At 60.6% G+C, this 56,769-nt stretch carries 49 protein-coding genes, 2 tRNA genes and 2 rRNA genes (2 of these 53 cut by a window edge); 26 read left to right on the forward strand and 27 right to left on the reverse strand.

Translation table 11 applies throughout. The annotated features are described in order from the left end of the window. Positions 1-2,247, reverse strand: the 5' portion of a protein-coding gene (locus ACYZUM_RS30280) for a PAS domain-containing sensor histidine kinase (RefSeq protein WP_108181582.1). Its footprint begins 501 nt before the window's first position; the window shows 2,247 of its 2,748 coding nt (coding positions 1-2,247); the start codon lies at positions 2,245-2,247; the stop codon falls past the left edge of the window. After that, positions 2,244-2,690, reverse strand: a complete 447-nt coding sequence (locus ACYZUM_RS30285) for a TadE/TadG family type IV pilus assembly protein (RefSeq protein WP_041068044.1) — start codon at positions 2,688-2,690, stop codon at positions 2,244-2,246. The genes ACYZUM_RS30280 and ACYZUM_RS30285 overlap by 4 nt, the downstream gene beginning before the upstream one ends. A gap of 76 nt (positions 2,691-2,766) precedes the next feature. On the opposite strand from ACYZUM_RS30285, the gene ACYZUM_RS30290 reads away from it, so the two are divergent. Beyond that, on the forward strand, positions 2,767-3,237 hold the full coding sequence (locus tag ACYZUM_RS30290; RefSeq protein ID WP_108181583.1) for an A24 family peptidase: 471 nt from the start codon (positions 2,767-2,769) through the stop codon (positions 3,235-3,237). 118 nt (positions 3,238-3,355) lie between these two features. Next, complete coding sequence (locus tag ACYZUM_RS30295; protein WP_108181584.1) at positions 3,356-4,141, forward strand: response regulator transcription factor; 786 nt, start codon at positions 3,356-3,358, stop codon at positions 4,139-4,141. A gap of 61 nt (positions 4,142-4,202) precedes the next feature. Here the strand turns inward: ACYZUM_RS30295 and ACYZUM_RS30300 are convergent, their stop codons facing one another. From ACYZUM_RS30300 to ACYZUM_RS30310, 3 genes are all read right to left on the reverse strand, one after another. Then, complete coding sequence (locus tag ACYZUM_RS30300; RefSeq protein ID WP_025111740.1) at positions 4,203-4,610, reverse strand: response regulator; 408 nt, start codon at positions 4,608-4,610, stop codon at positions 4,203-4,205. A gap of 66 nt (positions 4,611-4,676) precedes the next feature. Beyond that, complete coding sequence (locus ACYZUM_RS30305; protein WP_041068032.1) at positions 4,677-4,889, reverse strand: Flp family type IVb pilin; 213 nt, start codon at positions 4,887-4,889, stop codon at positions 4,677-4,679. A gap of 119 nt (positions 4,890-5,008) precedes the next feature. Further along, the gene (locus ACYZUM_RS30310; RefSeq protein WP_371260371.1) at positions 5,009-5,224 is read right to left on the reverse strand and encodes a Flp family type IVb pilin; all 216 of its coding nucleotides are present in this window, start codon (positions 5,222-5,224) and stop codon (positions 5,009-5,011) included. Positions 5,225-5,559: 335 nt separating this feature from the next. Between ACYZUM_RS30310 and cpaB the strand changes: the two genes are divergently transcribed. The 8 genes from cpaB to ACYZUM_RS30350 are packed head-to-tail and all read left to right on the forward strand — an operon-like array spanning position 5,560 to position 13,010. Further along, positions 5,560-6,489, forward strand: coding sequence for a Flp pilus assembly protein CpaB (gene cpaB, locus ACYZUM_RS30315; protein ID WP_108181586.1), 930 nt, complete (start codon positions 5,560-5,562; stop codon positions 6,487-6,489). 20 nt (positions 6,490-6,509) lie between these two features. Further along, positions 6,510-7,733, forward strand: coding sequence for a type II and III secretion system protein family protein (locus ACYZUM_RS30320; protein ID WP_086794445.1), 1,224 nt, complete (start codon positions 6,510-6,512; stop codon positions 7,731-7,733). Continuing rightward, positions 7,730-8,920, forward strand: a complete 1,191-nt coding sequence (locus ACYZUM_RS30325; RefSeq protein ID WP_041068023.1) for a CpaE/TadZ family protein — start codon at positions 7,730-7,732, stop codon at positions 8,918-8,920. Before ACYZUM_RS30320 ends, ACYZUM_RS30325 begins: the two co-directional genes overlap by 4 nt. Continuing rightward, on the forward strand, positions 8,917-10,185 hold the full coding sequence (locus ACYZUM_RS30330) for a CpaF family protein (protein ID WP_041068020.1): 1,269 nt from the start codon (positions 8,917-8,919) through the stop codon (positions 10,183-10,185). Before ACYZUM_RS30325 ends, ACYZUM_RS30330 begins: the two co-directional genes overlap by 4 nt. Before the next feature lie 18 nt (positions 10,186-10,203). After that, a complete protein-coding gene (locus tag ACYZUM_RS30335) occupies positions 10,204-11,088 on the forward strand; it encodes a type II secretion system F family protein (RefSeq protein WP_108181587.1) in 885 nt (294 codons plus the stop codon). Between the two features lies 1 nt (position 11,089). Next, positions 11,090-11,974, forward strand: a complete 885-nt coding sequence (locus tag ACYZUM_RS30340; protein ID WP_041068014.1) for a type II secretion system F family protein — start codon at positions 11,090-11,092, stop codon at positions 11,972-11,974. A 23-nt stretch (positions 11,975-11,997) separates the two neighbouring features. Then, positions 11,998-12,720 (forward strand): tetratricopeptide repeat protein, encoded by a 723-nt coding sequence (locus tag ACYZUM_RS30345; RefSeq protein ID WP_041068011.1) that lies wholly within the window; start codon positions 11,998-12,000, stop codon positions 12,718-12,720. 17 nt (positions 12,721-12,737) lie between these two features. Beyond that, entirely contained in the window at positions 12,738-13,010 is a 273-nt protein-coding gene (locus ACYZUM_RS30350) for a DUF3613 domain-containing protein (RefSeq protein WP_041068008.1), read from the forward strand. 66 nt (positions 13,011-13,076) lie between these two features. Here ACYZUM_RS30350 and ACYZUM_RS30355 read toward each other — a convergent pair whose 3' ends face one another. The 4 genes from ACYZUM_RS30355 to ACYZUM_RS30370 form a co-directional block, all read right to left on the reverse strand. Next, positions 13,077-14,747, reverse strand: coding sequence for a ShlB/FhaC/HecB family hemolysin secretion/activation protein (locus ACYZUM_RS30355; RefSeq protein WP_108181588.1), 1,671 nt, complete (start codon positions 14,745-14,747; stop codon positions 13,077-13,079). Between the two features lie 134 nt (positions 14,748-14,881). Further along, positions 14,882-16,633 carry a collagen-like triple helix repeat-containing protein gene (locus tag ACYZUM_RS30360; RefSeq protein WP_108181589.1) on the reverse strand — a complete coding sequence of 584 codons (1,752 nt, stop codon included), beginning with the start codon at positions 16,631-16,633 and terminating at the stop codon, positions 14,882-14,884. A 301-nt stretch (positions 16,634-16,934) separates the two neighbouring features. Beyond that, positions 16,935-17,789: a MaoC family dehydratase gene (locus ACYZUM_RS30365; protein WP_108181590.1), complete on the reverse strand. Its 855-nt coding sequence runs from the start codon at positions 17,787-17,789 to the stop codon at positions 16,935-16,937. 2 nt (positions 17,790-17,791) lie between these two features. Next, positions 17,792-19,144, reverse strand: a complete 1,353-nt coding sequence (locus tag ACYZUM_RS30370) for a 3-oxoacyl-ACP reductase (RefSeq protein ID WP_108181591.1) — start codon at positions 19,142-19,144, stop codon at positions 17,792-17,794. 235 nt (positions 19,145-19,379) lie between these two features. On the opposite strand from ACYZUM_RS30370, the gene ACYZUM_RS30375 reads away from it, so the two are divergent. The 3 genes from ACYZUM_RS30375 to ACYZUM_RS30385 all read left to right on the forward strand — a co-directional run bounded on the left by ACYZUM_RS30375 (position 19,380) and on the right by ACYZUM_RS30385 (position 23,217). Next, complete coding sequence (locus tag ACYZUM_RS30375) at positions 19,380-20,657, forward strand: acetyl-CoA C-acetyltransferase (RefSeq protein WP_108181592.1); 1,278 nt, start codon at positions 19,380-19,382, stop codon at positions 20,655-20,657. 234 nt (positions 20,658-20,891) lie between these two features. Further along, positions 20,892-21,788 carry a PA4780 family RIO1-like protein kinase gene (locus ACYZUM_RS30380; protein WP_041067990.1) on the forward strand — a complete coding sequence of 299 codons (897 nt, stop codon included), beginning with the start codon at positions 20,892-20,894 and terminating at the stop codon, positions 21,786-21,788. A gap of 184 nt (positions 21,789-21,972) precedes the next feature. Continuing rightward, positions 21,973-23,217: an MFS transporter gene (locus tag ACYZUM_RS30385; protein ID WP_108184360.1), complete on the forward strand. Its 1,245-nt coding sequence runs from the start codon at positions 21,973-21,975 to the stop codon at positions 23,215-23,217. On the opposite strand, the gene cueR is transcribed toward ACYZUM_RS30385, so the two are convergent. The 3 genes from cueR to ACYZUM_RS30400 form a co-directional block, all read right to left on the reverse strand. Further along, entirely contained in the window at positions 23,171-23,584 is a 414-nt protein-coding gene (cueR, locus tag ACYZUM_RS30390; RefSeq protein WP_007962968.1) for a Cu(I)-responsive transcriptional regulator, read from the reverse strand. The two genes, ACYZUM_RS30385 and cueR, sit on opposite strands and share 47 nt — an antisense overlap. After that, a complete protein-coding gene (locus ACYZUM_RS30395) occupies positions 23,581-25,974 on the reverse strand; it encodes a heavy metal translocating P-type ATPase (protein ID WP_108181593.1) in 2,394 nt (797 codons plus the stop codon). Before ACYZUM_RS30395 ends, cueR begins: the two co-directional genes overlap by 4 nt. Positions 25,975-26,137: 163 nt before the next feature. Then, positions 26,138-26,521 carry a hypothetical protein gene (locus tag ACYZUM_RS30400; protein WP_041067979.1) on the reverse strand — a complete coding sequence of 128 codons (384 nt, stop codon included), beginning with the start codon at positions 26,519-26,521 and terminating at the stop codon, positions 26,138-26,140. Positions 26,522-26,669: 148 nt separating this feature from the next. On the opposite strand from ACYZUM_RS30400, the gene ACYZUM_RS30405 reads away from it, so the two are divergent. Continuing rightward, positions 26,670-26,870 (forward strand): heavy-metal-associated domain-containing protein, encoded by a 201-nt coding sequence (locus tag ACYZUM_RS30405; protein WP_047291084.1) that lies wholly within the window; start codon positions 26,670-26,672, stop codon positions 26,868-26,870. A 215-nt stretch (positions 26,871-27,085) separates the two neighbouring features. After that, a complete protein-coding gene (locus tag ACYZUM_RS30410; protein ID WP_041067973.1) occupies positions 27,086-28,288 on the forward strand; it encodes a multidrug effflux MFS transporter in 1,203 nt (400 codons plus the stop codon). 3 nt (positions 28,289-28,291) lie between these two features. On the opposite strand, the gene ACYZUM_RS30415 is transcribed toward ACYZUM_RS30410, so the two are convergent. From ACYZUM_RS30415 to ACYZUM_RS30425, 3 genes are all read right to left on the reverse strand, one after another. Next, a complete protein-coding gene (locus ACYZUM_RS30415; protein WP_169842458.1) occupies positions 28,292-28,465 on the reverse strand; it encodes a hypothetical protein in 174 nt (57 codons plus the stop codon). Positions 28,466-28,618: 153 nt separating this feature from the next. Then, positions 28,619-29,632 (reverse strand): zinc-binding alcohol dehydrogenase family protein, encoded by a 1,014-nt coding sequence (locus tag ACYZUM_RS30420; protein ID WP_047291086.1) that lies wholly within the window; start codon positions 29,630-29,632, stop codon positions 28,619-28,621. 32 nt (positions 29,633-29,664) lie between these two features. Further along, positions 29,665-29,958 carry a putative quinol monooxygenase gene (locus ACYZUM_RS30425; RefSeq protein ID WP_041067967.1) on the reverse strand — a complete coding sequence of 98 codons (294 nt, stop codon included), beginning with the start codon at positions 29,956-29,958 and terminating at the stop codon, positions 29,665-29,667. A gap of 118 nt (positions 29,959-30,076) precedes the next feature. On the opposite strand from ACYZUM_RS30425, the gene ACYZUM_RS30430 reads away from it, so the two are divergent. From ACYZUM_RS30430 to ACYZUM_RS30440, 3 genes are all read left to right on the forward strand, one after another. Beyond that, positions 30,077-31,006, forward strand: a complete 930-nt coding sequence (locus ACYZUM_RS30430) for a LysR family transcriptional regulator (RefSeq protein ID WP_086794394.1) — start codon at positions 30,077-30,079, stop codon at positions 31,004-31,006. 316 nt (positions 31,007-31,322) lie between these two features. Then, positions 31,323-32,054 carry an ArsR/SmtB family transcription factor gene (locus tag ACYZUM_RS30435; RefSeq protein WP_041067961.1) on the forward strand — a complete coding sequence of 244 codons (732 nt, stop codon included), beginning with the start codon at positions 31,323-31,325 and terminating at the stop codon, positions 32,052-32,054. Positions 32,055-32,183: 129 nt separating this feature from the next. Further along, positions 32,184-33,563 (forward strand): MFS transporter, encoded by a 1,380-nt coding sequence (locus tag ACYZUM_RS30440; RefSeq protein WP_108181594.1) that lies wholly within the window; start codon positions 32,184-32,186, stop codon positions 33,561-33,563. Positions 33,564-33,671: 108 nt separating this feature from the next. Here ACYZUM_RS30440 and ACYZUM_RS30445 read toward each other — a convergent pair whose 3' ends face one another. The 3 genes from ACYZUM_RS30445 to ACYZUM_RS30455 all read right to left on the reverse strand — a co-directional run bounded on the left by ACYZUM_RS30445 (position 33,672) and on the right by ACYZUM_RS30455 (position 36,892). Then, complete coding sequence (locus ACYZUM_RS30445) at positions 33,672-34,625, reverse strand: adenosine deaminase (RefSeq protein ID WP_003221371.1); 954 nt, start codon at positions 34,623-34,625, stop codon at positions 33,672-33,674. An 82-nt stretch (positions 34,626-34,707) separates the two neighbouring features. Beyond that, complete coding sequence (locus tag ACYZUM_RS30450; RefSeq protein WP_108181595.1) at positions 34,708-35,673, reverse strand: 2-oxoglutarate and iron-dependent oxygenase domain-containing protein; 966 nt, start codon at positions 35,671-35,673, stop codon at positions 34,708-34,710. Positions 35,674-35,818: 145 nt separating this feature from the next. After that, on the reverse strand, positions 35,819-36,892 hold the full coding sequence (locus ACYZUM_RS30455) for a BMP family ABC transporter substrate-binding protein (protein ID WP_108181596.1): 1,074 nt from the start codon (positions 36,890-36,892) through the stop codon (positions 35,819-35,821). Between the two features lie 274 nt (positions 36,893-37,166). On the opposite strand from ACYZUM_RS30455, the gene ACYZUM_RS30460 reads away from it, so the two are divergent. Beyond that, a complete protein-coding gene (locus ACYZUM_RS30460) occupies positions 37,167-38,258 on the forward strand; it encodes a calcium:cation antiporter (protein ID WP_108181597.1) in 1,092 nt (363 codons plus the stop codon). Between the two features lie 109 nt (positions 38,259-38,367). Here ACYZUM_RS30460 and ACYZUM_RS30465 read toward each other — a convergent pair whose 3' ends face one another. The 9 genes from ACYZUM_RS30465 to ACYZUM_RS30505 form a co-directional block, all read right to left on the reverse strand. After that, positions 38,368-39,726, reverse strand: a complete 1,359-nt coding sequence (locus ACYZUM_RS30465) for an 8-oxoguanine deaminase (protein ID WP_108181598.1) — start codon at positions 39,724-39,726, stop codon at positions 38,368-38,370. Between the two features lie 247 nt (positions 39,727-39,973). Next, the gene (locus ACYZUM_RS30470; RefSeq protein ID WP_473061218.1) at positions 39,974-40,660 is read right to left on the reverse strand and encodes an SDR family oxidoreductase; all 687 of its coding nucleotides are present in this window, start codon (positions 40,658-40,660) and stop codon (positions 39,974-39,976) included. 248 nt (positions 40,661-40,908) lie between these two features. Beyond that, entirely contained in the window at positions 40,909-41,835 is a 927-nt protein-coding gene (locus tag ACYZUM_RS30475; RefSeq protein WP_003221385.1) for an ABC transporter permease, read from the reverse strand. Then, positions 41,835-42,941 carry an ABC transporter permease gene (locus tag ACYZUM_RS30480; protein ID WP_041067939.1) on the reverse strand — a complete coding sequence of 369 codons (1,107 nt, stop codon included), beginning with the start codon at positions 42,939-42,941 and terminating at the stop codon, positions 41,835-41,837. The genes ACYZUM_RS30475 and ACYZUM_RS30480 overlap by 1 nt, the downstream gene beginning before the upstream one ends. Before the next feature lie 14 nt (positions 42,942-42,955). Beyond that, positions 42,956-44,503 (reverse strand): ABC transporter ATP-binding protein, encoded by a 1,548-nt coding sequence (locus ACYZUM_RS30485; RefSeq protein WP_108181599.1) that lies wholly within the window; start codon positions 44,501-44,503, stop codon positions 42,956-42,958. A gap of 606 nt (positions 44,504-45,109) precedes the next feature. Beyond that, positions 45,110-45,691, reverse strand: coding sequence for an IMPACT family protein (locus tag ACYZUM_RS30490; protein ID WP_108181600.1), 582 nt, complete (start codon positions 45,689-45,691; stop codon positions 45,110-45,112). A 7-nt stretch (positions 45,692-45,698) separates the two neighbouring features. Then, positions 45,699-46,349 (reverse strand): TetR/AcrR family transcriptional regulator, encoded by a 651-nt coding sequence (locus tag ACYZUM_RS30495; RefSeq protein ID WP_027613646.1) that lies wholly within the window; start codon positions 46,347-46,349, stop codon positions 45,699-45,701. An 87-nt stretch (positions 46,350-46,436) separates the two neighbouring features. Beyond that, positions 46,437-47,825, reverse strand: a complete 1,389-nt coding sequence (locus ACYZUM_RS30500) for a uracil-xanthine permease family protein (protein WP_108181601.1) — start codon at positions 47,823-47,825, stop codon at positions 46,437-46,439. 129 nt (positions 47,826-47,954) lie between these two features. Further along, positions 47,955-48,875 carry a LysR family transcriptional regulator gene (locus ACYZUM_RS30505; protein WP_108181602.1) on the reverse strand — a complete coding sequence of 307 codons (921 nt, stop codon included), beginning with the start codon at positions 48,873-48,875 and terminating at the stop codon, positions 47,955-47,957. Positions 48,876-49,013: 138 nt separating this feature from the next. Between ACYZUM_RS30505 and aptA the strand changes: the two genes are divergently transcribed. The 7 genes from aptA to ACYZUM_RS30540 form a co-directional block, all read left to right on the forward strand. After that, the gene (gene aptA, locus ACYZUM_RS30510) at positions 49,014-50,363 is read left to right on the forward strand and encodes an omega-aminotransferase AptA (RefSeq protein ID WP_041067922.1); all 1,350 of its coding nucleotides are present in this window, start codon (positions 49,014-49,016) and stop codon (positions 50,361-50,363) included. Positions 50,364-50,439: 76 nt separating this feature from the next. Beyond that, a complete protein-coding gene (locus ACYZUM_RS30515; protein ID WP_041067919.1) occupies positions 50,440-51,933 on the forward strand; it encodes a CoA-acylating methylmalonate-semialdehyde dehydrogenase in 1,494 nt (497 codons plus the stop codon). A 166-nt stretch (positions 51,934-52,099) separates the two neighbouring features. Further along, positions 52,100-52,270 carry a hypothetical protein gene (locus tag ACYZUM_RS30520; RefSeq protein ID WP_473061219.1) on the forward strand — a complete coding sequence of 57 codons (171 nt, stop codon included), beginning with the start codon at positions 52,100-52,102 and terminating at the stop codon, positions 52,268-52,270. Between the two features lie 293 nt (positions 52,271-52,563). Then, a 16S ribosomal RNA gene (locus ACYZUM_RS30525) occupies positions 52,564-54,100 on the forward strand. Positions 54,101-54,181: 81 nt separating this feature from the next. Continuing rightward, positions 54,182-54,258, forward strand: a tRNA-Ile gene (locus ACYZUM_RS30530). A 28-nt stretch (positions 54,259-54,286) separates the two neighbouring features. Continuing rightward, positions 54,287-54,362, forward strand: a tRNA-Ala gene (locus tag ACYZUM_RS30535). Between the two features lie 247 nt (positions 54,363-54,609). Further along, positions 54,610-56,769, forward strand: a 23S ribosomal RNA gene (locus tag ACYZUM_RS30540) (it continues 732 nt past the right edge of the window). The 16S and 23S rRNA genes sit together here with 2 tRNA genes alongside, the layout of an rRNA operon.

A 56,769-nucleotide genomic window follows, 5' to 3' on the forward strand; every position in this document is an offset into this window, starting at 1 on the left:
CACGCGCATGTGATCGACCACTTTCGCCGCGCGCTGCACCTGGGCGTCGATGCGATTGAGTTTGTCGGTCAGGTAGTCGATCTGCACATCGCCGTTGCCCAGACGCTTGAGCACGTTGACGATGGCCATGCGCATCACGTTCAGCGGCTGGTTGATTTCGTGGGCCAGGCCGGTGGCCATTTCGCCGAGGGTGGCCATTTTCGCGCTTTGTGTGAGTTGCTGTTGCGAGCGGCGCACCTCGGTGTTGTCGCGGCCCACGGCCTGCACTTCGAGCAGGCGCCCGTGTTCATCGAACACCCCGCGATCGGACCACACCCACCAGGCATGCTCGCGTCCGGGCAGTTGCAGGCTGATTTCGGCGGTGCTCACCGGCAGCTCAGGAGTCAGCAGCGCCAGGCGTTGCACGAAGGCGGCGCGTTGTTCGTCGGACATCCAGCTGCCCAGATCGACCCCCGGCAATTGCTCCGGCGAGCATTCCAGATAAGTCGCCAGCGGCCGGTTGCCGAAGGTCAGGGTCAGGTCCGGACGATAACGGCAAATCATCGCCGGCGAGTCTTCCACCAGAATCCGGTAGCGCTCTTCGCTCTGTTTGACCTGTTCGGCGGCGAGGGTCGCTTCGGTGACGTCCAGCCACAGGCCGACGGCTTCGACCGGCAGGCCCAGGTCATTGCGCAGCAGCTTGGCTTCATCGAGCAGCCAGTGGTATTCGCCGCGCGCGTCGCGTAAACGAAAGCGCCCGCGCACCGAGCCTTCGCGCAGCAGTTGGCGGGTACGGGCGAAATACAGATCGCGGTCTTCAGGATGAATCAATTGCACCCAGTCAGTGCCAATGCCCTCGTCCGGCGTCCAGCCCAGCAGCGGCTGCAAACTGGCGCTGAAGAAATCGGGACGTAGCGCGCCCTCGACGTAACGCTGCACATAAATCACCGCTGGCGAACTGGCGATCAGGTTGTCCAGTCGCGCGTGCGCAGCTTCGGCTCGCTGCTGCTGGTTCCGGATGTCGCTGATGTCGAGCATGAACCCCACCAGTCGCCGCTGTTCACCACTGCCGGCGACCTGACCTTGCACGCGATACCACTGCGGTGTTTGTCCTGATTCGCTGCGGTGCAGACGAACGCTCAGGCTCAGGGCTTCGCCGTGCAGTTGCAGGGCGTGCAGACGGCTGCGCAGTTCTTCGCGGTCGGCCGGATGAATCAGCGCCAGCCAGTCTTGCAGCGAGATTCGCGCGCTGTCCGCCGGCAGCGCAGCGAGCAGCGACGGCGCCAGCAACACGTCGTCCCCGAGCATTTCCCACCAGCCGGTACCCAGCAGGGTTTGCAGCGACTCGAGGCGCTCGGTGTAGTGATGATGTTGCTGATCCCGCAGACGGCTGAGCAGCGGGCCGGCGAGCGCGCCGGTCAGTGACATCCAGTCGCGGTCGCTCAGGTGTGGCGCGACAACGTCCACGGTGTAGAAACCACAGAGCAGCCATGCCGCCACCCCGCGATCATCGCTGTAGGGCACGGCGAAACCATCGGCGTTGCCGAAGATCGCTGCAACGCGCGAGTGTTCGAACAAACCGTGATGCGCGCCGAGACGCTGCGGTGCACTGCCGTTGAGGCTGTCGAGCGGCGTGCCCAGACGCTGGCCGTCCTGCCACAGCGTGGGGGCATCGTGGGCGCGATAGTGTTGAAAAATCTGCCAGCCCTGTGCCTGTTCGTCGAGCAGGGCGATGGCCAGGCACGGGATTCGCCAGCGCTGGGCGATGGCCTGCAACTGCTCGCTGAGCACCACCGGCAGGCGCATCAGGCTGCAGGTGCGCAGGTGGTCGCTGATCTGCCCGGCAAGGGCCTGACAGGATTCGCGGTGGCGCGATTGCTGGCGCTCCAGCAGCAGGTCGCCGATGTCCATCAGTTGCAATACCCAGCCCGCCGCCGAAGGCTGCACCCAGCCGCGCAAATGCAGGGTCTGGTCACTGAGCCCGGGGAAATCCAGGTCGAGCATTTGCCCTTGCCAGTCCTGCGGCCGGCCTTCGATCGCCAGCGTACTGTGTGCGAGTAAATACGCCGCCAACGGTAGCGGCGAATCGTGGGGCGGCTGTTGCGCCAACAGATGACGCAACGGCCCGGCCATCTGCAGTACGCCGCCGTCGTGATCCAGGTGCAGGTGCAAACCCTGCGGCGGTGAGCCGAGGTGGTCGGGCAGTTCACTGGCGGGCGCCGGCGCGCGTTTGAGCAGGCGTCCGAACAGATGGTCGCCGGAGGTCAAAATTTCAGGCTCGACGCGGCGGAGAGGGTGGCGGGCAGGCTCGGCACGGCACCCACGCCCGGCAGCACCAGAAACGGAATGACCTGATTGAGCTTGCTGGTGGGGTAATCGACTCTGACCGTCAGCGTACCTTGAGTGGCGTCATACACCGCTGAGGTGTCGACGCCGACCACCAGGTTCAGCGCGGGTGGCACCCACTGCAACTGCTGGGTCAACGCGGTGTTGGCAGTGCTCACCACCACGGAGGCATAACCAGGCGTGTTGGGGTCGACTCCGACGCTGCGGCGCACCGCTTCGGATGTCGCCTCGTTGAAGGTCTGCATCAATACAAACGGCAGGCTGTAACTGACCAGCGCGTAAAACACGGCGAAAAAAATCACGAATACCAGGGCGAATTCGATCGCCACTGCGCCTGCCTGTGATTTTGCGAAGCCGGTTTTCATGACTGCGTCTACCCTGACGTTCACTGCGTAGTATCAGCATAGAATCAATCAGCAAAATCGGACGGGATTTAACCGGATGCAGAGTTTCGTTCTCCTGATCTGGCTGGCGGTTTGCGCCGCCCAGGATGCCCGACACCGGCGTATCGCCAATGCACTGACATTCGGCGCGGGAGCTCTGGCGCTGATCTATCTGCTGGTGACTGGCACGACCTGGCTCGGTGCCGAAGCGCAGCAGGGACTGTGGGCGGGCGTGATCGCTCTGGTGTTGACCCTGCCGGGTTATTTCATGGGGCGCATGGGTGCCGGCGATGTGAAACTAATGACAGCCATGGGCCTTGCGACGAACGGTTTATTCATTCTTTGTGCGTTTATCGGCGCCGGCGTCGCCAGTCTGCTCTGGCTGCTTGTTGCGCCAAGAGTCTGGCTTCATATGAGTCAACGACTTAGAGAACATCTTCGATATATGGAGCCTGGAGTGTCAAAGAAGCTGCCATTTGCACCGTTCGTGCTGCTGGGCGTACTGGCTTCGATTCATTGGATCCATTAGTCGCCAGGTGCCACTAGTTCTATGTACATAGTCGGAAAGTGCGTCTACTTTCAAATGAAGTCGTTACATTGCCAAAGTGCAGAAAAAGTCAGCTTTGGCCCGAGCAATGGAGTGGTTCGTGAACAAGCTTACGTCGGCGGTAAAAGTGCTCGTGGTCGATGATCAGCCGTTGATCGTCGAAGAGTTGTGCGAGTTTCTCGAAAGCAGCGGGTACCGCTGTGTGCCGTGTGAATCCAGTGCGCAGGCGATCGAGCGTTTCAGCGAAGACGTGGAAATCGGCCTGGTGCTGAGCGATCTGCACATGCCGAACATGGACGGCATTCAGCTGGTGCAGGAACTGCAACGAATCTGCGGCAAACACCGGGTGTTCGAAGCGATCATGCTCACCGGCCGCGCCGATAAACAGGACGTGATCAAGGCCCTGCGCGCGGGGATCGCCGATTACTATCAGAAGCCGATCGAGCTGGATGAACTGCTTGAAGGCGTGAAGCGTCAGGAAGCGGCTCTGCAGGAGCGGCACAAGAATGTGCAGTTGGGCCACCTGAACCAGAAGCTGCAGTTTCTTTCCGAATCCATCGACGATCTTTACCAGGACCTGGACAAGGTCCGGCGTAACCCGGCGGCGGTGGTCAAAGACATGCTCGGTGGCGACAGCGCCGAAGCCGAGCAGGAGATTCCGGCGATCTTCAATCAGTTGTCGCCACGGCAACTGGATGTGGCGCGGCTGGTGGGTAAAGGGCAGACCAACTATCAGATTGCCTGCGAGTTGGGCATCACTGAAAACACCGTGAAACTGTACGTTTCCCAGGTGTTGCGCCTGACCCACATGCACAACCGCACGCAGTTGGCATTGGCCCTTTCACCCAGTGCTTCGGCCGCCCGTCAGCGTGTAACCGCACACTGATTCTGTTTGCCTGCCCCTTCCCGGGCAGGCAGTCAATTCTGCCAAAAAACCTTCGCCTGTATTACCCGGCCTGTGTCTTGGGTTTGGGGAACAGATTGTCCAGGGTTTCCAGCAGCCGCACGTGGTAGATCGGCTTGCGAAACAGGTCCAGAACCTGCAGGCGCAGCATGTCGCTGACGTCCTCCATATCGGCATGTCCGGAGGTCACGATCACCGGCAGATGCTGGCGCGACGTGTGCTCGCGCAGGCGCTTGATCAGCGACATGCCGGACTCCTCCGGCATACGCAGATCGGTGATGACCAAGGCAATATCCGGATGGCGGGTGAGGTGATGCAGGGCGAGTTTCACCGACGTGGCGGTGTGGCAGACAAAGCCCTCGCCCTCCAGTAGCTCGGCCAGCTCAAGCAACGCGTCCTCTTCGTCGTCAACCAGAAGCAACTGTTGGCGGGGGAGTGAGGAAGCAGTCATGGGCAGTCCCTGAAAAGCTGAAAGTGCAATCGAGTGTAGCGCGACATTCGCCAGACGCGACTCACATCAGGGGGTTTGCACCGGAGCGGTCTGCGCGGTGCCGCCGAGGGATACCAGGACGCTGTTGAAAATCGCAAAGATTTTCGCGCCCAGTGGTGTGATGAACACCACCACAACGACCGCTACCATTGCCACCACGATGGCGTACTCGATGGCGGATGCAGCCTCTGTACTTGCCAGAAACGACCTCAGGCGCAATATCAGATATTCGAGGATCATTGACATTCTCCTTCGTAACGGCGGGTGATCGGACTTGTGAAATCCGAAGATTTGCCAGTGTCTGAGCGATGCTGCTGGTCAGCATGGGCCTGGACACTGGACGACGGGAGGGATGTTGATCAAGGCGTCGTTCTGACCTGTGCCGTGCCACCGAGCTTGGTCAGCACCACGTTGAAAATGGCCAGCACCTTGTCGCCGATGGGCGACACAAACACCACGACCACCACCGCCACCATTGCCACCACGATCGCGTATTCGATGGCCGACGCACCTTCTTCACTTCTGCACAGCAGCCTGGCCCTGGCCAGTAGATAGTCGATGATCATCCGAAACATACGTCCACTCCTTCGCGCCTCTGGCGCCGATCCAACGCTACAGCGGCATGCTTTCACCGTGCTATCAGAGCATTGTCAACAAACCCCCGGTCAACAACTGTAAGAACGGATTAATCACAAAGGATTAACCGGATTGTTAATTGAGCCAATCCCTACAGTTAATTGGCCACGACTCATACTTTAGTGAGTTATTTTCCTGTCACTAATGGCGTTTTGGCTCGTATCAGCTAGCTTGGAAATAGCGAAATCGTTGCATGTTCATAGCTGCCTGATCGCGAAAAATTCTCTCGGCAGGAAGTACAGGCTGTCGGTGCAGCAGGAAAGGGAGAGCCGTCATGAACAGTCGCGTCACCATGGGCCTTGCAGCTGTGCTGCTGCTGGGGGCAATCATCGTCGGTTACTGGGGGCTGGTGCTCAGTCGGCAACCGGCCCCGGTTGCTCAGGTGCCTGCCGCTGCGCCCGTCGTGGTGGAAAAAACCGTCGCCGCCGAAGATCAGACCCGTCAGCCCGTGGTCGTGTTGTTGCACGATGTTCCGCCGTTCACTCCGCTGACCGCTGCCGATGTGACTGTGGAAAAATTGCGCAATGCGCCGGCCGGCAGCCTTGCCAGTGTTGATCAGGCAGTGGGTCGTACCCCGTGGCGGCATTTGAGCGCCGGCACCTGGCTCAACGATGAAAGCTTCGAGGCGGGTGGCTCACTGGCGCGGATGATCCACAGCGACGAGCGCGCTCTGACGGTGGCCGTGGATGAAGTGATCGGCGCTGCCGGGCAACTGCTCCCCGGCGACTATGTCGATGTGCTGCTCTACCTGCGCCAGGATGCGAGCAATCTGCAGCAGTCGGCGCAAATCGTCGTGCCGGCCATGCGTGTGCTTGGCGTGGGTGAACAATACGGCCTGACCAACGACGGCCAGCCCGCCAATCCGGCCCTCAGCGCCGACGACAAACTCAAACAGGATCAACGCCGGATCGCTGCGCGCACCGTGGTTCTGGCCGTACCTGAACAATTGCTCAGCCGGATGATGCTCGCCACCCAGGTCGGCACCTTGCGTCTGGCCGTGCGCAGCAGCGAAGAGCAGCGGCTGGCGAAATACTGGGCCGGTGAACAGCAGGCGCCGGCGCACCTGGATAACGCCAACAGCCAACTCTTCCAGTTCACGCAACTGGCCTTGGGCGCGGCGCCGAAAGCGCCGTCCTCAGGTGGTCATGAACGCAAGCCGATGGAAGTGATCCGCGGCAATCAGCTTTCCCAACAAGCCCCATGACTGAGCAAGGATCCACGTGCATGCAGAGTCGATTCAGGCCGTTATTAAAACCGGTAGTCCCGGCCTTGATACTGATGGGACTGACGATGAACGCGGCCATCGCGGCCACCGGCAATTGCTCGGCGCTCGGTCGCCTGCCAGCGGTGATCGAGATCGGCGAAGGGTTCCAGCAGGACATCCAGTCGCCCGTGGCAATCACCCGGGTGGCCATCGGTGATCCGAAGATCGCCGATGTGCATGACACCGGCAGCGCTTCTTTTTTGCTCACTGGCGTGGCCCCCGGCGCGACCAGCCTGATGGTCTGGACCTCGTGCTCCAGTGAGCCGCGTCAGAGCATGGTGTTCGTGCAAGGCAGCGCCACAGCGGCGTTGACCAGCACCAGCAGACTGCCTTCCGATGACCCGACGCTGCCTTCGCAAGTGCAGACCGACATTCGCTTCGTCGAAGTCAGCCGCACCAAACTCAAGGAAGCCACGGCCTCTTTGATCGGCGTGCGCGGCAATTTTCTGTTTGGCTCGCCCGGCACGCTGCCCGATGTCGGTGGTGTGCCGACACCGAAGTTGCCGGTGAATAACGGCCAGTTCAATTTTTCCTGGATCGGCGGCAAGACCATGGCGATCATCAACGCGCTGGAAGGCAGCGGCTTTGCCTACACCCTCGCGCGGCCGAGTCTGGTCGCGCTGAGCGGGCAGAGCGCAAGCTTTCTGGCCGGTGGCGAAATCCCGATTCCGGTGCCCAGTTCCGGCAGCGATACGGTGACCATCGAGTACAAGGAGTTTGGCATCCGCCTGACCCTGACGCCGACCGTGATCGACCGCAATCGCGTGGCGCTGAAGGTCGCGCCGGAAGTCAGCGAACTGGATTACGCCAACGCCATCAATATCGCCGGCACCCCGGTGCCCGCCCTGACCGTACGCCGTACCGATACCAGCGTATCGCTGGCCGACGGCGAAAGTTTCGTCATCAGTGGCTTGATCAGCACCAGCAACACCTCGCAAGTGAACAAGTTTCCGGGGCTGGGTGATATCCCGGTGCTCGGCGCGTTTTTCCGTGATTCGCAGATCAAGCGCGAGGAGCGCGAACTGCTGATGATCGTCACCCCGCACCTGGTGCAGCCATTGGCGGCCGATGCGCAGCTGCCGTCGCTGCCGGGCGAAAAATTGCGCAACTACGACCCGAATTTCTACCGCATGTTCTTCCTCGAAAACGGCAACTTCGACAAGCGCAGTGGGTTGTCCCAATGAACCAGAACCTGAGCCAGACCTTTCTTGCGATCACCCGTAACAGCACCGATCTGGAGTGGCTGCAAGGCGCTCTCGCGCCGCTGGGCCAGGTGGTCAGCGCCGGGGCCGGGAGCCTGGACGAGTTGCTGGCGCTGGTCGATGTCACCTTCGCCAGCCTGGTGTTCGTCGGCCTCGACCGTGACCACGTGGTGGCGCAGAGTGCGTTGATCGAAGGTGCGCTGGAAGCCAAACCCATGCTCGCCATCGTTGCTCTGGGTGATGGCATGGACAACCAACTGGTGCTCAATGCGATGCGTGCCGGCGCCCGGGATTTCGTCGCGTACGGTTCGCGGGCCAGTGAGGTCGCCGGGCTGGTGCGGCGCCTGAACAAACGTTTGCCACCGGTGACCACCAACACCCAACTGGGTGGCCTCACCGTGTTGTACGGCACCCAGAGCAATTCCGACGGTGCGCTGCTGGCCAATCACATGGCGCTGGTGGTGCAAAAGAGCGGTCAGCAAACCTTGCTGCTGGATCTGGGCCTGCCCCGGGGCGACAGTCTGGCGCTGCTCGGGCTCGAGAGTTCGTTTCACTTCGGCGATGCCCTGCGCCACTTGCGCAGGCTCGATGCGACGTTGATCGACAGTGCCTTCACCAGCACGGAAGCCGGCCTGCGGATTCTGGCGTACGCCAGCAGCGACGAGCCGCTGGACAGTACCAGTGCCGCCGAGCTGTACATGTTGCTCAGCGCCTTGCGTCAACACTTCCAGCACATCGTCGTGAACCTCACCGGGCAGTCCGACAGTGAAGCCTTGCGCACGTTTGTCAGCCATTGCGACAAGCTGATCTGGTACACCGATCAGAACGTGCTCAACTGCCGTCGCAACCTTGCCGTGCTCAACCAGTGGCGCGAGAAAGGCATGAAACTCGACCACGCACGCTTGCTGGTGGACGGTTACTTGAGCAGCGTCGCCCCGGACGCCGAAACCCTTGGCAAGACCTTCAACCTGGAAGTGATCGCGGTGTTGGCAGCCAACGCTGAAGTGCGTTTGAACGCCAAGAACCAGGGCGTCAGCCTGTTCGAACTGGCCCCGCGGGAAAAACTCACACAAAGCCTGCGCACCCTCGGCGAACGCCTGGCCAAGCGCTCCGAGGGCCTGGCCAAACCGAAGGTCACCTGGTTCGACCGCTTGCGAGGCACCTCATGAGCGCGGAAAAACTGTTCGGCGCGGTACAGCACGGCGCGACCGGCAACACCGATCACGAAGGCCTGAAGCTGGTCCTGCATCGCTACATCATTGACGCCATCGAAGAGTCGGGGAAAAACCTGCTGGAAGGTTCGCGCCAGTTGCTGGCGCAATTTGTCACCGACAAGGTCGCCGAATACATCGCCCGTCTGCACCTGGCGATTTCCCGCTACGAGATGGAGCGCCTGGCCGAAGAAATCGTCGACGAACTCACCGGTTTCGGCCCGCTGGAGGTGCTGCTGCGCGATCCGTCGGTGACCGAGATTCTGGTCAACGGCCCGCACCGGGTGTTCATCGAGCGCGACGGCGTGCTGCATCAAAGTGACCTGCGCTTTATCGATGCGCATCACGTCGAGCGGGTCATGCAACGGATTCTCGCGCCGCTCGGGCGACGCCTCGACGAGTCCTCGCCGATGGTCGATGCACGCCTGCCGGATGGCAGTCGGGTCAACGCGATCATCCCGCCGATCGCTCTCGATGGCCCGTGCCTGTCGATTCGCAAGTTTCGCAAGGACATGCTCAAAAGCAGTGACCTGATGGCGATGCAGACCATCGATCTGGCGATTTTCGAGTTTCTTCAAGAGGCGGTGGGCAAGCGCTGCAACGTGCTCATCAGCGGCGGTACCGGCACCGGCAAGACCACGCTGCTGAACATCCTCAGCCAATTGATCAACCCCCACGAACGGCTGGTGACCATCGAAGACGTCGCCGAATTGCAGCTTGGCCACCCGCACGTCGTGCGCCTGGAAACCCGCCCGCCAAATGCCGAGGGTCACGGCGAAGTCAAGGCCAGCGACCTGATCCGCAACGCCCTGCGCATGCGTCCCGACCGGATCATCCTCGGCGAGATTCGTGGGGTCGAAGTGGTCGATGTACTGACCGCGATGAACACCGGCCACGACGGCTCGATGAGCACCGTGCACGCCAACAATGCGCAGGATGCGCTGCTGCGCCTGGAGACGCTGGTGGGGCTGACCGGACGCTCGATCGCCGAGCGCACACTGCGTCAGATGATCTGCGCCGCCCTCGACGTGATCATCCAGCTGACCCGCATGCCGGACGGCCGCCGCTGTGTCAGCGAGGTGGTGGAAGTGGTCGGCATCCGCGAAGACGTCTACGTCACCAACACCTTGTTTCGCCTTGATCGGCGTACCGGTTTCGGCTTCCTGCGCGAAGCGGTCAATCCGGCGGGCGACAAGTTGCGCCACGAGATGAACCTGAGCTGAGAGCATTGGACGCACATCATGATCGGACCGGCCATTCTCATCCTGCTTTGTCTGATTCTGCTCGGGCTGTCGATCTGGCTGTTCGTGCACGGCATCCACAAGAGCGGCAACGAACGGGTGCTCAATCGCCTTGCGGCAGGGCAGCCACAACTCGTTGCCCAGAAACCGGCGTGGGTCGGGTTCGAACGCATGTTCCTGCGAGCGGGGCTGGGCCGTCCCAACGAACGATTCGGCCTGTGGCTGACCTTGTGGGGCGTGGCCATTGCCCTCGGGTATCTGCTGGCGAGCTGGATCGGTCTGCTGACGATGCTGTTGGCACCGCCGCTGATTCTGCGTCTGTACATGTCCTGGCGGTACCACCGGCGGATCAAACGCATGATCGAGCAGTTACCGCAGTTGCTCGACTACACCGTGCGCAGTCTCAAGTCCGGCCGCACCCTGAGTGACGCGGTCATGGGCGGCATCGAGTCGAGTGACGATCCGCTGAAAGAAGCCATGGGCCGGGTGCAGCGCAACGTGCAACTGGGCGTCAATCTGCCGGATGCGGTCAGTGACTTTGCCGAGCTTTATGAACAGGACGAATTGCGCATGTTCGCCCTCGGCCTGAAGGTCAATCATCGCTATGGCGGCAATGCCAGCGAGTTGCTGGAGAACCTGATCAAGTTGATCCGCGAGCGTGACCAGGGTGCCCGGCAACTGCGCGCGCTCACCGGCGAAACGCGTATGACGGCCTGGGTGCTGGGTTCGCTGCCGGTGATCCTGGTGGGCTACTTCATGCTGACCAATCCCGGTTACATGCTTGGCATGTGGCACGACGGCGGTGGGCGGACCATGTTGATCATCGCCGTGGTGTTGCAAGTGACCGGCTGCCTGGCGCTGTGGCGCATGTTGCGGAGTGTTTGACATGGTCTATCTCGCCGCTCTGATGCTGCTGCTCGGCGCGCTGTTGCTGGTGGTCAATCACCTGCTGACGGAGCGGCGTCGGGTGCGCCAGGTCAACCAGCGGTTGCAGGGGCATCTGGTGCGCGAGAACCGTTTCGGCAACTGGCTGCGAGCGCTGGGCAACAGCAAGTTCGGCCAGCGTTCGGTGAGCATCGACAGTGAAACCCAGACCCTGCTCAGCCGGCTCGGCTGGCGCCGCGCCAGTGAGCGTTCGCTGTACGCCGCGTGCCAGATCGGCACACCGCTGTTGGCGCTGGGGCTGGCGCTGTTTCTGCAGGAAGTGTTTTTTCCGCACGCGGCCAACGGCTGGCTGGTGCCCATGCTGGCCACCGGTGCCGGCTATTTGCTGCCCAAGCGAGTGCTGGCGTACGCCGCCGGGCGTCGACAGAAAGCCATCGCCGTGGAAATCTCCACGTTCATCCCGTTGCTGCGCATCCTGTTCGAGTCGGGCATGGCGGTCGAACAAGCCCTGCGCGTGCTCAGCAGCGAAGGACAGAAACTGCTGCCGGAACTGACCCGCGAACTGCGCCTGATTCTGGCCAGGGTCGATTCGGGACTGGAGTTGGGGCAGGAACTGAACAAGGCCTCGGTGATGCTCGCCGTCGATGAATTCACCGACACCTGCGTGATCTTGCAACAGCTGATTCAGCAGGGCGGCGGGGCGATGAAATCGTTGCTGGCGCTCAAACAATTGCTCGACGACCGGCGCCTGACCCGACTGCAGGAATACATCTCGAAAATGTCGGCGAAGATGTCGGTGGTGATGATGCTGTTTCTGTTTCCTGCCTTGCTGATCGTACTGGCCGGCCCGGGGTTCACCGCGATTACCCGGGCGTTTGCAAACTGACGTGGGCTCATGGAGAGCGTTTGATGAAAGCACTGATTGTCGTGGCAAGTCTGTTGATGCTCGGTGGCTGTGCCACTGACGGCCAGGCACCGTGGTCGGCAATGCTGGCGCCGAGCAGTTGCAGCAAGCTCGACTCCGAACAGGAACTGGCCCTGAACCTGGCGGATGATCTGGCCAACGACGGCAAGCTGCACGCCAGCCTGGCCAACCTGCAAAGCCTGCCCGACAACCTGGTCGAGGTGCGCTTGCGCAAGGCCAGGGTTTACCGCTTGCTCGGGCGCAACGAGGCCGAGCCGCTGTATCGCGGCCTGCTCGGCACGTGCCTGACGGCGGACGCCGAACATGGCCTGGGGCAAATCTATGCCGCCCGTGGCGATAACGGTCAGGCCCAGGCGCACCTGCAGCGCGCGGTGCGTCTGGCGCCAACCAATGACAAGATCCGCAACGACCTCGGCGTGGTCTACCTCAACCAGTTGCGTCTTGAGGACGCGCGCTTCGAATTCCTTACCGCTATTGAACTCAAGCAGAACGATCAACTGGCTCCGCTGAATCTGGTGACCTTGCTGCTCTACCAGAACAACTGGCAGCAAGCCGCCGAAGTCGTCAGCCGCGCGCACCTGACGCCGGAGCAATTCTCCGAAGCCCAGGCCCGTGCGGAAAAACTCAAGGTGCCGGCCAAGGCCCCGACCGCGGCCGGTAATCAAGTGGCGGTGGTGGCTGACCCACAACCGTCGACGCTCAAGTGACATTCCGGGAGATCACCATGAACACCGTGCACCGCCTAAGCTGCCTGATACTGCTGAGCCTGCCGCTAGCAGCCCAGGCCATCGACGCCGGCCCGGCCTCGGCGCAGCAACAGGAAACCGAAGGCTGGCTGGTGCTGCAAAGCCGTAACCAGGCGGCCTCGACGAAACCGCAAACCGCTACGGCGGCCGAGCGGGAACAGGCGATGCAGCGCTGGCTGAAGAAGTACAAGTACGAGATCCCGGACTTCTACGACCCGGACGCGGGCGGCAAGATCGAGACCAAGAACTAGGTTGCTGGCGAGGCTCAATCCATTGCGCCATCGCCGCTAAAGCGGCGTTGACGCAATGGCTGTGGTCTACAACTGATAGCTGAAACTGATGCTGTAGCGCGCCCGACGATTGAACGTATCCAGCGCCTCATCGGACATCGGCTTGGCGGCCTCCAATGCAATGTTGTAGTACTTGGCATCGCCAAAGCGCAGCCCCACTGCCGCCGATGACAGATCGTTGCTCTGTACCGCGAGCTTGTTGAACCAGGTTTTCGAACGGTCCAGCACCACATATGGCTGCAGGATGCGCACCCAGTTGCCGTCGCGGTTGAAGCTGTAGTTGACCTCGTAGGCCGCGCCCCAGCCTTTATCCCCCGACGCCTGATCGTCCGGGTAACCACGGCCGAAATTCTGCCCGCCGAACACGGCGCGTTCGCTGTCGGGCAAGGTGTCATCGCTCCAGTACAACGCGGCCGACAACACGCCTTGCCAGTTGTCGAAGAACTTGTCGCTCTGCACGCCGGAGAGGCGCAGGCGCAGGAAGTTCAGGTCCAGTGCCGGGTTGTTGGAATGTGCGCCCATGCTGTCCAGCCCCTGATACAAGCCGCCACTGACAATCCGCAGTTGCCGGGCGTCGCTCTTGCGCCAGTCGCTTTCGAACGCGAGGGCGCGTACGTCAGTGCGTTCCTCGATGCTCAACGGGTAGCCAACCACCTTGTAGCGGTTGGTGCTATCGACCGCATACAGCCGCGCGCCGGCATTGAGCAGTTCGTTGGCCGCAGCGATGAACGGGTGACTGACACCGATTGAGTAACGGTCGTCTTCCTTGTGCGGCTTGAGTTCGAAGCCATCGCTGGTGAGCACATTGGTGCCCGGATCGGCCCGGTAGCGGGAGGCAAACAGGCTCAGTTGCGTGCCTTCGCTGTTGAGGAACTGGTTGTAGTCCAGTCGGTAGTAATACTCGTGGTCATCCCCCGGCGGAAACAGCCCGCTGAGGGTCAATTGCTCGCCCATGGCGGTCTGCGAGTTGCTGCTGACCCCGAGCAACGCCTGGGTGCCATTGCGGTTGTCTTCGGTGGTGCTCAGGGTGCTGGTGATCGGTTTGCGGCTGGCCTGGGCCACCAGCGTCGTGGCGCCGTCGGTGGTGCCGGGCGGCGGCACTTGCGCCTGGATGGTCACGCCGGGGATGCGGGTTATCAAGGTGGTGTAGCGTTCGAAGGTCTTGCGGGTCAGCGGACGTTCGGCCTGGATTTTGGCTGCCAGTTCGTCGAGCAGGCCTTTGACCCGGCCGACATCGCCTTGTACCTGCACATCGCGCACATAACCCTCCACTAGCACGACCCGCGCCACGCCATCGTCGAAACGCTGTTGCGGCAGGAACGCATAGGACAGCAAGTAGCCGTCCTGCTGATAGCGGCGAGTGATGTTGCGTGTGGCTTCGATCAGATCGGCGAGGCTGGTCTGGTGGCCGATCAGGGGTTTGTAGACTTCGGCCAGTTCGTTGAGCGGGTAGATCGTGCCACCCTCGATTTGCACGGTTTTCAGATTGATCCTGGTCTCCATCAACAACGGTTGCGCAGCCGCGGCGCCCGGGTCGGGTACTTGCAGGGGCGTGGCGGCGGGGCGATAGGCATCGGCCGGCAGGTTGGGCACGGGCAGGTTACGCGTGGTTTCGTTGCTGTTGAGAAAACTGGGCAGGGTGTCGGCGAGGGCGGCGGAACTGAGACTGAGGAACAGCAGGGATGCCATTACGCGCATAGGACACTCCATGGTCAGATCACAGCGCTGGGCTGAATTTTTCCTAAGAAAAAAGCGGAAGACTCGTGGGAATCTTCCGCCCTCAACCAAGCGTAGGCGCTGTAGGTGAGGCCGTCGAATCGGCCAGGTGCAATTTAGCGTTTGGTGCCTCCAAGGGTGCCGGTCAGGCCACCGAGTACACCGCCCAGGCCACCGGTTGCGGTGCCGCCAGTGGCGGTAGTGGCGGTAGTGGCGGTAGTGGCAGTGCCGCCATTGAGCAGGCCGCCAACTGTGGATACGACGCCGCCGACTCCACCGGTAGTGCCGCTGGTACCTCCGTTAAGCAGGCCGCCGACCGAGGCGACAGTGGCGCCAACATTGTTGACCACGCCGCCGACGGCGGTTGTAACCGGGTTATTGGTGGCTGCAATGGTGGTGCCGATGCTGCTGACAGCGCCGCCGACCTGGCCGGTGAGGCCTGCGACCGGTGCGCCCAGACCTGTCGTGGCTCCGACTTGTTGGGTCACGCTGGTCACGGCGCTCGTGACCGGATTCAGCCCTGCACCCACAGTGGCTCCCACTGTCGCGAGCGGCGAGGTGGTGGCGGTGATCGGCGTGCCCGATCCGCCGAGAACAGTGTTGACCGAGGCGATGGTGTTGCCCAGGGACGCGGTGGTGACGCCCGCGGCGCTGACCGCGCCGTTGGTGTTGCCGGCGTTCAAACCAGAACCGACGTTAACCACGGCACCGCCTACGGTTTGCAGCAGGCCGGTCCCGCCGAGGCCGCCGCCCAATCCACCACCAGAGCCGGTGCCGTTGTCCACCAGCCCGCCGGCCTTGGCGACTGTGGTGCCGACGTTGCTCAGCGCGCCGCCGACCGTGCTGGTCAGTGCGTTACCGTTACCGGCCCCGGTGACTTGACCGCCCAACCCTTTCACTGCACCACCCACTTGGCCGATGACACCGTTGAGCGGAGCACCGAGTCCGGTCGCGCTGCCCACTTTGTCGGTGGTGCTTTCAACCATCGCGATGACCGGGACAAGGCTGTTACCGACATTTTTGGTCACCGAACCTAGCGGTCCGGTGGTAGTAGCCAGGCTCAGGGTGTCGCCGAGCATGGTGACTTTCTCACCGACACCGTCGAGTACCGGTGCAACTTTGGTGACCACGCCGCCGACTACCGGGACACTGCCGGTAGCGGTCGACAGCTTGCCGCTCAGGTCCGAGACGCCGTCGCCGACATCGGCGACCACTCCGCCGACCGATGACGCGGTAACGCCCAGACCATTGTCGACCTTGCCCAATTTGCCAATGCCGTTGGTCACGCCATCACCCAGGGTGCTGACTACATTGCCGGCGGTATTCGCTGCGCTTTGCACGACGCCACCGACCACCGGAACAGTGCTCAGCGAGTCACCAACCGTACCGACGCCATCGCCAACGCCGCTGACCGTTTTACCGACATCCTGTAACAGGGTGGTGGTCACCAGCGGGTTAGTCGTCGGGTTGGTCGGGCCGGTCGGGTCAGTTCCACCTGTTCCGCCGGTGCCGCCAGTGCCGCCGGTACCCCCGGTTCCTCCAGTGCCACCGGTGCCACCGGTGCCGGTGCCGCCAGTTCCACCGGTACCGCCTGTACCACCAGTGCCGGCGGTATCAGTCCCACCGGTTCCTCCCGTTCCGCCGGTGCCTGCGGTTCCACCGGTCCCACCGGTCCCGGTATCCGAACCACCGGTACCTCCCGTACCGCTCGTGCCCCCACTGCCACCCGCGCCTGCTGCCGCGCTGTCTGGGGACGAACTGCCGGAACTGCTGTGATGGCCGCCACCGCCGCTGCTGCAGCCCGCGAGGCCAAGGGAGAGGATCAATGCCAGAGCTGTTGCCGATTTGCACCACACTTGAGTTTTCATGATTGAGATTCCTTGCACCTGTAACAACATTCGTCGTTTTCGATGGCTCACCCGTCTGTCGCCGGTGATGCCTCGTCCGTGGTGTCAATCTCGATCGCGTCGCGGCTTGCCGCCATTCTCAAGTTGGTATTAACGCCTTTATATATAAGGCGCCGCGCAGTGCCTAAGGACTAATACCCAGGATATAAACGCGCAAAAAAAAGCCTTGAAAATCAAGGCTGGGAGTTTTCCAGGGGGCCGCGTGAAGGGCGGAAAAACTTAAGTGATATATACACAATTTACAGGCTTGCCCGGGGTGGAATCAGGCAACCGGTTGCCACTGACCAACCATATGCTCCAGATCGCCAGCACCGATCAGGCGTAATTCGCCACTCGACCCTGCCGCACTCGCCAGCAACGAAACCTCGCTGGGCAAACGCACCGGTTTGCGAAAGTGCACGACGATTTCCAGGTTGGCTTTTGGCAAGTGATCGGCCAGTGCCGCAAGGGTTCGTGCCTTGTTCCACAAGCCGTGAGCAATCGCCGTGGGAAAACCGAACAGCCTGGCACTGGCGGCGCTCAGGTGAATCGGGTTGTAGTCGCCCGAGACCTTGGCGTACTGCCGACCGATATCGGCCGGCGCTTTCCACTGCGCCACCTGGGTCAGGGCCTGCGCAGGTTCCCACTGTTGTTCGACCGGTTCGCCGTCGAGTTTCACGCCACGACAAAGCATCTGGCTTTCGGCTTCCCACAGCGGCCCGAGTTGATCATCGAGGGTGGTCAACACATCGAAGGTTGCCCCTTTGGGATGTGGCTGCAGGTTGTGCACGCGGACGCTGACTTGTGCGCGACTGATTCCGCCCATCGGCCGCCATACACGGATGCGGTTGCTCAGATGAATCAACCCCAGCAGCGGGAACGGAAAATCCTTCTGCGTGAGCAATTGCATTTGCAGGGCGAACGCGAGGATGTGTGGATAAGTCGGCGGCAGCAGGCCGTCATCGGCAAAGCCGCAAACCTTGCGATAGGCCGCCAGCTTCTGGCCGTCGACATCGATCCAGCAGCGCAAGCCGCTGTCGGGCAGTCGGGTGCCGGTGATCTTGCGCCTTGTCGCGGCCCGCGCATACAGGCCGGGCAGGCTCGGTTCGCGGTCGAGGGTGTGCCATTCAATGCTCATGTCTACGCCCCCAGAACACTTTGTCCACAGACCCGCAGCGCCTGGCCAGTGAACGCGCCAGTGCCCGGTTGGGCCAGCCAAGCCACGGCTTCGGCGACGTCTTGCGGCAAACCGCCCTGGCCCAACGAACTCATGCGTCGCCCGGCCTCACGCAGGCCGAACGGAATGTGCGCGGTCATCTGGGTTTCGATGAAACCCGGCGCCACGGCGTTGATGCTGATGCCGCGTTCGTGCAGCGTCGGCGCCCAGGCCTGAGCCAGGCCGATCAGCCCGGCCTTGCTCGCGGCGTAGTTGGTCTGTCCGCGATTGCCGGCGATGCCGCTGATCGAGGCCAGTAGAATGACCCGCGCGTTGTCGTGCAAGGTGCCGCTGTCGAGCAGGGCCTTGGTCAGCACCTGCGGCGCATGGAGGTTGACCGCCAGCACCGCATCCCAGAATTCCGGGGTCATGTTGGCCAGGGTCTTGTCGCGGGTGATCCCGGCGTTGTGCACCAGAATGTCGAGACCGTCCGGCAGTTGTTCGATCAATTGCGCAGCGGCGTCTTCAGCGCAAATGTCGAGGGTGATAGCGCGGCCGCCTAGCCGTGCGGCGAGGGCTTCCAGATCGGTCCTGGCCGGCGGCACGTCGAGCAGAATCACCTCGGCGCCATCGCGGGCCAGGGTTTCGGCGATGGATGCGCCGATCCCGCGAGCTGCCCCGGTGACCAACGCTTTGCGTCCGGCCAATGGCCGGGTCCAGTCGGTGACTGGCGTGGCGCACGCGGTCAGGCGAATCACCTGCCCGGAGATGAAGGCACTTTTCGGCGAGAGGAAAAACCGCAGCGGGCCTTCCAGTTGCTCTTCGGCGCCCTCACCGACATAAATCAGTTGCAGCGTACCGCCGCTGCGCAGCTCCTTGGCCAGCGAGCGCGAGAAACCTTCCAGTGCCCGTTGTGCGCTGGAGGCAAAGGGATCGCGCAGGGTTTCCGGAGCGCGGCCGAGAATCACCAGGTGCGCACTGTGGTCGAGGTTTTTCATCAGCGGCTGGAAGAATTCGCGCAGCTGTTTGAGCTGGTCGGTGTGCTGCAGGTCGCTGGCGTCGAACACCACGGCCTTGAGTTTCGGCCCGTGCCCGGGAATCCACGCGGTGGCCAGCGACGGTTCGGTGCCGTAGCTGTAGATCGCATCGGTCAGGCGGTTGGCGAATGCAATGACCCGCTCGGCCAGCGGCCCGCCGCCGATCAACAGCGCACCGTCTACCGGCCGCAGGCGCCCGGCCTGCCAGCGTTCCAGCCGCACCGGCGACGGCAGGCCCAACGCCCCGACCAGACGATGGCCGATGGATGAGTTGGCGAAGTCGATATAGCGGTCAGACATGGAACGCTCTCCAAAAGTTGGGGTTCAAAGTGTGGACTACCAACGGCAATCAATCGTTCGATCCACGCAATAAGGCCTACGCTTGAACAGCAGAGTAGACCACCGTCCCTGTGGGAGCTGGCTTGCCAGCGATGGCGCGTGTCAGCCACTGGAAATGCTGGATGTGCCGGCCCTATCGCTGGCAAGCCAGCTCCCACAGGGATTTCCATGAATTCGGATCAACAAGGAGCTTTTCATGAGTCAGCTGCGCCGCGTCGCCATCATCGGTGGTAACCGTATTCCTTTCGCCCGCTCCAACGGGCCGTACGCCACCGCCAGCAATCAGGTGATGCTCACTGCTGCCCTGGAAGGCCTGATCGAACGCTACAACCTGCACGGCCAGCGCATTGGCGAAGTGGTTGCCGGTGCGGTGCTTAAATTGTCACGGGATATGAATCTGACCCGAGAATGTGTGCTCGGCTCGCGGCTGTCACCGGCCACCCCGGCCTATGACATTCAGCAAGCCTGCGGCACCGGGCTGGAAGCGGCGCTGCTGGTGGCGAACAAAATCGCCCTCGGCCAGATCGATTGCGGCATCGCTGGCGGCGTTGATACCACGTCGGACGCGCCGATCAGCATCAGCGAAGGCTTGCGCAAAATCCTTCTGCAGGCCAACCGCGCCAAGACCACCGGCGACAAGCTGAAAACCTTTCTGCAACTGCGCCCAAGGCACCTGATCCCGGAATTTCCGCGTAATGGCGAGCCACGCACCGGCCTGTCGATGGGCCAGCACTGCGAATTGATGGCGCAGACCTGGAACATTCCTCGTGAAGAGCAGGATCAACTGGCCCTCGAAAGCCATCACAAACTCGCCGCGTCCTACAGCGAAGGCTGGCACAACGACCTGATGACGCCGTTTCTCGGCCTGACCCGCGACAACAACCTGCGCCCGGACCTGACCCTGGAAAAACTCGCCACGCTCAAACCTGCCTTCGAAAAAAGCCCGAAGGGGACGCTGACGGCGGGCAACTCCACGCCGCTCACCGACGGTGCCTCGGTGGTGCTGCTGGGCAGTGAAGAATGGGCGAAAGAGCGTGGTTTGCCGATCCTTGCCTATCTGCGTGACGGCGAAGCGGCGGCCGTGGATTTCGTCAACGGCGCCGAAGGGCTGTTGATGGCACCGGTGTATGCGGTGCCGCGTCTGCTGGCGCGCAATGGCCTGACCTTGCAGGACTTCGACTACTACGAGATTCACGAAGCGTTCGCCGCGCAGGTGCTGTGCACGCTCAAGGCCTGGGAAGACCCCGAATACTGCAAGACCCGTCTTGGACTGGATGCGCCGCTCGGTTCAATCGATCGCAGCCGCTTGAATGTCAAAGGCAGCTCGCTGGCGGCGGGGCATCCGTTTGCTGCGACGGGCGGGCGGATTGTCGCCAATCTGGCGAAATTGCTGGATGCGGCGGGCAAAGGCAGAGGACTGATCTCGATCTGCGCTGCCGGCGGCCAGGGTGTCACCGCAATCATCGAACGCTGAGCGCAATTCCCCCGGGGAAATGCAGGCGATGTCAGATTCTGTCGCAAATGCCCTCGACGCCCGATCACTACAAGTCCGGTGGGCTCGGCTATGATCGGCAGCGGTCGATTATTTCGGCACAGTGTGTGCATCCACAGGGTTCACAGGTCGGCAACCCCTCCCCGTAGCGCGAGGATTGCCGTATAACGAGTGACATTCGCGTGTTTGGTAATAAAGGACCCACAATAAAAGCTGATGAAGACTCCAAAACGCATTGAACCCCTGATCGAAGACGGTCTGGTCGACGAAGTGCTGCGCCCACTCATGAGTGGTAAAGAAGCAGCTGTTTATGTGGTGCGCTGCGGTAACCAGTTACGTTGCGCGAAGGTCTACAAGGAGGCGAACAAACGCAGTTTCCGCCAGGCAGCCGAGTATCAGGAAGGGCGCAAGGTGCGTAACAGCCGGCAGGCGCGGGCGATGGCCAAGGGTTCGAAATTCGGTCGCAAGGAGACCGAGGACGCCTGGCAGAACGCCGAAGTCGCGGCGCTGTTCCGCTTGGCAGGAGCTGGCGTGCGAGTGCCCAAGCCGTATGATTTTCTCGATGGCGTGCTGCTGATGGAGCTGGTGGCCGACGAATACGGTGATGCCGCGCCGCGTCTGAACGACGTGGTGCTGGAGCCGGATCAGGCCCGCGAATATCACGCGTTCCTGATCTCGCAGATCGTGTTGATGTTGTGTACCGGTCTGGTGCACGGTGACCTCTCGGAGTTCAACGTGCTGCTGACCCCGACAGGTCCTGTGATCATCGACCTGCCGCAGGCAGTGGATGCCGCCGGTAACAACCACGCGTTCAGCATGCTGGAGCGTGATGTGGGCAACATGGCTTCGTACTTCGGGCGCTTTGCCCCGGAGCTGAAGAAAACCCGTTACGCGAAAGAAATGTGGGCGCTGTACGAAGCCGGCACCTTGCACCCGAACAGTGTGCTGACCGGCGAGTTCGACGATCCTGAGGACCTGGCCGACGTTGGCGGAGTGTTGCGCGAGATCGAAGCGGCGCGTCTGGATGAAGAGCGCAAGCAGGCGATCCGTGCCGCCGACGATGCGCCCAAAGGCAAGTCCGACGAACCACCGCCGCCACCGTGGATGCAGTAAGCGCTTGAACAGAAACCCGGCTTCGGCCGGGTTTTTTTGTGCCCGCATGTTCCTTCACCACACCTCACTGTGGGAGCTGGCTTGCCAGCGATAGTGGAGGTTCAGCTGAAAAATTTTATCGGATGTACCGGCCTCTTCGCTGGCAAGCCAGCTCCCACAGGGGCCGGTGGTGTCTATGGACTTTATGTGGGAATCTTGTCAGCCCTCGCACACTCAAGGACTGAATGTGAACGCCCGCCTCATCATCAGCGCCCGGCTGATCTCCGACTTCGGCGCTTTCCTCAACATGGTCGCGCTGGCGACTTACGTTTACCTGCTGAGCAACAGCGCCATGAGCGTCGGGGTGTTTCTCGCCAGTCGTGTCGGCGGGGGGATTTTTGCCAGCCTGATTGGCACTCGCTTTTACCGGCGCTGGAGCGGCCGGATGCCGTTGATTGCCTTCGATCTGCTGCGCGCGGTGTTGCTGGGTCTGCTGTTGATCCTGCCGGGGAGCCAGCAGGCGTTGCTGTTGCCGGTGATTGCCTTCGGTTTGGGCTTTGGCAACTCGATGTTCGCCATCGGCCTCAACAGTCAATTGCCGAGGCTGATCGAAGCCGCGCAGCTACTGAAAACCAATGCCTGGATCACCTCGGCTTCATCGGCGGCAATGGTCGGTGGCAGCCTGGTGTCCGGCTTGCTGGTGGCGGCATTCGGTTTCGAAACGGTGTTTGCGCTAAACGCATTGACCTATGTGCTGGCGGCGCTGTTGATTGCGCCGTTGCGCTTCGCCGCTGCAGACGTCTGCGAACAATCGACCAACGAACGCAGCGAATGGTCAGCCCTGAAACAAGGCCTGCGCAGCGCTCCGGTGATTGCGGCGATGCTCGCCGTGACCATGGCCGACACCTTGGGCAGCGCCGCGCACAATGTCGGCTTTCCGATCATCTCCAAACTGCTGACGCCCGATTCGGCCAGCACCACTCTGGGCCTGATGCTGGCGGTGTGGGCCAGCGGCAAACTGCTGGGTGCGCGGATTGCCAGTCGCCTCAAAGGTTCTGATAACCGTGAGCTGGAGCGACGGTATTTCTTCGGCGTGGCGTTGATGTCCTGCGGTTTTATCCTGATGTTCCAGCAGCACAGCCTTCTCGGTCTGCTGCTGTTTTCCCTGCCGGCGGGGTTGGGGGACGGCATTTCCGAGGTCGGCCTGATGTCGCGCCTGCAACGCGAACCGGAGCATTTGCGCTTGCCGGTTTTCAGCTTCCTGACCTTGCTGCAAATGACCGGGTTCGGTGTCGGCATGTTGATCGCCGCGCCGTTCTACGGCTGGTGGACGCCGGGTGCCGTGGTGCTGCTGTTCCACGGCATCCCGCTCGGTACGTTGTTGACCGTTAAGCTGTTGGCGCTCAGGCGCGGGCGGGTTGCGCGCAGCAGCCCGACGCCAGTTCCTTGAGGATCGGGCAGTCGGGGCGATGGTCGCCATTACAGTGCTCGACCAGGTCCTGCAGGGTGTCGCGCAGCTCGCCGAGTTCGCGGATCTTCTGGTTCAGCTCGTCAATATGCTGCCGTGCCAGGGCTTTCACATCGGCGCTGGCGCGCTGGCGATCCTGCCACAGGGTCAGCAGCTTGCCGACTTCTTCCAGAGAAAATCCCAGGTCCCGCGAACGCTTGATGAACGCCAGCGTGTGCAGGTCATCATCGCTGTAGACACGGTAGCCGCTGTCGGTGCGATGGGCAGCCTTGAGCAGGCCGATCGACTCGTAATAGCGGATCATCTTTGCGCTCAGGCCACTGTGCCGGGCCGCTTGGCCGATGTTCATCGGTGCTCCTCCAGATCCTTCGGTTTCCAGGTTTTCAACAGTAGCGCATTGCTCACCACGCTGACGCTCGACAGTGCCATTGCCGCGCCGGCCAGCACCGGGTTGAGAAAACCGAACGCCGCCAGCGGAATGCCGATCAGGTTGTAGACGAAGGCCCAGAACAGATTCTGGCGGATCTTCGCGTAGGTCTTGCGGCTGATCTCCAGCGCGGCGGGCACCAGTCGTGGATCGCCGCGCATCAAGGTAATGCCGGCCGCGTGCATGGCCACATCGGTGCCGCCGCCCATGGCGATACCGATATCCGCTGCGGCCAATGCCGGGGCGTCGTTGATGCCATCACCGACCATCGCCACCACCCCGGCTTTTTTCAGCTCGGCGACGGTGGCGGCCTTGTCGGCGGGCAGCACTTCGGCGTGAACGTTTTCAATGCCCAGCGCCTCGGCCACCACGCGCGCACTGCCACGGTTGTCGCCGGTCAGCAAATGGCTGTGGATACCTCCGGCGGCCAGTTGCTGCACGGCTTGCAGTGCGCCGGGCTTGAGCGTGTCGCCGAAGGCGAACAAGCCGAGTACACGCGGTTTCGGGCTTTGCTCGATCAGCCACGACAGGGTTCGGCCTTGGCTTTCCCAAGCCTTGGCGGACTCGGCGAGATTGCCCGCGCTCAGGCCACTTTCTTCCAGCAAGCGCCGATTGCCCAGCGCCAGGCGCCGACCATCAAGCGTGCCAGCGATACCGCGTCCGGTCAGGGACTGACTGTCGCTGACGTCCGGCACCGGCAGCTCGCGCTCGGCAGCAGCGTCCAGCACAGCTTTGGCCAGCGGATGCTCGCTGCCGCGCTGCAGGGCGCCGGCCAGTGTCAGCAGGGTATTTTCATCGCCATCCAGCGCACTGAAATGGGCGATGCGCGGCGTGCCGGAAGTCAGTGTGCCGGTCTTGTCGAAGACCACGTTGTCGACCTCATGGGCTCGCTCCAGCGCTTCGGCGTCCTTGATCAGAATGCCGTGACGCGCAGCCACACCGGTGCCGGCCATGATCGCTGTCGGCGTGGCGAGGCCGAGGGCACACGGACAAGCGATCACCAGCACCGCGACGGCGTTGATCAACGCGGTTTCCATAGGCGCGCCGTACAGCCACCAGCCAATCAACGTGACGAGGGCAATCAGCAACACGGTGGGCACGAACACCTGGCTGACTTTATCCACCAGTTTCTGGATCGGCGCTTTCGCTGCCTGGGCGTCTTCCACCAGCCGAATGATCCGCGCCAGCACGCTTTCCGCGCCGAGGGCGGTGGTGCGCACCAGCAGGCGACCTTCGCCGTTGATCGCACCGCCGGTGACCTGGTCGCCCGGCTGTTTTGGCACTGGCAGGCTCTCGCCGCTGATCAGCGCTTCGTCAGCGTGGCTCTGGCCTTCCAGCACTTCACCGTCCACCGGGAAGCGTTCGCCGGGTTTGACCAGAACAAGATCGTTGAGGCGCAGGGCGCTGATCGCGACGTCTTGCTCGCGACCGTCGATGACTTGAATCGCCCGTTCCGGGCGCAAGGCTTCGAGGGCACGGATGGCGCTGGCGGTCTGGCGCTTGGCGCGGCTTTCCAGATATTTGCCGAGCAGCACCAGGGCGATCACCACGGCTGAGGCTTCGAAATACAGATGCGGCATGCGCCCGGCGGCGGTGGCCCATTCGTACAGGCTCAGGCCATAACCGGCGCTGGTGCCGAGGGCGACCAGCAAGTCCATGTTGCCGGCGCCGGCGCGCACGGCTTTCCACGCGGCCACATAAAATCGCGCGCCGAAAATGAATTGCACCGGCGTGGCAAGGGCAAATTGCGCCCAGGCCGGGAGCATCCAGTGAATGCCGAATGGTTGCAGCAGCATCGGCAGCACCAGCGGCAAGGCCAGAACGATGGCGCAGATCAGCGCCCAGCGTTCATGTTGCAGGCGCTGTTGCTGGTTATCAGTTGCAGGATGTTCGGCTTGCCAGACGCTGGCCGAGTAACCGGCCTTGCTCACGGCGTCGAGCAGCAATTGCGGATCGGTCTGACCGAGCAATTCGAGGTGGGCGCGTTCGTTGGCGAGGTTGACGCTGACGCTCCTCACCCCGGGGACTTTGTTCAGGGCGCGCTCGACGCGACCGACGCACGAGGCGCAGGTCATGCCGTCGATGCTCAGTTCCACGGTTTGTTGTGGGACGCTGTAACCGGCGCGTTCAACCGCCTCCATCAACGCCGGCAAGCGGTCACCGGGTGCCTGGACGCGGGCCTGTTCGGTGGCGAGATTGACGCTGACGCCACTGGCGCCGCTGACGTTGCGCAACGCCCGCTCGACACGCCCGGCGCAACTGGCGCAGGTCATGCCGGCAATCGGCAGATCGAAAGTGATGGAATCGGACATCGGTCTTACTCCCTGTAGAAGATGTCTACAAGGATCAACCTTGCCATGCGGGCAAGGTCAAGCGCCAATCTGAAAAGCAAAAGATCGCAGCCTTCGGCAGCTCCTACAGGTGGATTGCATTCCAATGCAGGAGCTGCCGAAGGCTGCGATCTTTTTCGTTGACTCAATATTCGAGGGCGGCAGGTCGCAGGTACAGCCCTTTGGCGTTGGCCGCGATCCGGTACTTGAGCACATCGCCGGCCTTGAGCGAGATCTGCTGCGCGGGCGGCGCGAGCATGCCTGCCTGGCAACCCGGCACCTGGCCAGGCAATTGTTTCAGACGAATGGACAGCGTGCCGTGGGGCAGGTTAAAGGAAGTCGTCTGTTCCTGCAGCAGACGCCCAGCGAGTTGATCATTGACGTACACGCCAATCTCGCAGGAAGTCGGCACTTCCAGGCGCTCGCGCGAGATGATCAGAACCGCATAGTCCTCGCCGGTCGCATTGGCCTGAGGCAGGGCGGCAAAGAGGCTGAGCAAGCCAAACAGGCTGAAAGCTGACCAGCGCATGGCTGAATCTCCTGAATTTGAGTCATTGATGCACGCAGCTTGGCTGAGCGCAGCGCCGATTGCCAGCCCGGCAGTTTTACGCAGAACTTGACCTTGCCATGGTGGCAAGCTCGACACTGCCGGCAACCTCACTCAAAGGAGTCCCTCCATGCAAGTGTTCAGCGTTCAAGGCATGTCCTGCGGCCACTGTGTCAAAGCCATCACCAACGCCGTGCAGGCGAAAGATCCGGCGGCCAGCGTGCGGGTCGATCTGGCAGCCAAAGAAGTCGGCGTCGAAAGCTCGCTCAGCCCTGAGCAGGTGATCGAGGTCATCAGCGAAGAGGGCTACCCGGTAAAACTCGCCGGATGATCAAAAGCCAAAAGATCGCAGCCTTCGGCAGCTCCTACAGGAAACGCATTCCAATGTAGGAGCTGCCGCAGGCTGCGATCTTTTGATTTTTGCAGGAAAACTCCACAGGGCAGTTCGTCTGACTTTTTAATAGTTAGCGAGCTATCGGAATGTTCAAGGTGTCTTTGCGCGGCTAGACTGTCGGGCTGCCGACTCCAATCCAACCTGGATGCCTGATGAACTTCCGTACCATTCTGATTCTCGGTGCCTTGAGCGCCTTCGGTCCGCTGGCGATCGACTTCTATCTGCCGGCGTTCCCGTCAATGGCGCTGGCCTTTGGCACCGATGAAAAGCACGTCCAGCTGACACTGGCAGCGTATTTCGCCGGTCTGTCGATCGGGCAGTTGTTGTATGGCCCGGTGGCCGACCGGTTTGGTCGGCGCCTGCCGCTGCTGGTCGGTGTCGGCCTGTTCACGCTGGCCTCGTTGGCCTGCGCCTATGCGCCGAATCTGCAATGGCTGATCGGGGCCCGCTTCGTCCAGGCCTTGGGCGGCTGCGCGGGGATGGTGATTTCCCGGGCGGTGGTCAGCGACAAATGCGATGCCGTCGGATCGGCGAAAGTCTTCTCGCAGTTGATGCTGGTGATGGGTTTGGCGCCAATCCTCGCACCATTGCTCGGCGGTCTGCTGGTCAACACCACGGGTTGGCAGTCGATCTTCCTTGTGCTGACCGGCTTTAGTGCACTGGCCGGCCTCGCTGTGGCGCTGGGGTTACCGGAAAGCCTGCCGGCCTACGTGCCGCGCCAGCCGCTGTCCGGTGCGTTGCGTCAATACGGCCGGTTGTTCGGCGACCGGGTGTTTCTCGGCCACGCACTGACCGGCGGTATCGCGGTCGCCGGGATGTTTTCCTATATCGCCGGCTCACCATTTGTCTTCATCAAACTGTACGGCGTACCCGCCGAGCATTTCGGCTGGCTGTTCGGCACCAATGCAGCGGGTTTCATTCTGGTGGCTCAGGTCAACGCGCGGCTGTTGGCCAAGCGCGGTCCGTCCTTCCTGCTGGCGCGAGCGGTGTGGGTATACCTGTTGGCCGGCGTTTCGCTGCTCGCGGTCAGCGCGATGCACACCGAAGCATTGTGGCCGCTGTTGATTCCGTTGTTCGTGTGCATTGCCAGCCTCGGCTGCATCCTGCCCAATGCTGCGGCATGCGCGATGAACGGCCAGGGCGCGCGTGCCGGGAGTGCCTCGGCGCTGATGGGCTGCCTGCAATTCAGCGTGGCCTCCGGCGCGGCCTCGCTGGTGGGTGTCCTGCACGACGGCAGCGCCATGCCGATGGCCATGGTCATCAGCCTGTGCGGACTGCTGGTGGTGAGCATTGCGATGTACACCCGGCGTTTGCAGAATGCCCGGGCACTGGCGCAAGCACAGGCCGAAGCCTGAACTTCAGCCGACGGCGCGTTGTTGTCCGGGCTGGGGAATCTGATGGGGCGCGTGCAGGCGCGCTTCGAGGGTGCGGGTGAAGGCGAGCGCCTCGGCTTCACTGCGAAAGGTCACGGCGTGCTGGTCCAGACGAACTTGCCATTGAGACTTTGCCACTTCTTTTATCAGGATCTTCATTGCTGACCTCCCTTGTGTAAAAGATGCATCGCAGAGGTTTCGATTGTAGACCTGAATACGATCGCATTTGTGACAACGGAGAAGCATCTGACTGACGGCAAAAAACAGCGCCAGCCCTTGACGGGTCTGGCGCTGATTGCGGCCGTCGGATTCTCAGAAACTTTCTAAAACAATTTTGCCCTTGGCTTTGCCGCTTTCCAGCAACTCGTGCGCGCGTCGCAGGTTCGCCGCATTGATCGTGCCGAAATGCTCGCCCACCGTAGTTTTCAAAGTCCCCGCATCAATCAGCTCGGCCACGCGGTTGAGCAGTTTGTGCTGCTCGATCATGTCCGGGGTTTCGAACAGCGAGCGGGTGTACATGAATTCCCAGTGCAGCGACAGGCTCTTGCGCTTGAGTTTGCTCACGTCCAGTGACTTAGGATCGTCGATCAGCGCCAGTTTGCCTTGCGGCGCCAAGGCCTCGACCAGTTGATCGAGGTGCAGATCGGTCTGGGTCAGGCTGGCGACGTGGGTCACGTGATCGATGCCGGCGCGCTTTAGCTCTTCGCTCAACGGCTGGCTGTGATCGATCACCAGATCGGCGCCCAACTCAGTCACCCAGTCGCGAGTCTGTGCACGGGACGCAGTGCCGATCACCTTCAGGCCGGTCAACTGGCGGGCCAGTTGGGTGAGGATCGAACCGACACCGCCAGCGGCGCCGACGATTAGCAGGCTTTGACCTTCATCGGTCTTGCCCTCACGGATCTGCAGGCGTTCGAACAGCAATTCCCACGCGGTGATCGCGGTCAGCGGCAGGGCAGCGGCTTCGGCGAAACCCAGGGACTTGGGCATGTGGCCGACAATCCGCTCATCCACCACGTGCAGTTCGCTGTTGCCACCGGCACGGGCGATGGAGCCGGCGTAGAACACCTTGTCGCCGGCCTTGAACAGCGTCACTTCACTGCCGACGGCTTTGACCACGCCGGCGACGTCCCAGCCCAGCACTTTTGCCGCGCCGTTTTCCGGCGCCACGTTCTGCCGCACCTTGGTGTCGACCGGGTTGACCGAGATGGCTTTGACTTCCACCAACAGGTCGCGCGGGCCGGCGACCGGCTCCGGCAGTTCGATGTCTTGCAGGGATTTTTCGTCGCTGATCGGCAGGGAAGCGTAATAGGCGATGGCTTTCATGACTTGCTCCGTAGCGGTAATAGAAGAAGGGCTCAGGCGATGCTGCCCAGGCGTTTCAATTGGAAGTGTTCGATACAGTGGCCGGCTGTGGTCTGGAAATTCTGGAAGTGCGCGCTGGCGTTGTGCGCCTGGAGGATTTCTTCGCTGGCCCAGTGTTCGATCACATAGAAAGTCAGCGGGTCGGCGAGGTCGCGGTGCAGGTCGTACTGGCCGCAGCCTTCCTCGGCGCGGCTCGGCTCAACCAGTGCGCGCAGGGCGTTTTCGAGGGTGTCCTGCTGACCGGGTTTAGCGATCAGGGTGGCGATGGCGGTGAATGCTTGGGACATGTTTGGCTCCAGTCGCGGGATAAATGGGCTTGGGCCAATCATTGGCTATTTCTCGGCGCGATAAAACCGGCTAAAAGAGCAGTCTCTTTCAATTTTATTTTGATAATCGAGGCTGAGAATGCTGCGTTTCGACGATTTACAGTTGTTCGTTCGCGCTGCGGACCTGGGCAGTCTGTCGGCAGCCGCGCGGGTGATGGACATGTCTGCCGCGGTGGCCAGCGCCGCGCTCAAGCGTATCGAACAGCAACTGGGCGTGCGCTTGCTGGCGCGTTCGACCCGCAGCCTGCGCCTGACCGCCGAGGGCGAAGGCTTTCTCGAATATGCCCGGGCCGCGCTCGGTTCGCTGGACGAGGGCCGGCGCTTTCTCTCCAGCGCGCAGGATCAGGTCAGCGGCATCCTGCAGTTATCGGCGCCTTCGGATTTCGGGCGTAACCTGCTGTTGCCGTGGCTCGACGAGTTTCAGCGCGAGCACCCGAAGCTGACCGTGCGCCTGTTGCTCGGTGACCGTATCGCCGACCTGTTCCGCCAGCCAGTGGACATCGCCCTGCGCTATGGCGAACCGGAAGATTCGAGCCTGGTGGCCCTGCCCATCGCCCCGGACAATCGCCGCGTGCTCTGCGCCTCGCCGGCCTACCTGGCGCGCCACGGCGAGCCGCGTCAGCTCGAACAATTGGCGCAGCACAATTGCCTGCTGTACATGCTCGGCAGCCGCGTGCATGACCATTGGAGTTTTCATGACGGCAAGCGCGAAGTCGGTCTGACGGTCAGTGGTGATCGCTTCAGTGATGACGCCGACGTCGTACGGTTGTGGGCGGTGGCGGGGGCGGGCATTGCTTATAAATCGTGGCTCGATGTCGGCACCGATGTCCTCGCCGGACGCCTCAAAGTGTTGCTGCCGGAGCTTCTCTGCGAGCGTGCTCCGCTGAATCTGTTGTGCGCCCATCGCGCGCAATTGAGTAAGCCGGTAAACCTTTTAAGGGAAATGCTCGCCAGCCGATGCGTCGAATTGAGTAGTCAATTTCCCAATTTCCCGAAACTTGATCATTAGTCGCAGGCAATTAGCGAAATTTCACTCAGGAACTATCACCATTCGCGTCAGCCACGGCGCAGGAAGCAGCGTGCATCCCGCTTATACTAGCGACCGCCTCAAACCTGCACCGACAACTGGCCAGGGCAGAATCAGGCCGGTTTTTCCAGGGCCGTGCCTGCGCCATACAAACGCTGTGAACACGCCATCGACGGGTGTGGCAGTGCTGACCTGGCTTGCACCGGCTCATGGCGTTTTACCCGTCTTGGCCGACGACACATTACTGGTCAAGATGTCTTCGAGCAGTAGACGATACGATTCAACAGGGAGTGAATACATGGAACATGCACCTTGCATCAGCCAGATCGCCACGCTGCTGGCCGACCCCAAGCGCAGCGCGATGATGTGGGCGTTGATGGATGGCTCGGCCCGCCAGACCGAGGAGCTGGCGCTGCTGGCAGGGCTGTCGCCGTCGTCGGCCAGTGCGCATCTGGGGCGTTTGTCCGCGGGTGGCCTGTTGAAAGTCGAGGTCCGTGGACGCAAGCGTTTCTTCCGTCTGGCGGCTCCGGAAATCGCAGCCGCCATTGAAGCCCTGGCCAGTGCCACGATTGCCAGTGCGCCGCGGGACGTCCCTCACGTATTCAAACGCTCGACGCCGATCAACAATCCACGAACCGCACCGTCCTCGCTGCTGCGTGCGCGCTTTTGCGATGATCATTTGGGCGGCACGCTGGCCGCCGATCTGTACCAGCGTTTGCTTGATGCCGGTTGGATCGAACAGATCGAGCAGCGGGTCGTGGTGACGCTCAAAGGCTCGACGCAGTTGGCGAATCGCGGGGTGTTCATTCAGGCCCTGGCTCATCGCAAGGCCCAGGTGGCGTGTGCCTGTCCGGACTGGAGCGAACGCCGTCCGCATCTGGGCGGTTCACTGGGCGCCGCGTTGCTGCAATTGTTCATGCAGTCCGGCTGGCTGGTGCTGCCCAAGGATTCTCGCGCATTGCAAGTCACGCCGGCCGGACAGCGGGAAATCCACTGTTTCGCCAAGGAAGTCGAGCTGGAACTGGCGTAATAGAGCATTCGCCGGTCAACACTTCGGGGCTTGCGTCGTCTGTGACTGCGAACAGGTCGTATCCAGAAAAAGCGTTGAGGCGTTATCGCGCACACTCGGTCCGCACACTTCGTGGATGGGGGATGAGGTATGGATACGCGAAACTTCAGCGCGGCAGAACGCCTGGAACGGCTGCCGCTCAGCGGTTATCACCGGGTCATTTTCATCATCATCGCCTTGGCGTTCTTTTTCGATTCCATGGATCTGGCCATGATGACGTTCCTGCTCGGCTCGATCAAAAGCGAGTTTGGCCTGAGCAGTGCACAAGCCGGCCTGCTCGCCAGTTCGAGTTTTTTTGGGATGGTGCTGGGGGCATCGCTGTCGGGCATGCTCGCCGACCGCTTCGGACGCAAACCGGTGTTTCAGTGGAGCATCGTGTTGTGGGGCGTGGCCAGTTACCTGTGTTCGACCGCGCAAACGGTCGAGAGCCTGACGCTGTTCCGGATCCTGCTGGGGATCGGCATGGGCATGGAGTTTCCCATTGCGCAGTCGATGCTCTCGGAGCTGATCCCGGCGCAACGGCGCGGTCGCTACATCGCGTTGATGGACGGTTTCTGGCCATTGGGTTTTGTCGCTGCCGGCGTACTGTCTTACTTCCTGCTGCCATTGATTGGCTGGCGCGACATCTTCCTGGTGTTGGCGGTACCGGCGGTGTTTGTGCTGGCGATCCGTTTCTTTATCCCCGAATCACCGCGCTGGCTGGAGCAAGCCGGACGCCATGAGGCGGCGGACAAGGTTCTGAGCGCAATAGAGACGCGCGTGCGCACGTCGCTCGGGGGGGCGACGCTGCCGGAGCCGGTGCGCCTGCCAAGGACAGTGACGCCGCCGGGCAACTTCTTCTCGGCTCTGCAGCAGATCTGGTCGCCGCAATACCGCCAGCGCACGACGATGATCTGGAGCCTGTGGTTTTTCGCCTTGCTCGGTTTTTACGGGCTGACGTCGTGGCTCAGTGCCTTGTTGCAGCAGTCGGGTTTCGCCGTGACCCAGTCGGTGTATTACACCGTGCTGATTTCTCTGGGCGGGATTCCCGGGTTTCTGATGGCGGCGTGGCTGGTGGAACGCTGGGGGCGTAAACCGGTGTGTATCGTCACGCTGCTGGGCGGCGGGGTGATGGCGTTCATCTACGGCCAGAGTGCGGTGTTTGGGGGCAATGTCGCGCTGCTGATCGGCTCGGGATTGTTGATGCAGTTTTTCCTGTTCGGCATGTGGGCGGTGCTTTACACCTATACGCCGGAGTTGTACCCGACTTCGGCGCGCGCCACAGGTTCGGGCTTTGCCTCGGCGATTGGGCGTGTCGGTTCGCTGCTCGGGCCGTTGGTGACCGGATTGGTGTTCCCGATTACCGGGCAGGGCGGAGTGTTTGCACTGGGGGCGCTGTGCTTTGCGATTGCGGCGGGGGTGGTGTGGCTGTTCGGAATGGAGACGCGGGGCAAGACGCTGGAAGAGCTTACAGAGTCGACACCGGTGTAAATGTGGGAGCGAGCCTGCTCGCGAAAGGCGTGTGTCAGACAACTCAAACTGTGACTGACACGAAGCCTTCGCGAGCAGGCTCGCTCCCACATTGGAACTTCAGCGTTTTTACGGTTTTACCAGACGCGCATCCAGGCTGTTCTGCGCCAGGCGCTTGGCCTGATCCTGGGTCATGCCCAGGTGTTCGTGCAGCGCGTGGAAGTTCTCGGTGACGTAGCCGCCGAAATACGCCGGGTCATCGGAGTTGACGGTGACCTTCACCCCACGCTCGAGCATGTCGAGGATGTTGTGCTGCGACATGTGATCGAACACGCAGAGCTTGGTGTTCGACAGCGGGCACACAGTCAACGGGATCTGCTCGTCGATGATCCGCTGCATCAGGCGCTCGTCTTCGATGGCGCGTACGCCATGGTCGATGCGCTGGATCTTCAGCAGGTCGATGGCTTCCCAGATGTACTCCGGCGGGCCTTCTTCACCGGCGTGGGCGACTGTCAGGAAACCCTCGTGGCGGGCGCGGTCGAACACACGCTGGAACTTGCTTGGCGGGTGACCCATCTCGGAGCTGTCGAGGCCGACGGCGACAAACGCATCACGGAACGGCAGCGCCTGATCGAGGGTTTTCTGTGCTTCGTCTTCGCTCAGGTGGCGCAGGAAGCTCAGGATCAAACCGCTGGTGATGCCCAGTTGCTGCTCGCCATCCTTGAGTGCCGCGGCGATGCCGTTGAGCACCACTTCGAACGGGATGCCACGGTCGGTGTGGGTCTGCGGGTCGAAGAATGGTTCGGTGTGAATCACGTTCTGCGCTTTGCAGCGCAGCAGGTAGGCCCAGGTCAGGTCGTAGAAGTCCTGCGAGGTGCGCAGCACATCGGCGCCCTGGTAATACAGGTCGAGGAATTCCTGCAGGTTGTTGAAGGCGTAGGCCTTGCGCAGGGTTTCGACATCGCTCCACGGCAGGGCGATCTTGTTGCGTTCGGCCAGGGCGAACAGCAACTCAGGCTCCAGCGAGCCTTCCAGATGCAGGTGCAGTTCGGCCTTGGGCAGGGCGTTGAGCCAATCGTACATATTCTTTTCTCATCAGGTGCAGATGGCGGCCATTCTACAGATGCGCGCCGAAACAATTGGCAAAACCTGACCAAGCGATCCATCACACCGCTTGCGGCTCGCGCCGATAGGCGTAGGTATCGGCGAAGCGCGACAGCAGGAATTCGGCGCAGGTGGTGGTCGGATATTTCGCCGGATGCTGTGCGTCCTGGCAACCGGGCAGGCATTCGATACGTGTGTCCGGGTGCGGCTCGGCGAAGAACGGCATCGAATAGCGATCCACTCCCAGCGGACTGATGACCCGGTGCGGCGTCGAGCGATAACGGTCGTTGCTCCAGCGTGCCATCATGTCGCCGAGGTTGACCACGAAGGTGCCGTCAATCGGTGGCGCGTCGATCCATTCACCGTTGATGTTCTTCACTTGCAGGCCGCCGGCGCTGTCCTGGTAGAGCAGGGTGATGCAGCCGTAATCGGTGTGCGCTCCGGCGCCTTGCTGTGCGGCGCTGCTGGCGGTGTGGCGTGGTGGGTAGTGGATCATCCGCAGTACGCTGACCGGCTCAACGAAGCGCGAATCGAAGAAGTCGCGTTCGATCCCCAGCGCAATCGTCATCGCCCGCAGCAGGGTTTGCGCGAGCGCCTGCATGTCGAGGTAGTGCTGCTCCATCAGCGGTTCCCAACCGGCGATCGGTGGATGGCGATTCGGCCCGCGCAAGGGTTTATTCGCGAGCACCTCGGGATGATCCGCCGGCAGGTGCAGGCCCATGTCGAAGGTTTCCTTGAGGTCGCTGGGTTTGTCCGGGTCGAGCTGTTCGGTGGCGATGGCGCCGTAGCCGCGATGGTGGCGGGTCCGGGTGATGTCGATCCGCAGTTTTTCTTCTGCCGGTTGCGCAAAAAAACGCTGGGCGTGGTCGAGCAGCGAGTCGATGCGCTGCGCGGAAATCGGGTGGCCCTTGATGTAGAAAAAGCCCCATTCGCGGCAGGCCTGGTCGATCTGCGCGGCGACGGCGGGCCAGGCGTTTTGGTCGGTGGAATAGAGCGGGCTGATGTCGATGACCGGAAGCTGATCCATACACAATCCTTGAATACGCTGTGTTTCCAATGTGGGAGCGAGCCTGCTCGCGAAGAGGGGGTGCCAGACAACATTTTTGTTTAATGACACACCGCTTTCGCGAGCAGGCTCGCTCCCACCGGGTTTTGTGTGGTGAATCGAAGGTTTACTTCGGCATCTCGGCCTTCATCCCTTCCACGTAATAGTTCATCGACGCCAATTCGGCATTGGTTGCGCTCACCCCAGCAGGGATTTTCTCCACGCCGGCCTGATCCTTGATCGGCCCGGTGAACGGTTGCAACTTACCGCTCTTGATGTCGGCAATGATCTGCTCGGCCTCGGCTTTCACCGGTGCCGGCACCAGGTCGCTGATCGGCAGTTCAACCGTACCTTCTTTCAAACCACCCCAGTAGTCCTGGGATTTCCAGCTGTGGTCGATCACGCTTTGCGTGGCCTGAATGTAGTGCGGTGCCCAGTCGTTGACGATCGAAGTCAGCACCGCTTTCGGGCCGAAGTGCGCCATGTCCGAGGCGTAACCCACGGCGTACACGCCACGGCGTTCGGCGGCCTGGATCGGCGCCGGGCTGTCGGTGTGCTGGAACACCACGTCCACGCCCTGATCGATCAGCGCGTTGGCGGCGTCGGCTTCCTTGCCCGGGTCGAACCACGAGTTGACCCACACCACTTTGATCTCGGTGCCGGGGTTGTATTTGTTCAGCGCCAGCTGGATGGCGTTGATGTCGCGGATCACTTCCGGAATCGGGAACGAGGCGACGTAGCCGATCTTCTTGGTCTTGGTCATCTTCGCTGCGAGGAAGCCGCCGACATAACGACCCTCGTAGGTGCGCGCGAGATAGGTGCCGAGGTTCTTGTCCTGCTTGTAGCCGGTGGCGTGTTCGAAGGTCACCTTGGGAAACTGTTTGGCGACTTTCAGCGTCGGGTTCATGTAGCCGAAGGAGGTGGTGAAGATCAGGTCGTAGTTGTCCTTGGCCATGTTGCGGATCACCCGCTCGGCGTCGGCGCCCTCGGCCACGTTCTCGACGTAATTGGTGCTGATCTGCGGGCCGAATTTCTCTGCCAGCGCCTTGCGCCCCTGTTCATGCTGATACGTCCAGCCGTGGTCGCCGATCGGGCCGATGTAGACGAAACCGACCTTCAGCGGATCGGCAGCGCTGGCGCTCAGGCTGATCCCCAGACCGATGGCGGCGCACAGCAGTTTGTGCAGCGGACGTATTTGCATGAATTGGAGCTCCATTTTGTTGTGTGTGGTCAGGGGCAATGCAAATTGCTGACCAACAGGACAACAAACAAAAAGATCGCAGCCTTCGGCAGCTCCTACAGGGGAATGCGCAACCTGTAGGAGCTGCCGCAGGCTGCGATCTTTTCAGCGCCGGAACCAACGCAGTGCAAGTCAGTGGATTCACGCTGTCGGCTGGTGCGCTAAGGTGTAACGAAACGTTAGCGCCGCGCCGCAGTCAGTAGCTCATTCGAACCTCTCGGCAAAAAGGCCCGTCATGCTCACGATCCTCAAGCAAGAAAGCTTTCTGCTGCTGGCGGTGATCGCCGCGTGCATCGCCTACCCGCTGGAACACTGGATGCTCCACAGCGGGCAGGTCGTCGCGCTGATCTGCGGTCTGGTGCTGATCGGCTTCATCGTCGCCGCCTCGATGCGCGTCGCCCATCAGGCCGAACTGCTCGCAGAAAAAGTCGGCGATCCTTACGGCACGATGATCCTGACCCTCGCTGCGGTGCTGGTGGAAGTGGTGATCCTGGCAATCATGATGAGCAACGAAGCCTCGGCCACACTGGTGCGGGACACGATCTATTCGGCGGTGATGCTCGACATCAACGGCATCCTCGGCCTCGCCGCGTTGATGGGCGGGCTCAAGCACGGCGAGCAGTCGTACAACGATGATTCGGCACGCAGCTACAGCGTGATGATCCTCACCGCCATGGGCGTATCGATGGTGGTGCCGGAGTTTATTCCGGCGGCCAACTGGAAGGTTTATTCAGCGTTCACCATCGGTGCGATGGTGGTGCTTTACGCATTGTTCCTGCGCATGCAGGTCGGGCCGCACAGTTACTTTTTCAGCTACAGCTACCCGGATAAACGCCGCAAGAAAGAACCGGTGGAAAATGAACCGAAACCGCTGAGCCTGGCGTGGTCGATCGGCATTCTGGTGTTTGGGGTGGTGGTGATCGGCGCACTGGCCGAAGTGATGTCCAAGACCCTCGATCTGGGCCTGGAAGGCACGGGCGCGCCGCCGGTGATCACGGCGATTCTGGTGGCGGCGATTTCCGCGGCGCCGGAGATTCTGACAGCGTTGCGTGCCGCGTTGGCCAACCGCATGCAATCGGTGGTGAACATTGCGATGGGCGCGTCACTGTCGACGGTGATTCTGACCGTGCCGGTGATGGAAGCGATGGCGCTGTACACCGGTCAGCCGTTTCAGATGGCGATGACCCCGGTGCAGACAGTGATGATCTTCATCACGCTGATCGTCAGTGCGATCAACCTGAATGACGGCGAGACCAATGCGATTGAGGGTATGACGCACTTTGTGCTGTTTGCGACGTTTATCATGCTGTCGCTGTTGGGTCTCTAAGCCCACCACAAATCCGGTGTAGGAGCTGCCGCAGGCTGCGATCTTTTGACTTGTTTTCAAAATCAAAAGATCGCAGCCTGCGGCAGCTCCTACAGGGTTCTTTATTGGATCAGGTACCGGCGATCAACTGCCGAGCCGCCTGGCTGTGATCGGCGATCAGGCCTTTCAGATCCAGTCCTTCAACCTGGCCATCAATCACCCGCCACTGGCCACCAATCATCACCCGATCGGCACGATCGGCACCGCACAACAACAGCGCCGAAATCGGATCATGGCTGCCCGAGAAGCGCAGCTCATCGAGCTTGAACAGCGCCAGGTCCGCCTGCTTGCCCACCGCCAGCTCACCAATGTCGGTACGCCCCAACAGGCTCGCCGAGCCTTTGGTTGCCCAGCCGAGCACGCGTTCCGGGGTGATCTTCTCCGCGCCGTAACGCAGACGCTGGATGTACAACGCCTGCCGCGCTTCGAGGATCATGTTCGACGCGTCGTTCGAGGCCGAACCATCCACGCCGAGACCGAACAGCGCGCCGGCATCGGTCAGATCGATGCTCGGGCAGATGCCGGAGGCCAGACGCATGTTCGAACTCGGGCAATGGCAGATACCGGTGCCGGCCTGGCCGAGGCGAGCGATTTCATCCGGGTTGAAGTGGATGCCATGGGCCAGCCAGGTGCGCGGGCCGAGCCAGCCGACGCTGTCCAGATAATCCACGGTGCGCAGGCCGAAACGCTGCAGGCAGAAATCCTCTTCGTCGAGGGTTTCCGCCAAGTGCGTGTGCAGACGCACGTCGAGTTTATTCGCCAGTTCGGCGCTGGCCGACATGATTTCCGGGGTCACCGAAAAGGGCGAGCAAGGCGCCAGAGCGATCTGGATTTGTGCACCGTCGCCGCGCTCGTGGTACTCGTGAATCAGACGCTGACTGTCGTCGAGAATCACCTGACCTTCCTGCACGGTCTGCTGCGGTGGCAGGCCGCCGTCCTTCTCGCCGAGGCTCATCGAACCGCGCGTGAGCATGGCGCGCATGCCCAGTTCACGCACGGTGTCGACTTGCACGTCGATGGCGTTTTCCAGGCCGTCCGGGAACAGGTAATGATGATCGGCGGCGGTGGTGCAACCCGACAGCAGCAATTCAGCCAAAGCCACTTTCGTCGCGAGGGCGAGTTTTTCCGGAGTCAGCCGCGCCCACACCGGATACAGGGTTTTCAACCACGGGAACAACGGCTGATTGACCACCGGCGCCCAGGCGCGAGTCAGGGTTTGATAGAAATGGTGATGGGTGTTGATCAGGCCCGGCAGGATCACGTGCTCGCGGGCATCGAACACTTCATTGCACGGCGCGGACGGTTGCTGACCGGCCGCCAGCACTTCGACGATCACGCCGTCTTGCAGCACCAGACCGCCACGGGCATCAAGCGCATTGGCCGTGAAAATGGCGAGGGGATTTTTTAACCAGGTACGGGTCGCAGGCATTGTGGCCGGCTCCTCTGAAAGTTGGGTTCAGGGTTGCCAGCTCAGTGTTGCCCTGTCTGCTGATCCAGGGTCGCCGCGTTGGACGAGCTGCGCAGTTTCAAACAAATCGCGACAGCGGGCAAGCCCAACCCGACAAGCCAACACATCACCCTCTGTAGGCGCTGCCGAAGGCTGCGATCTTTTGATCTTGTTTTTTACAATCAAAAGATCGCAGCCTGCGGCAGCTCCTACAGGTGGTTTTCAGTGTTTACCAGGGAATGGTTTCACCCTTGTAGTTGATGAAATGATGCCCACCCTTGCCGGTATACGCATTCACCTGATCAATCAGCCCACGGGTGCTGGTCTCGACATCCAGGTCAGCACCTTCACCGCCCATGTCCGTCTTCACCCAGCCCGGGTGCAGCGACAGCACGGTCAGTTTCTGTTCGCCCAGTTGCGTGACGAAACTGTTGGTCATGGAGTTCAGCGCGGCCTTGCTGGCCTTGTACAGCGCCAGCTCCGGCGCGTCCGGTACGGTCACGCCGCCAAGACCGGAACTCATGAACGCCAGCACGCCGCTGCCGTCGCGGATCTGCCCGACGAAGCGCTGCGCCAGGTTGATCGGCGCCACGGCGTTGGTGAAGAACAACTGGCCGACTTCGGCCAGGGTCGCGCCGCCCGGGGTTTGCACCTCCGGACCTTTGACCCCGGCGTTGACGAACAGCAGGTCGAAAGTCTCGCCCTTGAGCTGTTGGCTCAGGGCGATCACCGCTTGTTGATCGTCCATGTCGAGTTTTTCGATCCGCACCTTGCCCAGCGCTTGCAGCGCCTCGGCCTTTTGCGGATTGCGCACGGTAGCGGTCACTTGCCAGCCGTCGGCCAGCAGGGTTTTCACCAGCCCGAGGCCCAAGCCGCGGGAGGCGCCGATGATCAGTGCGTTTTTTGCCTGGGACATGACGGGGTTCCTTGAATATTACGGTTCACGGATTCAATGGACACGCCTGACCGAGTCGTTGTTGCAACGCTCGTCGCAGCACATCGAACCGGCTCTCAAAAGAGCTGTTGACCCCGGAGCATACTCCAGGCTTTAGCATGCTTGCTTCTCAAATTCGCAGGCCGCTCAGCGATGTTCGCACATCATGTCTACAACACCGCCACTGTGGGAGCTGGCTTGCCAGCGATGAGGCCAGTGACATCACCGCTTTAATGCCCGGCCTGCCACGGCTGCCCCAACGACACCGGCGCATACAACCGAGTCCGCACCGCATCGCGCGACAACAGCACCAACACCACAATCGTCGCCACATACGGCAGCATCGCCAGCAGACTCGACGGAATCGCCAGCCCCAACCCCTGCGCCACCAGGTGCAGGATGCTGGCGAGTCCGAACAGGTAAGCCCCGAGCAACAGCCGCCACACCCGCCAACTGGCAAACACCACCAGCGCCAAGGCGATCCAGCCGCGTCCGGCGGTCATGTTCTCGGCCCACATCGGCGTGTAAGCCAGCGACAGATACGCCCCGGCCAGACCGGCCATCGCCCCGCCGAACAGCACCGCCAGGGTGCGCACGGTCAGCACCGGCAGGCCCATTGCACTGGCCGCGTCCGGGTTCTCGCCGACTGCCTGAATGATCAAGCCGACACGGCTTTTGATGATCACCCACGCCACCAGCGCAAACAGCGCGAATGACAGATACACCAGCAGATCCTGGGCAAACAGCATGCGGCCGATCAGCGGAATCTCACTCAAGTACGGAATCGCCAACGGTTCGAATCCCGCCAGTGGCTTGCCGACCCATGCTGCGCCAACGAAGGTCGACAGGCCCACGCCGAAGATCGTCAGTGCCAGCCCGGTCGCCACCTGATTGGCATTGAACACCAGCGCCACCAAGGCAAACAGTGACGACAGCAGCATCCCCGCAAGCATCGCCAACAACACGCCGAGCCACAGGTTGCCGCTGTTGAGGGCGACGATAAAACCGATCACCGCGCCAAACAGCATCATTCCTTCCTGGCCGAGATTGAGCACGCCGCTCTTCTCGCAGATCAACTCACCCAGTGCCACCAACAGCAGTGGCGTGCCGCAGCGCACCATGGCGTAGAAAATATTGCTCAGCAGATCGATATCCATCACAGCGCTCCGGCGGTTACGGCGGTGGTCGAGGTGCGCCGTGCCCAGCGCAGTTTCAGGCGTGGCCGATAGAGAATCAGCACGTCGCAGGCCAGCAGGAAAAACAGCATCATTCCCTGAAACAATTGGGTGATGGCTTGCGGCAGGTTGAGGGTCATCTGCGCGCTTTCGCCGCCGATGTACAGCAGCGCCATCAGCAGGCTTGAGAACAGAATCCCGATCGGATTCAGCCGGCCGAGAAACGCCACGGTGATTGCTGCATATCCATAGCCGGGCGAGACTTGCGGCACCAATTGCCCAATCGGCCCGGTCACTTCGCAGACCCCGGCCAGCCCGGCCAAACCGCCGCTGATCAACAGCGCGAGCCAGATCAGGCGTTTCTCGCGAAAACCGACAAACCCCGCCGCACGTTTATCCAGACCGAGCACTTTGATCTGAAAACCGACGAAACTTTTCTGCAACAACACCCACACCGCGACCAGCGCGAGCAAGGCGAAATACACCCCGGCATGCACCCGACCATCCTCCATCAGCAGCGGCAGGCGACTGGCGTCGCCGAACATCGCCGACTCGGGAAAGTTGTAGCCGGCCGGATCCTTCAGCGGCCCGTGCACGCAGAACAGCAACAGGTTCAGTGCGATGTAGTTGAGCATGATGCTGGTGAGGATTTCGTTGGCGTTGAAGCGCGTGCGCAACCACGCCGTCAACCCGGCCCAGGCGGCACCGGCGAAAGTGCCGGTGAGCAGGATCAGCACCAGTGCCCAATGGCTTTGCATATCGATGATGTTCACCGCCAGCGCACTGCCGGCGAGCGCGCCGAACAGCAACTGACCTTCAGCGCCGATGTTCCAGATTCGCGCTTGATACGCCACGGCCAGACCGAGTGCGCAAAGCAGAATCGGCAGCGCCTTGACCAACCATTCGGAGACGCCATACAGGTCGCTGATCGGCGCGATCAACAGCGTGTGCAGGGTTTGCAGCGGGTCATGGCCGAGAGCGATGAACAGCAGCGAGCCGCAACCCAATGTCAGCAGCGCCGCCAGCAACGGCGAGCACCACAGCATCAGGCGCGATTGCTGGCCACGGGGTTCGAGGGAAAGCAACATAGGGGGAAACTCCGTCAAAGCGTGGCCGATGAAGGCGCGTCGTTGAATTGCCCGGCCATCCAGCCGCCGACGTCACTCAGCAGGGTGTCGGTGGTGTTTCGCAGCGGTGACAGACGCCCCGCGCACAGGGCGCCGAGGCGGTCGCTGATCTGGAACAGTTCGTCGAGGTCTTCGGAAATCACCAGGATCGCCGCGCCGGCATCGCGCAGGGCAATCAGCGCGCGGTGAATGGTCGCCGCTGCGCCAACGTCCACGCCCCAGGTCGGGTGCGCGGCGATCAGCAGTTTCGGTTGCTGGAGGATTTCCCGGCCGAGGATAAATTTCTGCAGATTGCCGCCGGACAGGCTGCGCGCGGCCGCGTGAGTGCCCGGGGTTTTCACCCCGAAGCGCTGAATGATCTGTTGGGCGAGGGCTTCGACTTTACTGCGCTCGATCAAACCGTTGCTCACCAGCCCCTGTTGAAAGGCCGTGAGCAAGGTGTTGTCGGCCAGGCTCAATTCCGGCACCGCGCCATGGCCCAGGCGTTCTGCCGGGACGAACGCCAGTCCGAGTTGGCGCCGCGCATCCGGGCGCAAAGCGGCGACCGCTTGCCCGGCAAAACAGATCGATGTCGCGCTGTCGCGGGACAGGGTTTGCTCACCGCTGAGCAGCGCCAGCAATTCATCCTGGCCATTGCCCGCGACCCCGGCGATACCGACGATTTCGCCGCTGCGTACTTGCAGGCTGATGTCGCTCAACGAGCAGCCGAACGGATCGGGGTTGTGCCAGCTCAAGCCGTTGACCTGCAAGTACGCCGCGCCACCGCTGACCTTCGGATATTCGCCGATCAGTGCCGCCGCTTCGCCGACCATCATTTGCGCCAACTGCTGATCCGAGCATTCGGCCGGCTCGCAATGCCCGGCGACCCGCCCGCCGCGCAAAACCGTGGCGCTATGGCACAGCGCGCGCACTTCCGCGAGTTTGTGGCTGATAAACAGTATGCTGCAGCCCTCGGCGGCGAGACGGCGCAGGGTGATGAACAATTCCTCGGCCTCTTGCGGCGTCAGCACCGACGTCGGCTCGTCGAGAATCAGCAAGCGAATGTCCTGCATCAGGCAACGAATGATCTCCACCCGTTGCCGCTCGCCGATCGACAGGCTGTGGACAAGTCGCTCCGGCTCCAGCGCCATGCCGTAGCGGCGCGACACTTCGGCAATTGTCGGCTCCAGTTGTTTCGGCGTGCCGGCCCTGGCGCCCATCGCCAAGGCAATGTTCTGCGCGACGCTGAGGGTTTCGAACAGCGAGAAATGCTGGAACACCATGCCGATCCCCAACTGCCGGGCCTGCGCCGGATTACGAATATTCACCCGCTGACCTTGCCAGAGCATTTCGCCGGCATCGGCCTGGGTCACGCCGTAAATGATCTTCATCAGCGTGCTTTTGCCCGCGCCGTTCTCACCGAGCAGGGCGTGGATTTCTCCGGGCGCGATGCTCAGGTCGATGGCGTCATTGGCCAGACAACCGGGGTAGCGTTTGCTGATCTGGCGCAGTTGCAGGCGCGGTGTTGAATCTGGGCTTGGCATGACAGGCTCGACTGGCTTGGAGTTATGCCTGTGGATAAAGCAATTTCCTGGCCATTGAGTCAGGAACCTTGGCGGCTCTCGTACGGCAACGGCTGCCGTAGAGCGTCGAAGGGCAAATGTTCGGGAGGTGCGGCACCAATTGAGAGCAAAGCCGTTGATCAGGCTCCAGTTTTGCCCGTAGGCAACTGATCAAAAAACGAGCAAATGCGTGGGGCCTATGCAGACCCTGCGACTGCGCCAGCCATGAACGGGTTATCCACAGGTTGCTCCACAGTATTTGTGTGCAATTGGGAATCCTTGGCATAAGCGCAGCGGTGCTATCTTCCATTGGTGATAAACAGCGCTAACTATTTGTTTTTACGCGGGATTAATCTTTTTTCAGGTGGAGTGGACGAAAAGTGAGCAAATCGCGCAAAGCCACGTGACAGAAGGGTTACAGCCAGATGTGCTCAGGTTATCCACAGTCGGGTGCACAGCAGATGTGGGCAAGTTGCTGGAATAAAGAAATCCGTCGATGCCCTAAAAGATCGCAGCCTTCGGCAGCTCCCACAGGGGAAACGCAAAGTCCTGTGCAGGAGCTGCCGAAGGCTGCGATCTTTTGCTCATCTAACGCTGCAGCACAATCCGCCCACGGCTCAAATCCGCCAATTGCGTTTGCAGCAAATCGATCTGCGCCTCACCCACCGCCAACTGCAATTCAACACCATTGGCGGTGAAGTTTTCTTCGACGACCAACCCACCCAGGTCCGCCACCCGCAGCTTCACCAGCGCCAGCTCGGCAAAGCCGCAGGCACAGCGCAGCGGCACACGGCTGATCAACTCGATTTTTTCCGCGTTCTGCAGGCACTTGTTGGCGCCGCCGCCATAGGCCCGGGCCAAACCGCCGGTGCCCAGTTGAATGCCGCCGTACCAGCGGATCACCAGCACCGCGACCTGATCGCAATCCTGCGCCTCGATGGCTGCCAGAATCGGCCGTCCGGCAGTGCCGCCGGGTTCGCCATCGTCGTTGCTGCGGTATTGCGCCCCGAGTTTCCACGCCCAGCAGTTATGCGAGGCATTCAGGTCGCTGTGCTGTTCGAAGAACGCCTGCGCGTCGGCGGGGCTGGCGATCGGCGCGGCGAAGGTGATGAAGCGGCTTTTGCGAATCTCTTCGCGGTACTCGCAAAAACCGCTGAGGGTGAAAGGCATAAACGTCTTAAATAGTCGGGGTGAGGCCGCAGCCTTTGAGAATGATGCGGATCAGGTTGTTGCCGGCGTCTTCCATGTCCTGCTTGGTCAGTTTGCTGCGACCGCTGACGCGGCAGATCTGCGTGGCGAAGTCGGCGTAATGCTGGGTGCTGCCCCACAGCAGGAAAATCAGGTGCACCGGGTCCACCGGGTCCATCTTTCCGGCATCGATCCACGCCTGAAACACGGCCGCGCGACCCTGGAACCAGGCGCGGTAATCCTGGTTGAAATACTCGGTCAGGCACTCGCCGCCGCTGATCACTTCCATCGCAAAGATGCGCGAGGCCTGCGGCTGACGGCGGGAGAATTCCATCTTGGCGCGAATGTAGCGGGTCAGCGCTTCGGCGGGATCGTCCTCGGCGGTCAGGGTATTGAAGGTGCTGTCCCACAGCTCGATGATGTTGCTCAGCACCGCCACGTACAACCCAAGCTTGTTGGTGAAGTAGTAATGCAGGTTTGCCTTGGGCAGCCCGGCATTCTGCGCAATGGTGTTCATGCTGGTGCCTTTGTACCCGTGACGGGCGAACTCGTCTTCGGCGGCTTTGAGGATGGTCTCTTCGTTCTTCTGACGAATGCGGCTGGCGGGTTTGCCGCCATGGGCTGGGACTTCAAAGGTCATAGGCACTTCCGGTTTGTCTGTGGGTGCAACCAGTTGCGTTGATAACGCACCCACAGGCATCCGACAAGTCCTGATGCAATAAAACCGTTACGCCTGTTCGATCTTGTTCAACGATGCGCCGGATTCGACGGTCGAGGTTTTCGCCTCCGGCAGCAACAGGCAGAGGATGATCGCGGTCAGGCCACCGCTGGTAATTGCCGAGTCGAACAGGTTCTGCACCAGTTTCGGCAACAGGTGCAGCAGGTTCGGTTGCGCGGCAATGCCCAGGCCGACGCCGAGCGAGGTGGCGATGATCAGCATGCTGCGGCGGTCCAGCGGCGACTGCGCGAGAATCCGCACCCCGGCTGCGGCGACGCTGCCGAACATCACCAGGGTGGCGCCACCGAGCACCGGTTTCGGGATCTGCTGCAGCACCGCGCCGATCATGGGGAACAGGCCGAGACAAAACAGGATCGCACCTATGTATAAACCGACGTAGCGGCTGGCGACGCCGGTCAACTGGATCACGCCGTTGTTCTGCGCAAACGTGGTGTTGGGGAAGGCGCTGAAGGTGGCGGCGATCATGCAGCTGACGCCGTCACCGAGTACGCCGCCGCGCAAACGGCTTATATAAGAAGGGCCGCTGATCGCCTGACGGGCGAGCATGCAATTGGCCGTGAGGTCTCCGACGGTTTCGATGGTGCTGATCAGATAAATCAGCGCGACCGGCAGGAACGCCGTCCAGTCGAAGCTGAATCCGAACTTGAACGGTGCAGGAAGACTCACCAGCGGCAAGTCAGGCAATGCCTGCGGGACCAGTTTCCCGCTGAACCACGCGGCCAGACTGCCCAGCAGCAGTCCGATGATGATTGCCGACAGCCGCACCCACGGCGTGTTCGAGCGGTTGAGCAGGATGATCGTCAGCAACACGAACACCCCCAGCGCGAGATTGCCCGGTGCACCGAAGTCCGGCGCATTGAAACCACCGCCCAGATCGGTAATGCCGACCTTGATCAGGCTGATGCCGATCAGAGTAATGACGATCCCGGTCACCAGCGGCGTGACGACCCGGCGCAATTGACCGATGAAACGGCTGAGGACGATCTGCACCACGGCGCCGAAAAAGCACACGCCGAAGATCATCGCCAGAATGTCCTCCGGGCTGCCGCCACGCTGCTTGACCAGAAACCCGGCCGACAGCACCGCGCCGAGAAAGGCAAAACTGGTGCCCTGCAAACAGATCATCCCGGCGCCGATGCCGAACGGCCGCCGCGCTTGAATAAAGGTGCCGACCCCGGAAACCATCAACGCCATACTGATGAGATACGGCAAGTGCGCGGTCAAGCCGAGAGCCGAGCCGATCACCAGCGGCGGGGTGATGATGCCGACGAAACTGGCGAGCACGTGTTGCAGGGCGGCGAGGATAGCTGCCGGTGGTTTTGGGCGGTCATCGAGGCCGTAGATCAGTTCGCTGGACGGTTCAGAATCTGGCTGCATGGGTTTGGCTTCTTGTTCAGGGATCGAGTTCACCCTTCACTGCAAAAACCTGTCCACTTGCTCAGCTTTCAGGGATTGCGATTGCCAAATGTAGGAGTTGCCGGAGGCTGCGATCTGTTGATCTTGCTTTCAACGCGTCGCCGCCAGGCTCTCCAGAAAGCTCTCGAGCACCAAATGAGGGCGCCGCCCCTTGCGCGTGACCGATGCGAGGCTCAAGTCATAAAAACGCGTCGTCGATTTCAGCGGACGCAAGCGCCCTTGCTGCACCCACAGACTGGCGTAGTGATCCGGCAGATAACCGATATAACGCCCGGTCAGAATCAGAAACGCCATGCCCTCACGGTCGGAAGCGCTGGCGGTGCAGTTGAGTGCCTGGTAATGCGCCTGAATTTCCGCCGGCAAACGGAACGTCGGCGCAATCGCGTCCTGACTGTTCAGGCGTTCGTCATCCAGTTGCTTGTCATCGACATAAAACAGCGGATGACCCACTGCGCAATAAAGCAGCGAGCGCTCGCTGTACAACGGCTGATATTCCAGCCCCGACAGTGCACTGGCCTGCGGCACCACGCCGACATGCAGGCGGCCGTCGAGCACGCCTTGTTCGACTTCATTGGGCGCGATCATGCGGATCTGGATCTGCACGTCCGGCCCACGTTCCTTCAACTGGGCGAGGGCATGGGTGATGCGCATGTGGGGCAGGGTGACGAGGTTGTCGGTGAGGCCGATGATCAGTTCGCCGCGCAGGTGCTGGTGCAATCCGTTGACCTCGGTGCGGAAACTTTCCAGCGCACTTAATAGTTGCAGCGCCGATTGATAAACCTCGCGGCCTTCTTCGGTCAACGAGAATCCGGCGCGGCCACGCTGACACAAGCGCAGGCCGAGGCGCTGTTCCAGATCGCTCATCTGCTGGCTGATCGCCGAGCGCCCGATGCCGAGCACTGTTTCCGCCGCCGAGAAGCCGCCGCACTCCACCACACTGCGGAAAATCCGCAGCAGGCGAATATCAAAATCACTGACCTGGGCCAGCGGATCGGGGCGACGACTGCTCATGCTGTTGTTCTCATTGTTTAGCAGGCTTCTAACTGAAGGTTAGAAAAGTTGGATTTCACCGACTTTATCGCCGTGGCAATTTAGCTGCAACAACGCTTTTTATCTCCCTGATGCTTGTGCCCTGCGAGGTTTTGCCCGATGAACATGCCTGAAAACGCGCCGTCGCCACTGGCCAGCCAACTGAAGCTGGACGCGCACTGGATGCCGTACACCGCCAACCGCAACTTCCAGCGCGATCCGCGTCTGATCGTTGGTGCCGAGGGCAGCTGGCTGTTCGATGACAAGGGCCGCAAGATCTACGATTCGCTGTCCGGTCTGTGGACCTGCGGCGCCGGGCACACCCGCAAGGAAATTCAGGAAGCGGTCGCCAAGCAACTGGGCACCCTCGATTACTCGCCGGGCTTCCAGTACGGCCATCCGCTGTCATTCCAACTGGCGGAAAAAATCACTGATCTGACCCCGGGCAATCTGAACCACGTGTTCTTCACCGACTCCGGCTCCGAGTGTGCCGACACCGCGGTGAAAATGGTCCGTGCCTACTGGCGTCTGAAAGGTCAGTCGACCAAGACCAAAATGATCGGCCGTGCCCGCGGTTATCACGGCGTGAACATCGCCGGCACCAGCCTCGGCGGCGTCAACGGCAACCGCAAACTGTTCGGCCAGGCGATGATGGACGTCGATCACCTGCCGCACACGTTGCTGGCCAGCAACGCATTCTCCCGTGGCATGCCGGAGCAGGGCGGCATCGCTCTGGCCGATGAGCTGCTGAAGTTGATCGAACTGCACGACGCTTCGAACATCGCGGCGGTCTTCGTTGAGCCAATGGCCGGTTCCGCTGGCGTACTGGTTCCACCGCAGGGTTACCTGAAGCGTCTGCGCGAGATCTGCGATCAACACAACATCCTGCTGGTGTTCGACGAAGTGATCACCGGTTTCGGCCGCACCGGATCGATGTTTGGCGCCGAGAGCTTTGGCGTGACCCCGGACCTGATGTGTATCGCCAAGCAAGTCACCAACGGCGCGATCCCGATGGGCGCGGTGATTGCCAGCTCCGAGATCTACCAGACCTTCATGAATCAGCCGACGCCGGAATATGCGGTGGAATTCCCCCACGGCTACACCTACTCGGCGCATCCGGTGGCGTGCGCCGCTGGCCTGGCGGCACTCGATCTGCTGCAAAAGGAAAACCTGGTGCAGAGCGTGGCCGAAGTCGCGCCGCATTTCGAAAATGCCTTGCACGGCCTGAAAGGTTCGAAGAACGTCATCGATATCCGTAACTACGGCCTGGCCGGTGCGATCCAGATTGCCGCCCGCGACGGCGACGCCATTGTGCGTCCGTTCGAAGCCGGCATGGCCCTGTGGAAAGCCGGGTTCTACGTGCGCTTCGGCGGCGACACCCTGCAGTTCGGCCCAACCTTCAACAGCAAGCCGCAAGACCTCGATCGTCTGTTCGATGCGGTTGGCGAAGTGCTGAACAAGCTCGACTGATTTTTCCCTCTATATATACCTGCGAATAACAGGCGCCCCATGCGGGCGTCTGTACACAAGAGTTCAGGAGTTTTCGATGAGCGTTATCCCGCATTTGATCAATGGCGAACTGGTGACCGAGAACGGTCGCGCGGTTGATGTGTTCAACCCGTCCACCGGTCAGGCAATCCACAAGCTGCCGCTGGCCACCCGCGAAACCATTCAACACGCGATCGACGCCGCCAAGGCCGCGTTCCCGGCATGGCGCAACACCCCGCCGGCCAAACGTGCCCAGGTGATGTTCCGCTTCAAGCAATTGCTGGAGCAGAACGAAGCGCGCATCTCGCAATTGATCAGCGAAGAACACGGCAAGACCCTCGAAGACGCCGCCGGTGAACTGAAGCGTGGTATCGAGAACGTCGAGTTCGCCTGCGCCGCGCCGGAAATCCTCAAGGGCGAGTACAGCCGCAACGTCGGCCCGAACATCGACGCCTGGTCGGACTTCCAGCCACTGGGTGTGGTGGCCGGTATCACGCCGTTCAACTTCCCGGCGATGGTGCCGCTGTGGATGTACCCGTTGGCGATCGTCTGCGGTAACTGCTTCATTCTCAAACCATCCGAGCGTGACCCGAGCTCGACGCTGCTGATCGCCCAACTGCTGCTGGAAGCCGGTTTGCCGAAAGGCGTGCTGAGCGTGGTGCATGGCGACAAGACTGCAGTGGACGCGCTGATTGAAGCGCCGGAAGTCAAAGCGCTGAGCTTTGTTGGCTCGACGCCAATTGCCGAATACATCTACGCCGAAGGTACCAAGCGCGGCAAACGCGTTCAGGCACTGGGCGGGGCGAAGAACCATGCGGTGTTGATGCCGGATGCGGACCTGGACAATGCAGTCAGCGCATTGATGGGCGCGGCTTACGGTTCGTGCGGTGAGCGCTGCATGGCGATTTCGGTCGCGGTGTGTGTCGGCGATCAGGTGGCGGATGCACTGGTTGCGAAACTGGTTCCACAGATCAAGGCGCTGAAAATCGGTGCCGGCACTTCGTGTGGGCTGGACATGGGACCACTGGTAACCGGTCAGGCGCGGGACAAGGTCAGCGGTTATGTCGATGACGGCGTAGCAGCGGGCGCGACCCTGGTGGTCGATGGTCGCGGCTTGAGCATTCCAGGTAACGAAGAGGGCTTCTTCCTCGGCGGCTGCCTGTTCGACAACGTCACCCCTGAAATGCGCATCTATAAGGAGGAGATCTTCGGGCCGGTGTTGTGCGTGGTTCGCGTGAACAGCCTGGAAGAGGCGATGAAGCTGATCAACGATCACGAATACGGTAATGGCACCTGCATCTTCACCCGTGACGGTGAAGCGGCGCGTCTGTTCTGTGACGAGATTGAAGTCGGCATGGTCGGCGTCAACGTACCACTGCCGGTACCGGTGGCTTACCACAGCTTCGGTGGCTGGAAGCGTTCGCTGTTCGGCGACCTGCATGCCTATGGCCCGGATGGTGTGCGCTTCTATACCCGTCGCAAGGCCATCACCCAGCGCTGGCCGCAGCGTGCGAGCCATGAGGCTTCGCAATTCGCTTTCCCTAGCTTGTAAGTAGAAGGCATGACGAAGGCCGACCTCTAGAGGTCGGCCTTCGTGTTTTCGAGGCTTTTTGACCGATATGACAGAAATGTGAAAAAAGCTGTTGACGGCAGATTCTGGAGGTCTATAATTCGCCCCACTTCCGGCGCAGTCGAAACGGAAAACTCCTTGAGATTCAATGAGTTACGCGGTTTTCGACAGTGGGCGGCTTCAGTTCATCGAGGCCTGGAAGGAGTTGAAAAGAGCGGTGATGTTTGGCTCTTTTGACGGTTCGATCTTCTCGGTCGAAAGCGGTGAAAGAGAGGTGTTGACAGCAGCGTGTAACGCTGTAGAATTCGCCTCCCGCTAACGAGAGATCGGAAGCGCAAGTGGTTGAAGTTGTTGAAGAATTCTTCGAAAACTTCTGAAAATAATCACTTGACAGCAAATGAGGCTGCTGTAGAATGCGCGCCTCGGTTGAGACGAAAGATCTTAACCAACCGCTCTTTAACAACTGAATCAAGCAATTCGTGTGGGTGCTTGTGGAGTCAGACTGATAGTCAACAAGATTATCAGCATCACAAGTTACTCCGCGAGAAATCAAAGATGTAACCAACGATTGCTGAGCCAAGTTTAGGGTTTCTTAAAAACCCAAAGATGTTTGAACTGAAGAGTTTGATCATGGCTCAGATTGAACGCTGGCGGCAGGCCTAACACATGCAAGTCGAGCGGATGAAAGGAGCTTGCTCCTGGATTCAGCGGCGGACGGGTGAGTAATGCCTAGGAATCTGCCTGGTAGTGGGGGACAACGTTTCGAAAGGAACGCTAATACCGCATACGTCCTACGGGAGAAAGCAGGGGACCTTCGGGCCTTGCGCTATCAGATGAGCCTAGGTCGGATTAGCTAGTTGGTGAGGTAATGGCTCACCAAGGCGACGATCCGTAACTGGTCTGAGAGGATGATCAGTCACACTGGAACTGAGACACGGTCCAGACTCCTACGGGAGGCAGCAGTGGGGAATATTGGACAATGGGCGAAAGCCTGATCCAGCCATGCCGCGTGTGTGAAGAAGGTCTTCGGATTGTAAAGCACTTTAAGTTGGGAGGAAGGGTTGTAGATTAATACTCTGCAATTTTGACGTTACCGACAGAATAAGCACCGGCTAACTCTGTGCCAGCAGCCGCGGTAATACAGAGGGTGCAAGCGTTAATCGGAATTACTGGGCGTAAAGCGCGCGTAGGTGGTTTGTTAAGTTGGATGTGAAATCCCCGGGCTCAACCTGGGAACTGCATCCAAAACTGGCAAGCTAGAGTATGGTAGAGGGTGGTGGAATTTCCTGTGTAGCGGTGAAATGCGTAGATATAGGAAGGAACACCAGTGGCGAAGGCGACCACCTGGACTAATACTGACACTGAGGTGCGAAAGCGTGGGGAGCAAACAGGATTAGATACCCTGGTAGTCCACGCCGTAAACGATGTCAACTAGCCGTTGGGAGCCTTGAGCTCTTAGTGGCGCAGCTAACGCATTAAGTTGACCGCCTGGGGAGTACGGCCGCAAGGTTAAAACTCAAATGAATTGACGGGGGCCCGCACAAGCGGTGGAGCATGTGGTTTAATTCGAAGCAACGCGAAGAACCTTACCAGGCCTTGACATCCAATGAACTTTCCAGAGATGGATTGGTGCCTTCGGGAACATTGAGACAGGTGCTGCATGGCTGTCGTCAGCTCGTGTCGTGAGATGTTGGGTTAAGTCCCGTAACGAGCGCAACCCTTGTCCTTAGTTACCAGCACGTTATGGTGGGCACTCTAAGGAGACTGCCGGTGACAAACCGGAGGAAGGTGGGGATGACGTCAAGTCATCATGGCCCTTACGGCCTGGGCTACACACGTGCTACAATGGTCGGTACAGAGGGTTGCCAAGCCGCGAGGTGGAGCTAATCCCACAAAACCGATCGTAGTCCGGATCGCAGTCTGCAACTCGACTGCGTGAAGTCGGAATCGCTAGTAATCGCGAATCAGAATGTCGCGGTGAATACGTTCCCGGGCCTTGTACACACCGCCCGTCACACCATGGGAGTGGGTTGCACCAGAAGTAGCTAGTCTAACCTTCGGGAGGACGGTTACCACGGTGTGATTCATGACTGGGGTGAAGTCGTAACAAGGTAGCCGTAGGGGAACCTGCGGCTGGATCACCTCCTTAATCGACGACATCAGCTGCTCCATAAGTTCCCACACGAATTGCTTGATTCATTGAAGAAGACGATAGAAGCAGCCCGAAATTGGGTCTGTAGCTCAGTTGGTTAGAGCGCACCCCTGATAAGGGTGAGGTCGGCAGTTCGAATCTGCCCAGACCCACCAATTTTGTGTGGGAAACCTGTAGAAATACGGGGCCATAGCTCAGCTGGGAGAGCGCCTGCCTTGCACGCAGGAGGTCAGCGGTTCGATCCCGCTTGGCTCCACCACCACTGCTTCTGAAGTTTGAAAGCTTAGAAATGAGCATTCCATCGCTGTGATGGTGAATGCTGATTTCTAGTCTTTTGATTAGATCGTTCTTTAAAAATTTGGGTATGTGATAGAAAGATAGACTGAACGTTACTTTCACTGGTAACGGATCAGGCTAAGGTAAAATTTGTGAGTGACTCTTAAGAGTTTTGCGAATTTTCGGCGAATGTCGTCTTCACAGTATAACCAGATTGCTTGGGGTTATATGGTCAAGTGAAGAAGCGCATACGGTGGATGCCTTGGCAGTCAGAGGCGATGAAAGACGTGGTAGCCTGCGAAAAGCTTCGGGGAGTCGGCAAACAGACTTTGATCCGGAGATGTCTGAATGGGGGAACCCAGCCATCATAAGATGGTTATCTTGTACTGAATACATAGGTGCAAGAGGCGAACCAGGGGAACTGAAACATCTAAGTACCCTGAGGAAAAGAAATCAACCGAGATTCCCTTAGTAGTGGCGAGCGAACGGGGACTAGCCCTTAAGTGGCTTTGAGATTAGCGGAACGCTCTGGAAAGTGCGGCCATAGTGGGTGATAGCCCTGTACGCGAAAGTCTCTTAGTCATGAAATCGAGTAGGACGGAGCACGAGAAACTTTGTCTGAATATGGGGGGACCATCCTCCAAGGCTAAATACTACTGACTGACCGATAGTGAACTAGTACCGTGAGGGAAAGGCGAAAAGAACCCCGGAGAGGGGAGTGAAATAGATCCTGAAACCGTATGCGTACAAGCAGTGGGAGCAGACTTTGTTCTGTGACTGCGTACCTTTTGTATAATGGGTCAGCGACTTATTTTCAGTGGCGAGCTTAACCGAATAGGGGAGGCGTAGCGAAAGCGAGTCTTAATAGGGCGTCTAGTCGCTGGGAATAGACCCGAAACCGGGCGATCTATCCATGGGCAGGTTGAAGGTTAGGTAACACTGACTGGAGGACCGAACCGACTACCGTTGAAAAGTTAGCGGATGACCTGTGGATCGGAGTGAAAGGCTAATCAAGCTCGGAGATAGCTGGTTCTCCTCGAAAGCTATTTAGGTAGCGCCTCATGTATCACTGTAGGGGGTAGAGCACTGTTTCGGCTAGGGGGTCATCCCGACTTACCAAACCGATGCAAACTCCGAATACCTACAAGTGCCGAGCATGGGAGACACACGGCGGGTGCTAACGTCCGTCGTGAAAAGGGAAACAACCCAGACCGTCAGCTAAGGTCCCAAAGTTATGGTTAAGTGGGAAACGATGTGGGAAGGCTTAGACAGCTAGGAGGTTGGCTTAGAAGCAGCCACCCTTTAAAGAAAGCGTAATAGCTCACTAGTCGAGTCGGCCTGCGCGGAAGATGTAACGGGGCTCAAACCATACACCGAAGCTACGGGTATCACGCAAGTGATGCGGTAGAGGAGCGTTCTGTAAGCCTGTGAAGGTGAGTTGAGAAGCTTGCTGGAGGTATCAGAAGTGCGAATGCTGACATGAGTAACGACAATGGGTGTGAAAAACACCCACGCCGAAAGACCAAGGTTTCCTGCGCAACGTTAATCGACGCAGGGTTAGTCGGTCCCTAAGGCGAGGCTGAAAAGCGTAGTCGATGGAAAACAGGTTAATATTCCTGTACTTCTGGTTATTGCGATGGAGGGACGGAGAAGGCTAGGCCAGCTTGGCGTTGGTTGTCCAAGTTTAAGGTGGTAGGCTGAGATCTTAGGTAAATCCGGGATCTTAAGGCCGAGAGCTGATGACGAGTTACCTTTCAGGTGACGAAGTGGTTGATGCCATGCTTCCAAGAAAAGCTTCTAAGCTTCAGATAACCAGGAACCGTACCCCAAACCGACACAGGTGGTTGGGTAGAGAATACCAAGGCGCTTGAGAGAACTCGGGTGAAGGAACTAGGCAAAATGGCACCGTAACTTCGGGAGAAGGTGCGCCGGTGAGGGTGAAGGACTTGCTCCGTAAGCTCATGCCGGTCGAAGATACCAGGCCGCTGCGACTGTTTATTAAAAACACAGCACTCTGCAAACACGAAAGTGGACGTATAGGGTGTGACGCCTGCCCGGTGCCGGAAGGTTAATTGATGGGGTTAGCTAACGCGAAGCTCTTGATCGAAGCCCCGGTAAACGGCGGCCGTAACTATAACGGTCCTAAGGTAGCGAAATTCCTTGTCGGGTAAGTTCCGACCTGCACGAATGGCGTAACGATGGCGGCGCTGTCTCCACCCGAGACTCAGTGAAATTGAAATCGCTGTGAAGATGCAGTGTATCCGCGGCTAGACGGAAAGACCCCGTGAACCTTTACTATAGCTTTGCACTGGACTTTGAATTTGCTTGTGTAGGATAGGTGGGAGGCTTTGAAGCGTGGACGCCAGTTCGCGTGGAGCCATCCTTGAAAT

The sequence above is a fragment of the Pseudomonas sp. m6p genome, assembly GCF_055760375.1.

Bases quoted from the DNA above. Each gene is read 5' to 3' on its own strand.
- ACYZUM_RS30400 (WP_041067979.1), bottom strand. From the start codon at position 26,521: ATGCGCTGGTCAGCTTTCAGCCTGTTTGGCTTGCTCAGCCTCTTTGCC.
- ACYZUM_RS30290 (WP_108181583.1), top strand. From the start codon at position 2,767: ATGCAGAGTTTCGTTCTCCTGATCTGGCTGGCGGTTTGCGCCGCCCAG.
- ACYZUM_RS30310 (WP_371260371.1), bottom strand. From the start codon at position 5,224: ATGTTTCGGATGATCATCGACTATCTACTGGCCAGGGCCAGGCTGCTG.
- ACYZUM_RS30350 (WP_041068008.1), top strand. From the start codon at position 12,738: ATGAACACCGTGCACCGCCTAAGCTGCCTGATACTGCTGAGCCTGCCG.
- ACYZUM_RS30325 (WP_041068023.1), top strand. From the start codon at position 7,730: ATGAACCAGAACCTGAGCCAGACCTTTCTTGCGATCACCCGTAACAGC.
- ACYZUM_RS30440 (WP_108181594.1), top strand. From the start codon at position 32,184: ATGGATACGCGAAACTTCAGCGCGGCAGAACGCCTGGAACGGCTGCCG.
- ACYZUM_RS30485 (WP_108181599.1), bottom strand. From the start codon at position 44,503: ATGCCAAGCCCAGATTCAACACCGCGCCTGCAACTGCGCCAGATCAGC.
- ACYZUM_RS30335 (WP_108181587.1), top strand. From the start codon at position 10,204: ATGATCGGACCGGCCATTCTCATCCTGCTTTGTCTGATTCTGCTCGGG.
- ACYZUM_RS30420 (WP_047291086.1), bottom strand. From the start codon at position 29,632: ATGAAAGCCATCGCCTATTACGCTTCCCTGCCGATCAGCGACGAAAAA.
- ACYZUM_RS30360 (WP_108181589.1), bottom strand. From the start codon at position 16,633: ATGAAAACTCAAGTGTGGTGCAAATCGGCAACAGCTCTGGCATTGATC.
- ACYZUM_RS30375 (WP_108181592.1), top strand. From the start codon at position 19,380: ATGAGTCAGCTGCGCCGCGTCGCCATCATCGGTGGTAACCGTATTCCT.
- ACYZUM_RS30460 (WP_108181597.1), top strand. From the start codon at position 37,167: ATGCTCACGATCCTCAAGCAAGAAAGCTTTCTGCTGCTGGCGGTGATC.
- ACYZUM_RS30365 (WP_108181590.1), bottom strand. From the start codon at position 17,789: ATGAGCATTGAATGGCACACCCTCGACCGCGAACCGAGCCTGCCCGGC.
- ACYZUM_RS30345 (WP_041068011.1), top strand. From the start codon at position 11,998: ATGAAAGCACTGATTGTCGTGGCAAGTCTGTTGATGCTCGGTGGCTGT.
- ACYZUM_RS30490 (WP_108181600.1), bottom strand. From the start codon at position 45,691: ATGCCTTTCACCCTCAGCGGTTTTTGCGAGTACCGCGAAGAGATTCGC.
- ACYZUM_RS30285 (WP_041068044.1), bottom strand. From the start codon at position 2,690: ATGAAAACCGGCTTCGCAAAATCACAGGCAGGCGCAGTGGCGATCGAA.
- ACYZUM_RS30480 (WP_041067939.1), bottom strand. From the start codon at position 42,941: ATGTTGCTTTCCCTCGAACCCCGTGGCCAGCAATCGCGCCTGATGCTG.
- ACYZUM_RS30395 (WP_108181593.1), bottom strand. From the start codon at position 25,974: ATGTCCGATTCCATCACTTTCGATCTGCCGATTGCCGGCATGACCTGC.
- ACYZUM_RS30415 (WP_169842458.1), bottom strand. From the start codon at position 28,465: ATGAAGATCCTGATAAAAGAAGTGGCAAAGTCTCAATGGCAAGTTCGT.
- ACYZUM_RS30470 (WP_473061218.1), bottom strand. From the start codon at position 40,660: ATGTCCCAGGCAAAAAACGCACTGATCATCGGCGCCTCCCGCGGCTTG.
- ACYZUM_RS30340 (WP_041068014.1), top strand. From the start codon at position 11,090: ATGGTCTATCTCGCCGCTCTGATGCTGCTGCTCGGCGCGCTGTTGCTG.
- ACYZUM_RS30410 (WP_041067973.1), top strand. From the start codon at position 27,086: ATGAACTTCCGTACCATTCTGATTCTCGGTGCCTTGAGCGCCTTCGGT.
- ACYZUM_RS30505 (WP_108181602.1), bottom strand. From the start codon at position 48,875: ATGAGCAGTCGTCGCCCCGATCCGCTGGCCCAGGTCAGTGATTTTGAT.
- ACYZUM_RS30355 (WP_108181588.1), bottom strand. From the start codon at position 14,747: ATGCGCGTAATGGCATCCCTGCTGTTCCTCAGTCTCAGTTCCGCCGCC.
- ACYZUM_RS30450 (WP_108181595.1), bottom strand. From the start codon at position 35,673: ATGGATCAGCTTCCGGTCATCGACATCAGCCCGCTCTATTCCACCGAC.
- ACYZUM_RS30500 (WP_108181601.1), bottom strand. From the start codon at position 47,825: ATGCAGCCAGATTCTGAACCGTCCAGCGAACTGATCTACGGCCTCGAT.
- ACYZUM_RS30435 (WP_041067961.1), top strand. From the start codon at position 31,323: ATGGAACATGCACCTTGCATCAGCCAGATCGCCACGCTGCTGGCCGAC.
- ACYZUM_RS30380 (WP_041067990.1), top strand. From the start codon at position 20,892: ATGAAGACTCCAAAACGCATTGAACCCCTGATCGAAGACGGTCTGGTC.
- ACYZUM_RS30425 (WP_041067967.1), bottom strand. From the start codon at position 29,958: ATGTCCCAAGCATTCACCGCCATCGCCACCCTGATCGCTAAACCCGGT.
- ACYZUM_RS30405 (WP_047291084.1), top strand. From the start codon at position 26,670: ATGCAAGTGTTCAGCGTTCAAGGCATGTCCTGCGGCCACTGTGTCAAA.
- ACYZUM_RS30520 (WP_473061219.1), top strand. From the start codon at position 52,100: ATGAGTTACGCGGTTTTCGACAGTGGGCGGCTTCAGTTCATCGAGGCC.
- ACYZUM_RS30300 (WP_025111740.1), bottom strand. From the start codon at position 4,610: ATGACTGCTTCCTCACTCCCCCGCCAACAGTTGCTTCTGGTTGACGAC.
- ACYZUM_RS30445 (WP_003221371.1), bottom strand. From the start codon at position 34,625: ATGTACGATTGGCTCAACGCCCTGCCCAAGGCCGAACTGCACCTGCAT.
- ACYZUM_RS30320 (WP_086794445.1), top strand. From the start codon at position 6,510: ATGCAGAGTCGATTCAGGCCGTTATTAAAACCGGTAGTCCCGGCCTTG.
- ACYZUM_RS30465 (WP_108181598.1), bottom strand. From the start codon at position 39,726: ATGCCTGCGACCCGTACCTGGTTAAAAAATCCCCTCGCCATTTTCACG.
- ACYZUM_RS30515 (WP_041067919.1), top strand. From the start codon at position 50,440: ATGAGCGTTATCCCGCATTTGATCAATGGCGAACTGGTGACCGAGAAC.
- cueR (WP_007962968.1), bottom strand. From the start codon at position 23,584: ATGAACATCGGCCAAGCGGCCCGGCACAGTGGCCTGAGCGCAAAGATG.
- ACYZUM_RS30330 (WP_041068020.1), top strand. From the start codon at position 8,917: ATGAGCGCGGAAAAACTGTTCGGCGCGGTACAGCACGGCGCGACCGGC.
- ACYZUM_RS30305 (WP_041068032.1), bottom strand. From the start codon at position 4,889: ATGATCCTCGAATATCTGATATTGCGCCTGAGGTCGTTTCTGGCAAGT.
- ACYZUM_RS30385 (WP_108184360.1), top strand. From the start codon at position 21,973: ATGTGGGAATCTTGTCAGCCCTCGCACACTCAAGGACTGAATGTGAAC.
- cpaB (WP_108181586.1), top strand. From the start codon at position 5,560: ATGAACAGTCGCGTCACCATGGGCCTTGCAGCTGTGCTGCTGCTGGGG.
- ACYZUM_RS30475 (WP_003221385.1), bottom strand. From the start codon at position 41,835: ATGGATATCGATCTGCTGAGCAATATTTTCTACGCCATGGTGCGCTGC.
- ACYZUM_RS30495 (WP_027613646.1), bottom strand. From the start codon at position 46,349: ATGACCTTTGAAGTCCCAGCCCATGGCGGCAAACCCGCCAGCCGCATT.
- ACYZUM_RS30370 (WP_108181591.1), bottom strand. From the start codon at position 19,144: ATGTCTGACCGCTATATCGACTTCGCCAACTCATCCATCGGCCATCGT.
- aptA (WP_041067922.1), top strand. From the start codon at position 49,014: ATGAACATGCCTGAAAACGCGCCGTCGCCACTGGCCAGCCAACTGAAG.
- ACYZUM_RS30455 (WP_108181596.1), bottom strand. From the start codon at position 36,892: ATGCAAATACGTCCGCTGCACAAACTGCTGTGCGCCGCCATCGGTCTG.
- ACYZUM_RS30430 (WP_086794394.1), top strand. From the start codon at position 30,077: ATGCTGCGTTTCGACGATTTACAGTTGTTCGTTCGCGCTGCGGACCTG.